Consider the following 56,984-nt stretch of genomic DNA (forward strand, 5'->3'; position numbering starts at 1 on the left):
CGACCCGCCAGTCGATGGGCATCTCGGCCCTGTCGCTGGCCAACTCCGCCCAGCAGGGCGTCCTCCAGCTCCTGCGCTGAGTCTCGGCCCCGAGATCGACGCGGCGGCCGGGGCGACGCTCCGGCCGTCCGCGTTCGCGGGGCCCACGATCCGACCCTTCCTGACCCTGCTCTAAATACCCGCCGCGGCCCTGCGGGTCATCGAGGCTTCCGATTGGCCGGGCGACGAGTGGCGCCCCGGCCGGGACCAGAAGTCACAGGTCCGTCCCGCATCCGTGTGCCGGTCACCGTTGGACGCGGCGGCGGCTCCGGATAAGAGCGGGCCATGAGCATCGAAGATCTTCGGGGGGAGGTCGAGCGGCTTCGTCGGCGCGAGCGCGCGCTGGTGGAAGAGAACGCGCGCCTGCGCGCGTCGCAGCCTCCGCTCGCCGCCCCGACCACGACGCTGGCCGGTGTCGGCACCGCCCGCTCCGACCTGCTGTTCACCGCCGCCGACAAGACCCGGATGGCGATGATCGTCACCGATCCGAACCTGCCCGACAACCCGATCGTCTTCGCCAACCGCGCCTTCCTGCAACTCTCCGGCTACGCGGCGGAGGAGCTGATCGGGCGCAACTGCCGCTTCCTCCAGGGGCCGGCGACCGACCCGGCCGACATCGCCCGCATCCGCGCCGCCATCGCCGCGCGGCGCGACGTCGTGGTGGAGCTGCTGAACTACCGGCGCGACGGCAGCACCTTCGTCAACGAGCTCTACATCAGCCCCGTCTTCGGTCCCCACGGCGAGTTGCTGTTCTTCTTCGGCAGCCAGCTCGACCTCACGCGCTTCCGGCAGCGCGAGGCGCCGACCATCGACGAGGCCGCCTCCTCCCGCACTCCGCCGGCGGACGACGCAGTCGGTTTCTGCATCGTCGAGCCGCGCTCCGACGCCGAAGACCGGATCGGCGATTACCGCGTCGTCGAGGTCAACGCCGCCTTCGAGAACCAGTCGGGCCTCACCGCCGCACAGGGGCGATGGCTGAGCGAGGCCGCGCCGGACCGCGCCGGGCACTGGCTCGCTATCATCGACGGCGTGGCGCGATCCGGGCGCCCCGCCCGGTTCAGGGGCGCGCTGTCGCGGACCGGACCCGTCCGCGAGATCCACGCGATCCGGATCGGCACCGGGCCGCAGAACCGCGTCGCGATCCTCGTCGAGGATCCGGCGGCCAGGCAGGCCGACGAGGCGCGGCGGGAGGCCGGCAATCGCGACCGGCGGATCGAGCACGACCTCGTGTGGCGGACGAGCCGCGATCTCCTCGTCGTCTGCGCCCTCGACGGGACCTGCCAGGCGGTCAACCCGGCGTGGACGGAGCTGCTCGGCTGGCCGGCCGGCAGCCTGGTCGGCATCCGGATCGACACCTTGATCCATCCGGATGACGGCGAGACGGCGGCCGGCGCGTTCGAGACGCTGCGGACAGGCCACACGCTGTCCGACCTCGATATCCGGTTCAGGAGCGCCGACGGCGCGTACCGCTGGATCTCCTGGAACGCCATCGCGCGCGGGGACCGGTTCCACGCGACCGGGCGCGACGTCACGGAGCGCCGGACCCTCGAGGAGCAGCTGCGCCAGTCGCAGAAGATGGAGGCGGTCGGTCAGCTGACCGGCGGCGTGGCCCATGACTTCAACAACCTGCTGACCGTCATCAAATCGTCGACCGACCTGCTGAAGCGACCGGGCCTGAGCGAGGACCGACGGGGCCGCTACGTCGACGCCATCTCCGACACCGTCGACCGGGCCGCCAAGCTGACCAGCCAGTTGCTGGCATTCGCGCGCCGGCAGGCGCTCCGGCCGGCGATCTTCGACGTGGTCCAGTCGGTGGCCGCCATCGCCGACATGGTCGGCACGCTGACCGGCGCGCGCATCCACGTCGCGACCGATACGGATACCGGCACGGATGCGGGCGGACGGACGCTGCGCTGCCACGTCGATGCCGATCCGAGTCAGTTCGACACGGCCCTGGTGAACCTCGTGGTGAACGCCCGCGACGCCATGCAGGGCGAGGGGCGCATGCTGATCAAGGTGCGGCGCGCGGACCGCATCCCGGCGCTGCGGGCGCACCCGGCCGTGCCGGGGGATTTCGTGGCCGTCTCAGTCTCCGACACCGGGTCGGGCATCGAGGCGGACCTGCTCGAACGCATCTTCGAGCCCTTCTTCACGACGAAGGGTGTCGGACACGGGACCGGGCTCGGTCTCAGCCAAGTGTTCGGCTTCGCCAAGCAGTCGGGCGGCGACGTCGCGGTCGACAGCGCCGTCGGCGTCGGGACCACCTTCACCCTCTTCCTGCCGCGGGCGCCGGAGGCGGAGGTTCCGAGCGGCGCACCGGACGAGCCGGAGCCGCTGGCCGAGGGCCACGGCACGCCGGTCCTCGTGGTCGAGGACAACGAGGAGGTCGGCGCCTTCGCCCGGCAAGCCCTCGTGGAGCTCGGCTACGACGCTGTCTGGGTGAAGGACGCGCGCGCGGCGCTCGCCACGATCGAGGCGAACAGCCACGCGATCGAGGTCGTCTTCTCCGACGTGGTGATGCCCGGCATGAACGGCGTCGATCTGGCGCGCGAGATCAGGCGCCGCCGCCCCTATCTGCCCGTGGTACTGACCTCCGGCTACAGTCACGTGCTGGCTTCGGAAGGCACGCACGGCTTCGAGCTCCTGCACAAACCCTACTCGGTGGCCGACCTCAGCCGGGCCCTGCGCAAGGCGTTGCGGGAACGGTCGGCGCTGACCTTCGGCTGACGCGACTGCATCCGACCGGGCCGACGCGCGTTACGTCGGCGAACGCCCGCAGGATCGGACAGGACACCACGCCATGTCATCGGACACGCCGCGTCCCGGCGACGACCCGCTGCCCCCCATCGACGATCCGCTGCCGGAGCCCGCACCGCCCGACGGCGACCCGCCGGCCGAGCCGCCCGCGCCGCGCCCGCCCGGCCCCATCGAAGCGCGGTGAGACCGGGCGCGCGACGCCGCAGTTCCGCGGGCCGCACCGCCCCTCGATGCGGCGGGTCGCGGCTCAGGAGGTCGGCGGCTCTTGGTGGCGTCCATCTGGTTCGCGGACGCGCCGCGATCGATCACCGCCGCGAGCCCCGCGGTCGGGACGAGGCGCCGGGGCAGCGATGGGGGCGTGGCGCAGCATGAGCGGACGAGTGGGCAAGCGAGCGGCCGATCATGGCTCGTCCGGCGCCGCGAGGTCCCGGAAGCCGAGATAGCCGCGGTCGGCGTCGTAGAGGACGTCGTAGCCGTTCAGGACGCGCAGGCCGGTATTGACGAAGGGCTGCGGGCGCGTCGTGTTGAGGATGATGCGCTCGGGCGCGAGCGGCGCGGCGCGGTCGCCGACCGTGATCGCGTAGCCGGCCGCGTCGCCGAACCGGAAGCTCAGGCGTGTTCCGGGGCGGAGGGCGGCGTGATCGCCCGCGCCGGCCCGGAGGCTGTCGGCGACCTGCGCGGGCGGCAGCGTGAGGAACATGCCGGTGACGCCGGTGTCGAGGAGCGCCCGGCCGCAGGCGGCGGGCTCACGGCCGTCGACGGTGATGCAGGCGGGAACGCCGAGCCAGTCTCCCGGCACGCGCGGATGCGGATCGAGCTTCACGAAGCGGTACCGGCCGCGGGTGTTGGCGCGCGTCAGGCCGACATGCACGCCCTGCCGGGTCAGCACGTAGCCGCGGTGCACGGCACCGGATCCGGGCGGGTCGGCGTTGAGCAGCGGATTGGTGTCGGGCGTGCTCTGGGTCTGGCTATCGTCCTCGCGGCCGAACCCGATCCCCATCATGGCCACGTGGGCCGGCGCCTCCTGGGGCGTGCAGCGGCGGGCGCGCGCGGTGCAGTCGATCCGGTCCACGGCGAGAACACGGATCGGTTGCGTGATTACGCTCGCGCCGTCGCGGCCGACGACGGTCACCGGCACGCGCACCCAGCGTCCGACCATGATCCGGCCGGAACTCGAGTAGGTCAGGCGACCGGGCTCGCCGGGCAGGCTCGCGTTGCCCGGGATCCGGCTCGCCGAAACCACGATCCCGGTGGAGCCGGTATCCACGAGCACCGGACGCGCCGCGTCACCGAACGACAGTCCGAGGCGCGGCGATCTCGTGAGGGCATCACCCGGCTGCGGGGCATTGAGGAAGGCCAGGAAGATGCCGCGTCGGTCGTCCGCGTAGCTCGGCCCATCGAGCGCTCGCGCCGACAGGGCCGGGACGAGCATCCCCATTGCCGCGATCCCGACGCGGAGGAGAGCGGAAGCCGTTAGACGGCACAGTCTCCGCAAGCGGACGGATGGGCGGGTCGACCGCGGAGGATCCTGGAACGCGTGGCGCATATCGGCTCCGGGGAGATCTGGCTTCCGCGGCGACACCGCGCGCGAACCGCGTCGGCACAGAGACACGGTCGACAGCGCGCGCAGCGTCGCGCAGGCGCAGAAAATCGAGGCCGGTCAGCCGCCGCCGGATGCCCGCCATCGGCCCGCACCCCGGCCGCGGCGGTGCCCGGCAGCGCCGCCGCGATCATGGTTTCGATGATCATGGCGCCTGACGAGAGCGACGATGCCGACAGGAACCGCCGGTCTTCGAGCAGAGACTCGAACATCGATCCACGATCTATCGATCGCGAATGGATCCCGGGTCAACCGGACGTCAGACAGAGTGCTACCGGTTCAGTCAGCCGGCGCGTATCCCGACGCGGATGGAGCTCCGGATTCCTCCGCGCTGGCCGTTCCGGCACGGGCGGATGTCACCGGCTCCGGACCCGCGCCGAGTGACCGATCCCGGTTCCGGCGCGCCGGTCGCGAGAAAATCTCCGCGGTCGACCGCGCGAGCCGCACGAAACCGCGTCTCGTCGGCCCATGCCCCCGTCGAGGCGGACGATGCGCCGCCCGACCAGGGAGAACCGACGTGACCAAGACGACGATCCGCGTGCTCGCCGCCAGCCTTCTCTGCGCCGCGGCCCCCGCCCTCGCCCAGGAGGAGCCGCCGCAGCGCGGAAACCAGGAATTCCTCGGCGTCGATCTCGACAATGGCGGCGTCTACTACAACGGCCGCAATTCCGGCCGCTACTGCGTCTACCGCACGGTCGAGGTCTACAATCGCTACACCGGCTACTTCGAGGCGCGGCGCGCGCGCCGCTGCGGCCGCGGTCTCTACCTGCCGTGAGGAGCGACAGCATGCTGACCGCGCTCTCGCCGCTCCACTTGGTCGCCCTCAGCCTGATCGTCGCGTATCTCGGCTGGGGCTGAGCTTCATCCCCGCTCGCAGCATCACCTGTGCCCGGCTGTCATCCGCGCGGCGCGATGAGGACTGACGGCGCCGGACGCTCTCGCCACGTGAGATTGTTTCCCGGTCTCCCAGCGGATAACCCTGTCGCGCGTGTCGACCGGGCGCGCCCCGCTTCGAGGACGACGAGACCGGGCCGCGACCCGGACAGGAGGACGCGCTTGTCGAGAGCCAACCCGGGATCCGCGCTGCGGCGGGCCGCCCGCACCGCGCTCATCCTGCTCGGGATGACCTGCCTCGCCCCTGTCGTGCCGGCACGAGCGAACCCCGATCCGGCCTCCTTCGCCGACAATGCCGACGCGGTCGCGGTGGTGATCGGCAACCGCAGTTACAAGCAGACGGTGCCGGTCGACTACGCTCACAACGACGCCGAGGCGATCCGCGCCTACCTGATCGAGCGCCTCGGCTACCGCGACGGCAACGTCTTCCTGCTGAAGGACGCGACGCTCAACGAGTTCAACCAAGTCTTCGGCACCGAGCGGAATCCGCAATCCGGCCGCCTCTGGCGCAGCGTGCGCGAGGGCCGCTCGAACGTCTTCGTCTACTATTCCGGCCACGGGGTCCCGGATCTCGCCACAAGGCAGCCGTTCCTTCTGCCCGAGGACGGCAACCCGAACCAGGGCGAGAGCGGGTACGCGCTGGAGACCCTGTACCGCAACCTCGAGCTCGTGAAGCGCAAGATCGGCGCCGACCACCAGCTCGTCGTGATGGTCGATGCCTGCTTCACCGGCGAGACCGGCCGCAAGGGCGAGAGCCTGCTGGCGGTGTCCGCACCCGGCTTCGCCCCCGCCCGGCCGAAGACGGAGGGCGGCATCGTCCGGCTGGTCGCGACATCGGGCGCGACACCGGCCAACTGGGACGAGGCGAACAAGCTCGGCCTGCTGACCAGCCGGTTCCTGATGGGCGTGTCGGGCCTCGCCGACGCCCGGGACCAGTACGGCGACGGCGACGGGCTCGTGCAGTGGACGGAGCTGAAGCGCTACCTCCGCCGCGAGGTGGAGGACGCCGCCCGCCGCGCGACGGGCCGCGAGCAGGTGCCCGAGATCGACGAGGCCCCGATCGTCCTCAAGGCCTCGCTGCCGGTAGCGGCCGTCTCGAAGGGCGTCGCGGCCATCCGGGACGAGGGGGCTTGGCGGCGGGCCGAAGCGCTCGGCACCCGGGAGGCCTTCGAGGCCTATATCGGCACCTGCGGCGAGACCTGCCTGTACCGGCCGCAGGCCATGGACAGGCTCCTGTCCGGACGTCGCCGGGACGCGGCGGCGATCGACCAGGAGAACTGGGCCAAGTTCGGCACCCAGCGGCAGTATCAGGCCTACCTCGATACCTGCGGTGAGGTCTGCGCCTATCGCAGCCTCGCGGAAGGCTATCTCGGCGGCAAGAATCCGGGCGCCGATCCGCGCGTCAAGCGCTGCGACGAACTCGCCGCGGGCGCGGACGATCCCGACCGTCCGATCGGGGTCGCGGGCGTGAAGCTCGGCCGGATCGAGCCGGCGGCCGCGATCGACGCCTGCCGCGGGGCCGCGGCCGCCTATCCGGACCTCCGCCGCCTCTCCTACCAGCTCGGCCGCGCCTACGACCGGGCCGACCGCTACAAGGAGGCCTTCGCGGCCTACGAGCGCGCCGGCAAGGCCGGCAGCATCTCGGCGCTGAACAACCTCGCCGCCCTGTACGAGAACGGCCAGGGCGTGAAGCGCCAGCAGGCCGAGGCGTTCCGCCTCTACCGGCAGGCGGGCGAAGGCGGGAACGTGGTGGCGCTCGCCAACGCAGCCCGGATGCTCGAATACGGCAACGGCATCCCGAAGGACGAGGCGCAGGCGGTCGCCCTGTACCGCCGCGCCGTGGCCGGAGGCGACGTCGCGTCGATCAGCAAGCTCGTGCCGCACTACGCGACGGGCGCGTACGGTTTCCCGAAGGACCTCCGCCAGGGCTTCGACGTCTTCCGGCAGGCGGCGGATCGCGGCGACCCGGTGGCCATGGCCACGATGGCGACGCTGATCGACAACGGCTTCGCGCGGTACTTCCCGGGCGTGCGCTCCAGCGACATGGTCATGCGTGCCCTCAAGCGCGGGGAACTCGGCGCCGCCTCGGTCTCGGCCACCGACACCGCCGCCCAGAAGCTGAAGCCCGAGACGATCCGCTCGGTGCAGCGCGCGATCAAGGACGCGGATTACTATTCCGGCGCCCTCGATGGCCGCTTCAACCCCGTCTTCGTCCGGGCCCTCGACCAGTACGCCCGGGCCAACGAGACCGAATGAGGCGCCTTCTCCTCGCCGCGCTGCTGCTCGCCCCGACGGCGCCGCGCGCCGATCCCGCCGCGCAGGCGCTGACACCGTTCCTCGACGCCGTGACGGCCTGTGCCGGCCGGCCGGACCTGACGCTCGCGGTGGTCGGCGTCGAGCCCGGCCAGACGGCCCTGTCGCGCGAGCAGTCCGAGGAGGTCCGCCTCGCCGTCGAGACCCGGCTTCAGGCAACCGGCCGGGTCAGGCTCGCGGCGGCAGCCGACGTGGTGCGGATCAAGGCCCTGCGCGAGGGCACGACGGGCCTCTCGGGCGCCGAGGCCGAGGCGCAGATCCGGTCCGCCTACGCCGGGGACGCCGCCGTGTTCCTGGTCGAGCCCCGTCGGGCCGGCGAGACCGCCTCCGTCCGGCTCCAGGCCGTGACGCAGAGCGCCGCCTGCAAGGCGACGAGCGAACCTCTGGTTGTGCCGATCCATGTCGGAGCCGGCGTCGCCGACGTCGACGCCGTCATGGACAGCGCGGTGAAGTCTTTCGCGCAGGCGGCTCCGAACGCCGCGAGCGTCGAGGTCTGCCCGTTCGTGGCGCAAGGCGGCCACTCGACCTGCGCCGGCGCCCTCACCGACCGCCTCGTCATCGCCCTCGACGCCGAGGCCCGTTCGGCCAACCGTGTGCTCCGCGGCGCGCGCCTCGACGTGCGCCGCCGGCCGGCCGGCACCGCCTGTGCCGGAGCCGTCACCGCCCGCGGTCGCTTCCGCACCGACCGCGACCGGCAATCCTGGATGGAGCTCGAATTTCAGCGCGACGGCGCTGTGCTGGCGCCGACGGGGCGCCGCCGCATCGCCACCGAGGGGCTGGGCTGCGATCCCGTCCCCCGCCCCTTCCTCGACCACCTCGCCGCCACGGCGCGCACGGATGCCGGCCGCCTCTCGGTGGCGGCCGCCGCCACGCCGTTCGCGGCCGGCCAGCGCGTGGAGCTACGCATCGAGTCCCGCGTCGCGCAGAACCTGTACTGCTGGGTGGTCGCGGCCGATGAGACCGCATTCGTCGCCCTGCCGGTGCGCGACAACGCCGCCTCGCAACGCGCCCTCGGAGCGGGCGACTCGCGACGCTATCCGCGGGGCTACGGCCTCGACGAGATCGTGGCGGGAGAGCCCTTCGAGAATCTGTTCGCCTGCTTCGGCGTGCCGGGCGGCCTGCCGCCGGATCTCGCCGCGCGGTGGCTGGCGGCGGCGCCGGGCGCGGACCGCGAGGCGCACCTCCTGCAGCCCCCGGACGTCCTTGATCTCCTCGACCGGATCCGGGCGACCCCCGGGGTCACCGAGGCCACCGCGCGCATCGTGGTCCGCTGAGGCGGAGCGCGATCGAACGGAACGGCGTCTGGGTCGCCCAGGTCAGCCGGGTGGCGCCCGGATGGCCGCCGGAGGTCGACGGATGGCCGGTCGCGAGGTAACCATAAGGCGAATCGAACGATCACAATGGGTTGCGTCGCGGCCCGCGACTGGGAGGCGCATGACGGGCGGATACGATGAGCGCTGCGCGGCCGATCTCGCCAATGTCGGCGACGGCCGCGATCTCTCCCGCGCCGACCGTGCCTGGCTCGCCCGCGTGGTCACGGGCGCCGTGCGCCCGAACCGCGACAAGCCCCTGTGGGACCTGGCCCACGCCCTCGCGGCCCTGTCCGAGGCGGCCGGTGCCCGCGACGGGCGCGATCTGATCACCCTCGCGCTCGATCCGGGCCTCGCGCATCCGGCCGCCCTCGCGGCGCGCTTCGACAGTGGCCCGGCCGTCGACGACCGCGGCCCCGTGCTCGGCGCCGTCTGGTCCACCGGGTGGGCCAGGCTGGCCCGGCTCCTCGCGCTGGCCGAATTCGTGCTCACCGCCGAGGATCTCGCGCAGTTCGCCACCGTCGCGGGCTGGCTCGACGACCTCGTCGCCGCGCCCGATCCGGAGAGCGCGGCCATCCTGGCCAAGCGCCTGGCCCGCCACCTCGCCGCCTACCGGAACGCCCACCTTCCGCTGGCACCGCTGGAGCGGCGGTTCCGGGCGCTGCTGATCTTCCTGGGCGGCCGCCGGCCCGTCGCGGACGAGGACATCCTCGATTTCTGGCGCGCCGAGATGGCGACGGGCGAGCGGCCGGGCTTCCGCACGGTCGCGGAGCATTTCGTGACCTTCGAGGCGGCCGGCCACCTTCTCGACGGACTCGAGGCCCTCGCGGCGCCGGCCGCGCTCGATGCCCACGAGGGCTGGGACGAGAGGCTCGACGCGGCCCTGGGCGATCTCGCGGCGGCCGAGCCCGCCGCGGCGCTGGCCTCTCTCGTGGCTGACTGGCCGGAGGCCCCCAAGATCCTCACCGGCGCCGAGCGCGAGGATCTGGCCGACTTCCTGCGCCTCGAGCCCTACCACCGCACCCGCCCGCTGACGACGCTCCGGGCCGTGAGCTTCGGCCGGGTGCAGTCGGGCATCGCCAACCGTCTCCGGCGCGGCGGCGGCGGCGCCGACATCGCCGAGCGCGCGACCTGTCTGGAGGCCGAGAGCTACACCGAACTCCGGACGCGCGCGGGATCGCTCGCGGCCCATCTCGGCCGGATGCTGCGCATCGCGGCGGCCCTCCGGATCGCCGATCGCGACGCGCTGCCCGAAACGGTGCGGGCAGCGCTGGAGGCCGCCGAGGCCGACCTGCGCCGGGTGCGCCGCGCCGGATTCGACGATCGGACCGGCCTCTCGGCCGGGTTCGCGGCCGCCGAACCGGCGCTGCTGCGCCTCGCCGAGGCGGCGGCCGACCTGGAGCGGTCGCTCGATGGCCTCGCCCGGCACCGGCCGCTGGACGCGCTGTTCCCGGCGGATCGGGACGTCTTCGCGGTCGCGTTCGCGGCGGCCTATGCCGGGGAGGCCGCGGCGTGAGCGACGCGGCGCGCCTCCTCGCCGAGATCCACGCGGCCCGCGCCCTCGTGCGCGACGCGAAGGCGACTGCCAGGCCTGACCACGCCGGGCTCTGGGCCCACGCGACCCGGGCGCCCGACGGATCGGTCGACCTCGCGACCGTGCGGGCGATCCGCGGCGACCCGGCGACGGCCCGTCGGTACCGGACGATGCTCGGCGCGCTGGCGGTGGCCCACGCGCCGCTCGCCGCGGCCGCCGCGGACGGCGCGATCCTCCGGCGCCGGGTCGGGGCCTACGCGCTGGAGATTCTGGAGGCCGCGGACGGCGCGCCGCCGCTCCTCGTCCTGCGCGGCGAGGCCGAGCCGATGCCGCGGGTGATCGAGGCCTGGCTCGGCGACGAGACGGTCCGCCTCGACCTCGGTGCAGCGATCGCGGGCGCGGCGGTGCTCGCCCTCGACCCGGCCGTGCCGGAGGCGGCCCTCCTGGGCCGGATGCTGCGGGATCCCGCCTGCGCGGTGTTCCTGCTTTGACCGACCATCGCCTACGACGGCCGGCCTCTTCGGAACGGTCCGGAGCAGCGGGGCCCGTGCGCGCATGATGCGTCCGACCATTCTCGTCGTGGTGCCCACCACCCGCGGACCGCTCACGCTGCGCGGTCTCAGGCCGCGACCCGGTCTTCCGGCCCCGGCCGCCTTCGCCGATGGCGACTATCGCCCGCTGCCCTGGTCGGCCGATTACGCCCGGCTCTGCGGCGCCGCCGGCCCGCTCGCCCGGTGGACGGGCCGGACGCCGGAACCCCACGAGCTGCGGCTATCGGGCTCCTTCGACGCCGGGCGCTCCTGGGAAGTCCCTGTCTGCTTGGCGCACGGCCTCGCCGAGGGCGGTCACGCCTTCGCCGCGGCTCCGGCGGAGGCCGATCTGATTCTCTGGGCAACCGGCGCCGTCGATCTCGATCTCACGGTCCTGCCCGGCGACTACGCGCTGCTCGACAAGATCGACCGCTCCGCGCCTCTGATCGCCGAGGCACCGGGCGCCGCGCTCGCCGTCCTGCTGCCGGAGGGGCCGCAGCGCGCCGAGGCCGAGGCCGCCTTCCGCGGGCTGGGCCGGGACGTGCGGATCCTGCCGTCGCCCAGCGTGCCCGCGGCGCTGGCCGCGCTTGCGGCGCCGCGGCCTGCGGGGACGATGGCGCCGACGCGGCGGTGGCGTCGGCTGGCCCTGCCGGGCGGCGCCGTCGCGGTGGCCGGTCTCGCCGGTGTGCTCGCTCTCGGTGCCGCACGGCCCGGCCGCCTGGGCGAGCCGCGCCTCGACACGCCGGCCGATCCTGCCGCCGCTCCGGCCGAGACCGAAGCCCGGGCCGTGCCGCCGATCCACGTCTCGGAGCTGCGCGCCCCGGCGGGCTCGTCCTGCCGGCGCGTGGCCTTCGGGGCCGACCCGCCGGAGCGGCGTCCGGTGCCGGCGGGATCGGGCGATCACCTGCCCGCGAGCCGCCTCACGCCGGATCTGTGCGGGATCGCCGTCGGCGCGGAGCCGGGCCTGCGCGTGCAGGTCGGGCCCGAACTGCGCGATGCCGCCCTCCCCGCGGTCCGGCTGGCGGACGGCGCGCTCGGCTATTTCCTGCGCGAGGGCGCGCGGCAGAACCTCGTCTACGCGGTCCAGGCCGTTCCTGAGGCCGGGTCCGCGGCGTCGGCCCGCCGTCTGGTGCACGCCTTGACGCGCTGATGGGAGCCCCGCGTGTCCCGGATGCCGTCGATCGCGCCCGCGCGCACGGGTCCGGGCGCCGGGCCGAGAGGAGGGAGAGGATGATCGCGATGCGCCGGAGAGGCCCCCGCCTGCTGGGAGCGGCCTGCGCGCTGATCGTGCTCGCCCGCGGCGACGCGGCGCGGGCGCAGAGCGTCGGCTTCGATCCCGCCGATTACGGCCGGGCGCAGCTGCCCCTGCGTCAGACGACCGGCGACGCGGCGGCCTATGTCGACCGGAACAAGGGCGCCTTCGAGCCGGTGAGCGAACTCGATCCGAAGGACGGTCTCGCCGCCCTCGCCCGGCCGATCGGCCGCGTCGACATCGTGCTCGAGAACGGCCGCACCGGGCAGCGGGTCGGAGCCTCCTGCACGGGGACGCTGCTGCCCGGCGACTACGTGCTGACCAACCACCATTGCCTGCCGCAATCGGGCGACCTCCGCCCCGTCAAGGCGTCGATCCTGATGGATTACCTGACTCTCGACGGGAAAGGCTCCCGCCGCTTCGAGATCGACCCGAAGCCCGTCGAGTTCGACGCCCGCCTCGACTTCGCCCTCGCCCGCGTTGCGGGTAATCCGACCGCGACCTACGGCGCCGCGCGGCTCTCGGGCGAGCCGGTGACGGCCAACCGCTCGATGCTGGTCATCCACCATCCCCTCGGACGTCCGAAGGTGATGAGCCGCTTCCGCTGCTTCGCCGTGAAGGAGCAGACGGAGGGCCCGGACCTGCGCCACCGCTGCGACACCCTCGGCGGCTCGTCCGGGTCGCTGATGTTCGACGCCTCCGTCGCCGGCATCGCGCTCCACAAGGAGGGCGGCCTCGATCCGAAGGATCCGACGAGCTTCAACAGCGCGACACGGCTCACGGCGATCCTCGGCCGGAGCCCGACCCTGGCGCGGATCGCGGCGGCCCAGGGCCGCCCGGTCGCCGCCGCGGATCCGGGCGCCGGGCCGGTCCCGCCAGCGCCCGGCCCGGCACCGCAGCCCAAGCCGGCGACCGACGGCCCCCTCGATCCGGCCGGGATGAACGCCATCCTGCGGGGCCGCTGAGCGCCGTCGCGCGAATCGCGCGGCCCGGCGACGAAAACCGCTCTGGGTCGACCATGTCGGGGTGAGAGGGGCCGAAGCGAGGCCCGGGACACGAAGAGGGGAAGCGATGCGGACCCACGATCTGCCACGTGCCGCGCGGGTGCGCCTCCGCCGCTCCGGCCTGCTGCTCGCCGTCGGGCTCGCCCTGGCGCTGGTCGCGCCCGCCCGGGCGAACCCGCTCACCGGGGTGCCGGGTCCGCGCCCCGCACAGCCGGACGCGGCGGCTCCGCCGAGGGATCCGGCCGCGGAGCGGGCGGAGGCCGAGGAGGCGCGGACCGCGAATCCGAGCGCCACCGCGATCATCCGGTCGCTCGCGCCCTTCGTCGACGGGAATCCGGGACCGCCGGCCCGGCCGCTGGCAGTCACCCCCGACGACGGGGGCCCGGCTGTGCACGTCGTGCCCGCCCGGTCGGTCGATCTCACCGTGTTCTTCGCCTACGACAGCGCCCGCCTGACGCCGGAAGCCCGCATCCAGCTCGGACCGCTCGGCGAGGCCCTGCGCGCCCAACCCCTGACGGGCCACGCCTTCCTGATCGCCGGCCACACCGACGCCGCCGGCGGCCGCGCCTATAACCGCCGCCTCTCTCTGGCCCGGGCGCGCGCCGTGAGGGCGCACCTCGTCGAGGCCTACGGCATCGCTCCGGAGCGCCTGCGCGTCCACGGCTGGGGACCCGCGCGGCCGAAGGATCCCGACGCACCCCTGTCACGGGTGAACCGCAGGGTGGAGGTCAGCCTGATCGCGCCGGCCCGCAGCGGCGTCCTCCGCTTCGTCCTGCCGGTCGCGGAGCGCATCTGCGGCGATCTGGTCGATCCGCGCCAGCGGGCCGACCTCGACCTCGACGATTTCGGTGGGGCTCCGACGCCGCGTCCCTGCGCCGAATGAAGCCCCCGCTCGTCACCGACGCCCCGACGCCCAGGAGACCCGCCATGTCCCGGAGGATCCCGATGCCCCTCGTCCGCAACACGGCGTTCCGCGCCGCCTGCCTCGCCGTCCTGGCGCTCGGGTCCGCCTACGCGGCACCGGCCCGGGCGCAGGGCAAACCCAACGTCGTCGTGATGGGCGAGGACGCCGACGAGGACGCGGTGCCGCGGGGCAACCGCATCTTCCAGCGTGTGATTCACGAGCTGTCCGAGACGATGAACCTGCGCGGCTACAACGTCTACGACGAGACCGCCGTCGCGATGGGCTTCACCCAGGCCAACCGGGTGCGCCGGCGGGATGCGGAGCTGATCGAGGTCGCCCGGGCAGTCCAGACCCCGCCCCTCGACGTGGTGGCGGTCTTCCAGATCTACGCGTCGGCGTCGAAATCCCCCTACTCGGACATCGTCAGGCCGGAGATCCGCATCCCCGGCCGCCTGCTCAACGTCCGCACCGGGCAGTCGCTCGGGTCGTTCGAGGTGGCCGGGCTCCAGCTGCCGCCCCTGCCGCAGGGCTGCGACCGCGAGTGCCTGCTCGAGCGGGTCGGCGCCGAGGCGAAGACCGTGGCCGCCGATCTCGCGGCCGCGCTCACCGCGAAGCTCGACGGCGTCATCGCGCCGCGTCGCGGTGCCGATGCCGGCGCCGCGCCACCCGACGCCGCGCCGGCCGGCGGAACCGTGGCGGCGGTGCCCGGGGGCGAGGGCTGCGGGGGTTTGCCCAGTGCCTACGTCGTCCGTCTGAGCGGCTTCTCGGCCCAGGAGGTCCAGGCGGCCGAGGAGTACATGGCGGCCTTCCGCTGCTACGAGCACCACCGACCGGTGCGCGCGAGCGGTGCCAGCACCGAGTACTGGTACGAGACCCGCTCTGACTCCGCCCGGCTCGGCCGGAACCTGCGGCTGATGCTGGAGCACATGAGCGCGCCGGGTCAGGTCCAGTTCTCGGGCAACACCTTCGTCATCAGCCGCGTGGCGACGCGGTAGCCGGACGCCCTCCCTTCCGACCCACCGTCATCAGGAGGTTGACCATGTCGGTTCGCGAGCGCCTGCACGGTGCCCTCTCCCGTCTCGGCCCCGAGCTGTCGGCGCGGCGCGTGATCCTGCTCGGCCTGGTCGTAGCACCGCTGGCGACCGCGGGCGCGAGCCTGGAGGCCCGGGCCGACCCGGTCTTTCCAGGCGCCGGCGCCCTCGGCCTCACGCCGCCGGCCGGGATGAGCGTGAGCCGGCGCTTCACCGGCTTCGAGCATCCGGCCGGCGCGTCGATCATCCTGGTGGAGATGCCGCCGGAGGCCTGGGACCAGATCAACGGCCGGTTCACCCCCGAGGCGCTGGCCGCCACGGGTTTCCGGGTGAAGGGCGGGGTCGAGACGCTGCCGGTCGCGGGCGGCGAGGGCTTCGTCCTGCGCGGCACCCAGCCGGCCAACGGCCTCACCTACGCGAAATGGGTCGCCGTCGTGCGCGGCGCCCCCGGGACCGGGCTCGTCACCGTGCAGGTGCCCGAGAAGGCGGCCCGGCAGGTGCCCGCCGCGTCCGTCGAGGCGGCTCTCCGCACGATCGCGTTCCGGGCGAAGGCGAGCCTGACCGATCAGGTCGCGGCGCTGCCCTACACGGTCGGCGACATGGCGGGCTACCGGCCGGCCGCTGTCTTCGCGGGCAGCAGCCTCCTCCTCACCGACGGACCCAAGGACGTCGATCCGGGGCGCGAGCAGCCGGTGATCGTCGTCGCGCCGTCGCTCGGCCAAGCGCCGGTCCCGGCGGGCGCGGAGGTCGCGGTCGCCCGTCGGCTGTTCGCGGCGCAGAAGGGCTTCGCCGACGTCAACGTCACGGACGAGGTGCGGTCCAGCCGCGGCGAGGCGGTCGTCGTGCGGCTGCGCGGCACCGGGACCGACACCGAGAGCGGACGCGCCCTCGGCGTGACGCAGACGATGGTGTTCGACGGCGCGCGCGACCTGCGGGTGCTGGGATTCGCCGATGCCGGACGCCCCGAAGCCCTGGACCGGGCCGAGCGCGTCGCCGCGTCAGTGTCGATGCGCTGACCGACCTCCGCACCCGCAACGAGAGCTTCCCCGATGCACCCGCCGCTTCTCGCCCCGCTGCTCCTCGTCTCCGCCCTCGTCCTGCTCGCCGGTCCGGCGCGCGCGGAGGAGAACGAGTGCCGGCGGTCCCCCTCGCTCGCGTCCGGCGCGCCGCCAACCTTCGGGCGCATCAGCGCGCCGGGGCGCACGGCCTTCGTCAAGGACGGGCTCGCCCGCGCCGGCTGCCCGGATCCGGGAGCCGCCTGCCGCGAGCGCGCCTACCTCGTGACCGCCGATCCCGTCATCCTCGGCGCGCGGCGCGGCGCCTATGTCTGCGCCCACTATCGGGGCGCGGGCGACGATATGGGCCGGACCGGCTGGCTCCCGGCCGAAGCCGTCGCCGACGAGCCCTCGGGTACGGTCGCGCCGGCGGATTGGCTCGGCACATGGACCCGAGCGGAGGCGCGCATCCGGATCACCCAGGCCGACAAGCCGGGGATGCTGACCTTCGGGGGCGACGCGACCTGGGGCGCCGGCGATCCGGAGCGGGCGCGCCGCGGCGGCGTCCATATCGGCGAGTTCGCCGGCACGGTCGCCCCGCAGGGCGCCGCGGCGAGCTTCGCCGTCGGCGAGGACGGGGCGCTGCCGGTCGAGTCCGGTGACGCTTCCGACTGCAAGGTCTGGCTGCGGCGGGTCGGTCCCTGGCTGGTCGTCGACGACAACCTCGCCTGCGGAGGCGTCAACGTCACCTTCCGCGGCCTCTACCGCCGCCAGCCATGAGCGGCGCGGCGAGACGCGGCCGCCCCGGCCCCGCGCAGGACTCCTCACCGATGGCCATCCGCACGATGGCGCGGCCGAGCCCGTCCCGGCGACGCCTGCGCGTCATCCTCATCCTGTTGCTGATCACGTGGCTGCCGGTCGTACCCTTCGCGCTCGGCCTCGCGCTGACGAACCTGACCGGCTGCACCGTCAACGAGGCGGGGACGCACCCCTGCCCGGTGGCCGGACACGATATCGGCGGCCTGCTCTACACGCTGACGATGACGGGCTGGCTGCTGATCCCGTTCCTGCCCTTCATGGCCCTGACACTGCTGCTCACCGTCCTGCACGGTCTGCTGATGATCCTTCGAGCGTGGTTGCGGCGATGATGCGGTTCACTCTCCGGCGCGCGGCCGCGCTGCTCGGCCTCGGCGTGGCAGCCGTCCCGCTGTCCAGCCTAGCGATCGCGATGACGGCGACCCCGGCACGGGCCCGGGCGACCGAGGTGGAGGGACCGGCCCTGCCTTACGCCTCGACGCCCGACCTGCGGGCCGCCACGGTGACGCGGGCGGTGCGCGACCAGCGCAGCACGAACCCGATCGCCGCGGACGAGACGGCGCGGGAACTCGCCCGGCACTACGACAGCGTCTTCCGCGGCTTCCTCGACGGAACGCCGCTGCGGCCGGACGATGCGGGCGACGTGCTCACCGCCTTCATCGCCCTGCAATGGATGGTCGCCAACGATTCGACGGTCGAGCCGAGCGCGGCGGCCCTGCGGGCGATCCGGACCCGGTTCGTGGCGCCGATGGCGGACCGGCCGCCCCTGTCCCAGCCGGCCACGCGGGCGGCCTTCGCCGAGCAGGTCAAGCTGCGCGCCGTTCTCCACCATGCCGGCTGGCAGGCGGCCAAGCGGCTCGGCGTGCTGCCGCGTTTCCTGGCGGGCCTGTCCAACGAGTTCATCCCGGTCGCCACGCTGCGGAACCTGGCGCTGACCGAGGACGGGCTGGTGCCGAAGGGGCGGGCCGGACGCGCGGCCCCGAAGCCGCCTCCGGTGGCGGAAAGTCCGCCCCTGGCGGACGCGCGGCCGACTCCCGCCGCCCCGGACGCGGCCGGTCCCCCGCGCCACGCCGCCAACTGGGATTCGGTCGAGGGCGTTTACTTCCGTTCGACCACCGGGTTCGGCGTCGGCGGTCTCATGACGATCGATTTCGAGCCGCTGATCTTCCTGCGCGACGGAACCTACTACGAGATCGCCGACGCCGCCCTGGAAGACGTGGACCTCGCCGCCGAGCGGGCGGCACGGCCCAAGCGGTTCGGGCGGTGGGCTGGCAAGGACGCCGGCTTCGTCCTGACGGACGCGCGCGGCCGCGCGAACGACTACGCCCTCGGGGACGGCAGCTTCTTCCGGGCCTTTCCGGCCGGCTCCGGCGAGCGGGTGGCGCGGGCGTACCGGCGCCTGTCGGGCGGCGGCAACACCGCCCTGGGCGGCGACGTGGCGATCGCGGTCGAGAGCCGCTACGACTTCAACGCGGACGGGAGTTACGGCCGCGGCGGCTCGGTCGGCGCGACGAATTTTGGGGCGAGCACCGGCGTCGGCACGGCGATCGCACGGCGGCGCGCCCCGGAGGGCGGGCGCTACGCCCTCGATCGCCACACGCTGACGCTGACCAGCGCGGACGGGCGCACCCGGCGCCTGTTCTTCGCCTACGGTACCCGGAAAGATCCCCCGGAGATCGACCGCGACATGATCTTCGTGGGCGACGACGTCTTCAGCCCGGCGGACTGATCGGGGTCGCTGCGGCTCGCCGCGCGGCGGAGGCGCGGGTCTCCGGTTGCGTGCCGTCGGCGGCTTCGGGGGCGAGCAGACCGCCCCCGAACCGCGCCCAGTCCTCCAGCGTGCGTCCGCGGGCGACGTGCGGGCCGGGCTTGGCGGGATTCGGGGTCCGCTGCGCGCCCAGGCGCCCGTAACGCAGATACCAGGATCGCGCCCGCTGCACCGGCCGTCCCAACGCCTTCCGCATGCCGTTCCCCTCTGGCGCGAGCGTGTGTGTCCACGGCCAAGCTAATCCAGGCGGGGCGCCCGGGCATGTCGGGCCGACCCTGACACGATCGCCGATCTCTCCGACTGCTGATCGACGCCGGGCAACACAGATGAGCGTGCGGGACAGCGGTCGGCGGTCTCCCGCCGTCCGCGCGTCCCGGGGAATGCGCGCTGGCCCGCGATGGCGGCCGGCATCGCCTCCCCGACAGACCGCGCCGCGCGGTCGGATCCGGCATCGGGTCCGGTCCGCACGGACGTCCCTCACCGTCTCTGGAGCTCCGTCCATGAAACGTCTCGCGATCGCCCTCGCGGCGCTGTCGAGCCTCGTCCTGTTCGCGCCGTCGAGCGAGGCCCGGCCCCACGGCCGCGGCTTCCATCACGGGCCCCACCATCTGGGCCACGGCGTCTCGCGGGGGCGGCGCCACGGCCTGCACCGCCATCGGCACCACCGTCTCCACCGGCATTACCGGCGGCACCCCGGCTACCGCGGGTAGCGCGGCGTCCATTCCCGTCCCGCCGGCTGCGGCGGCCGACCCTGGGCGTCTCGCCCCGGTGGCTGGGGCGGCTACCGCGGAATCGGGTTCGCGATCGGCACCGGGCTGGGCCTCGCGGCGGGCGCCCTTTCCGGTCCGGCTACGCGCCCGTCGGCTGAGGCTGCGCCTCCCAGACCGGCCCTGCGAACCGGGGGGCCGGGCCATCGCGGCCTCCCATGCGGGCTCCCGGCGGGCGTCCAACGGCGCCCCCGGCGCGAGACTCTCGCGGATGACGCGCGGATCTGGCGCCCGTCTGCGCGGCATTCGGACGGATCGGCGCAGATGCCGCACGGTCCGGTGATGCCGGCGCACAATGGTCAACGGTTCATTTGTCTGACGGCGTGTCGGGATAAGCCCGACACGCGTCGGTGTGAGCGGCATCCCGGCTCGAAACAGCTTGCTTGGCCGTTCGAACTCGGCGCTTCTCACCCGGCGGGACATGCTCCCGAGCCGCCGGAGAGATCAGCGCCCATGCTCATGGACATCGTCAAACAGGGCGCCCGCGCGCGCGCCGTCGGCCGGCCCCGCGATGCCTGCCCCTACCCCGGCGAGTCCCGCGAGCGCCGGGCCTGGTACGAGGGCTACGACGGCTCCTCGTGGGCGGTCGCGGCGCGGATGCCGCACCCGGCCCGCATGCTGCCCGGCTCGCCGCTGTGCGACGCCACTGCCGCGTCCGATGCCGCCTCCCCGGCCTGACGGCGCGGCGACTTTCCCGTAGGAGAGCGGTGAGCTCACGGGGTGATGCGGGGATTCGGGAGGCGGGCGACGATGCGCTCGGGACGGCGAGACAGGTGGGTCCGGCCGTCTGAGCGACGGGCGACGGGTCCCGGCCGACGCGCCGCGTGTCCAAGCACGGGCGCATGACCGACCGCGCCCGCGACGCCGCCATCCGGGGCCCCGAGCCACAGCTGAGCCGCGGCAGCCGCCGTACCTTCGTCGCCCTCGCCCTCGCGGCCGCGATCCCCGTCCTGCTGCTCAGCGGCTTGGTCGCGACGCTGATGGCCCAGCAGCAGCGCGACCTCGCCCGGAACGCCGCCGTCGCCAGTGCGACCCGGGTGGCCGAGCGCGTCGCCTCGGACATCGCCGCCCAGATCGCGGTCCTCGAGGCGGAGGCCGCCTCCGCCACCCTCGACCGGCCGGACCTCGCGGCCTTCTACGCCGAGGCCGAGCGGCTCCGGCAGGCACACCCGCTCTGGGAAACGGTGGAGCTCGCCCGACCGGACGGCGCCCAGATCGTCAACCTGCTCCGCTCCCTCGAGGAGGAACTCGGACCGACCTCGGACCGGACGAGCTTCGACGCGGTGGTGCGCACGCGCCAGCCGGTGATCGGCGGCATCGGCCCGGCCGGCTCGATCTCGGGCAAGCGCCTCGTCGCCCTGCGCGTGCCGGTCATCCGGGACGGCACGCTGCGCTACGTCCTGTCGATCCGGCTCGCCACCAACGCGGTGAGCTCGATCCTGCGCGACGCCGGCGCGCCCGACGGCTGGGTCGGCACCATCGTGGACGCGGAGGGCAACACGATCGCCCGGACCCGGGCCGAGGTGGAGGAACTCGGCCACCCGGCGAACCTGGCACTCCAGGCGGCGATCCGGCACGCCCCGAACGGCTTCTACACCGGACCGACGCTCGAAGGCGCCGACGTCGAGGTGGTCTACCGGACCCTACAGCATACCGGCGGCTGGTCGGTGCATTTCGGGATGCCGGTCGCCACGCTCAACGCGCCGGTCTCGCGGTCCTACGCCGTCCTGGGCGGCGGCAGCTTCGTCAGCATCGGGCTCGCCCTGGCGCTGGTCGGACTCGTCGGCCGCGACATGGCGCAGCGCCGGGCGGGTGAGCAGGCCCGGTTCTCTCTCGCCCTCCGCTCCAGCGAGGAGCAGGGCGCCGTCGCCGCCGAGGCCGCGGAACTCGGCACGCTGCGCTGGGACACGGTCGCCCACCGGGTCACCGGCTCGCCCCGCGCGGCCGACCTTCTCGGTTGGACGGCCGCCGCCGAGGGGCGCGACAGCGCCGTAAGCGCCGACACCGTCCTCCAGGCGGTCGATCCCGAGGATCGCGGGCGCCTGGGCGAGGCCCTGCGCCGGAGCCTCGCCGAGGGCACGCCGCTCGACGTCGAGTTCCGCGTCACCCAGGGTGACCGGGACCCGCGCTGGGTCCGGGTCGCCGGCCGCGTGCCGCAGCTCCACGAGCATACCCCGGCCGGTTTGCTCTACGGCGTGGTGTCGGACATCGAGCCGCGCAAGCGCGCGGAGGCCGAGCGCTTCGCGCTGCTGCGCCGCCTCGGCGAGGCCCAGGAGAACGAGCAGCGCCGGATCGCCCGGGAACTCCACGACCAGGTCGGCCAGACGGTGACCGGTCTGTCGCTGGGCCTCAAGAGCATGGAGCGGCTCCTGGCCCGCGGCGCCACGGCCGAGGCCGGCCGGCAGGTGGAGTGGCTGCAATCGCTCGCCGGCGAGATCGGCCGCGACATCCACCGGGCCGCGGTCGACCTGCGTCCGACCGCCCTCGACGATCTCGGCCTGCGCGAGGCCCTCGCCACGCTGCTCCGCGACTGGAGCCAGCGGCACGGGATCCGCGCCGACCTGGAGTTCCTGAGCGACGCGACCCGGCTGCCGGCCGCGATCGAGACCGCCGTCTACAGGATCGTGCAGGAAGCGCTCACCAACGTCCTCAAGCATGCCCGCGCCGCGAGCGTCAGCGTCTCGGTGGAGAAGCGCGCGGGCGAGATGCGGGTCGTCCTCGAGGATGACGGGGTCGGCTTCACCGTAGAGGACCCGCGCGAGCGCGCCGGCGGAGAGACGCCGGCGAAGCTGCGGCTCGGCCTGTCGGGCATCCGAGAGCGGTTGTCGCTGCTGAGCGGGACGCTCGCGCTGGAATCGTCCCCGGGCATCGGCACGACGCTGTTCGTCACCGTCCCGATCCCCCATCATCCCGAGACCTGAGGAGAAGCGCATGTCGGATCGCATCCGCGTCGCCCTGGCCGACGACCATCCCATCGTCCTCGCGGGGATCCGGACCCTCCTGAACGCCGACCCGGAGATCGAGCTGGTCGGCGAGGCCACCAGCGGCAGCGACGCGCTGCCGATGATCCACGCCGCCGACCCGGACGTCGCCGTGGTCGACGTCTCGATGCCGGGCCTCAACGGCCTCGAGCTGACAGAGCGGGTCGCCGGGTCGTGCCCGCGGACGCGCGTGCTGGTGCTGACGGTCCACGAGGACGCGGCCTACGTCCAGCCGCTGCTCAGGGCGGGAGCCCGGGGCTACCTCCTGAAGCGCTCGGCCGCGGAGGACCTGCTCCGCGCCGTCCGCGCGGTCGCGGCGGGCGGGATCTACCTCGACCCCTCGGTGGCGAGCCACGCCATGGGGCATCCCGGCGCCCCGACGCAGGCCGCGGAGGCCGAGCCGTCGGCCGAAGCGCTGAGCCCGCGCGAGGCCGACGTGCTCCGGCTGATCGCGCAGGGCTTCAGCAACAAGGAGATCGCCCGGCGCTTCGATCTCAGCGTCAAGTCGATCGAGACCTACAAGGCGCGCGCCGCCGAGAAGCTGGGGCTGCGCACGCGCGCGGAGATCATCCGCTACGCCGCCGCGCACGGATGGCTGGACGCCCTGGCGCTGCGCTAGGCGCGAACGACGTAACGGCAGGACGGTCCGGGAGACGCGGCGCGGCCGCGCCGAATTCTCACCGGTCAGGGATCAAATCCTGCCGCGGATCGTCTGTCTGGCGGACCGATCACGGAGAGGGGAGACGGGTGAGCGTCGGATTGATCGCCCTGCTGGACGACGTCGCCTTCATGGTCAGGGCCGCGGCGGCCTCGCTCGACGACGTCGCGGGCCAGGCGGCGCGGGCCGGCACGAAGGCCGCCGGCGTCGTAATCGACGACGCGGCCGTCACGCCGCGCTACGTCGTCGGATTCGCCGCGGAGCGCGAGCTGCCGATCGTCGGCCGGATCGCCCTCGGGTCGCTGCGCAACAAGCTCCTGTTCCTGCTGCCTGGAGCCCTGGCGCTCGGCGCGTTCGCCCCCTGGGCGATCACGCCGCTCCTGATGCTGGGCGGCGCGTACCTGTGCTTCGAGGGCGCCGAGAAGGTCTACGAGGCCGTGTTCGCGCCTCACGGGCACGCCGACGAGGCGGATCGGGAGAGCGGCGAAGGGACCGACCAGGCCCGGGAAGACCGCCGCGTGGCGAGCGCCATCAAAACCGACTTCATCCTCTCGGCCGAAATCATGGCCATCACCCTCGCGGCCCTGCCGGAGGGCAGCTTCTGGATGCGGGCGGCGGTGCTGGCCATCGTCGCAGTCGGCATCACCGCGGGCGTCTACGGCGTGGTCGCGCTGATCGTGAAGGCCGACGATGCCGCTCTGGCCCTCGCGCGCAGCACCGTCGGGCCGCCGCTCGGGAACGTCGTCCGCGGGCTGGGACGCGGCGTGGTCAGGGGCATGCCGGTCCTGCTCAAGATCCTGGCCGTCATCGGGACGGCGGCGATGATCTGGGTCGGCGGCGGTATCCTGATGCACGGGCTCGAGACCTACGGTCTCTCGGCGCCGGCCCACACCGCCCACGCGGTGGCGGAGGCCGCGGCGGCGCGCGTGCCTTTCGCCGCGGGCCTCGTCGCGTGGCTCGTCACCGCGACCGTCTCGGGCCTCATCGGTCTGGTCGTCGGCGGGGCTTTGATCCCGCTGACGACCTTCGTGCTGGCGCCGGCGTGGCGGGCCCTGTCAGGCCTGCGGCAGCGGCGTGCCTGACGGGATTCCGTGGCTGGCAGCTGCCGGGACGGGCGCGGTGGCCCCCACGGCGCCACCGTGGTGCTTGAGCGGCCTGTTGCCGCTCAGCCGGCGCAGCAGCACGTAGAAGACCGGCGTCAGGAACAGGCCGAAGGCGGTCACGCCGATCATGCCGGAGAACACCGCGACGCCCATCGCCCGACGCATCTCCGATCCGGCACCGGTGGCCGTCACCAGCGGCAGCACGCCCATGATGAAGGCCATCGACGTCATCAGGATCGGCCGCAGCCGGAGGCGGCTCGCCTCGATCGCCGCCCGGAGCGGGGTCCGCCCGGCGAATTCCAGCTCGCGGGCGAATTCCACGATCAGGATGGCGTTCTTGGCCGAGAGCCCGACGAGCACGATCAGGCCGATCTGCGTGAAGACGTTGTTGTCGCCCGCGGAAAGCCACACGCCGAACATGGCGGCGAGCAGGCCCATCGGCACGATCAGCAGGATCGCCAGCGGCAGGGCGAGGCTCTCGTACTGCGCGGCGAGCACGAGGAAGACCAGCAGCAGCGCCAGGGGAAAGACCCAGATCCCGGAATTGCCCGCGATGAACTCCTGGTACGTCAGGTCTGTCCACTCGAAGGCGAAGCCGCGCGGCAGCGTCTCGGCCGCGATCCGCGTGGCCGCCGCCTGGGCCTGACCCGACGAGTAGCCCGGCGCCGCACCGGCGTTGATGTCGGCCGACAGGAAGCCGTTGTAGCGCATCGCCCGCTCCGGCCCGGCGCTCTGGCGCACGCGCAGCAGTGCGGAGAGCGGTACCATCTCGCCGGAGCCGGACCTGACCTTCAGCAGGCCGACATCGTCTGACCGGGCCCGGAACGGGGCGTCGGCCTGGACGCGCACCGAGTAGGTGCGGCCAAACTTGTTGAAGTCGTTCACGTAGAGCGAGCCGAGATAGATCTGAAGCGTGTCGAAGACGTCCGTCACCGGGATGTTGAGCTGACGCGCCTTCGTCCGGTCGATGTCGGCGAACAGCTGCGGCACGTTCATCTGGAAGCTCGAGAACAGACCGACGAGTTCCGGCGCCTGGGCGGCCTTGGCCATGAACGCCTTCGTGGCGTCGTTCAGCGCCTCGTAGCCGAGGCCTGCGCGATCCTCGATCTGCAGCTTGAATCCGCCGATCGTTCCGAGCCCGTTCACCGGCGGCGGCGGGAACATCGCGATGAAGGCCTCGGGGATCGCGGCGTACTTCCTGTTCAGCGACTGCGCGATCGCCGCCCCGCTGAGGGACGGGTCCTTGCGCGCGTCGAACGGCTTCAGCGTCGAGAACACGATTCCCGAGTTGGAGCTGTTGGTGAAGCCGTTGATCGAGAGGCCCGGGAAGGCGACGGCGCTCTCGACGCCGGGCTCCTTGAGGGCGATCTCGCTCATGCGGCGGATGACCTCCTCGGTCCGGTCGAGGGTCGCGCCGTCCGGCAACTGCGCGAAGCCCACGAGGTACTGCTTGTCCTGGCCCGGCACGAAGCCGCCCGGGATCTGGCGGAACAGGGCGCCGGTCAGTCCGACGAGCAGGACGTAGACGACCATCATCACGGCCTTGCGCGACACCGCGAGGCCGACGCCGCGGCCGTAGCCGTCCGAGGCCCGCCCGAAGGCGCGGTTGAACCGGCGAAAGAACCAGCCGAGGAGGCGGTCGAGGATGCGGGTGAGGCGATCCTTCGGCGCGTGGTGATCCTTCAGCAGCAGCGCCGAGAGGGCCGGCGAGAGGGTCAGCGAGTTGATCGCCGAGATCACCGTCGAGATCGCGATGGTGAGGGCGAACTGCTTGTAGAACTGGCCCGTCAGGCCGCTGATGAAGGCCAGGGGCACGAAGACCGCGACCAGCACCAGGGCGATGGCGATGATCGGGCCCGAGACCTCGCGCATGGCCTGGTAGCTGGCGTCCCGCGGGGACAGGCCGCTCTCGATGTTGCGCTCGACGTTCTCGACGACCACGATCGCGTCGTCGACGACGATGCCGATCGCCAGCACGAGGCCGAACAGGCTCAGCGCGTTGATCGAGAATCCGAAGACGTGCATCACCGCGAAGGTGCCGACGATGGAGACCGGCACGGCCAGCAGCGGGATGATCGAGGCGCGCCACGTCTGCAGGAACAGGATCACCACGAGCACGACGAGGGCGATGGCCTCCAGCAGCGTGTGGATGACCGCCTCGATGGAGGCGCGCACGAACTGCGTCGGGTCGTAGACGATCTGGTAGTCGACGCCCTCCGGCATGGTCCGCTTGATCTCCGCCATGGTGCGGCGGACCTCGTCGGAGATCTGGATCGCGTTCGAGCCGGGCGACTGCGAGATCGGGATCGCCACCGCCGACTTGTTGTCGAGGAGCGAGCGCAGGGCGTAGTCGGAGGCGCCGAGCTCGATGCGCGCCACGTCGCGCAGGCGCGTGATCGCGCCGTCGGCGCCGGTCTTGACCACGATGTCGCCGAACTGCTCCTCGCTGCTGAGGCGCCCCTCGGCGTTCAGCGAGAGCTGCAGGTCGAGGCCCGGAACGGCCGGCGACGCGCCGATCACGCCGGCCGCGGCCTCGACGTTCTGCGCCTGGATCTCGCGCACGACGTCGCCGGCGGACAGGCCGTGCTCGGCCACCTTCTGCGGGTCGAGCCAGATCCGCATCGCGTAGTCGCCGGAGCCGAAGAGCTGCACCTGGCCGACGCCGTCGAGGCGGGCCAGGCGGTCCTTGATGTTCAGCACCGCGTAGTTGCGCAGGTAGGTCATGTCGTAGCGCCCGTTGGGCGAGACGAGGTGCACCACCATGGTCAGGTCGGGGGAGCTCTTCACCGTGACGATGCCGAGCTGGCGCACCACCGCCGGCAGGCGCGGCTCGGCCTGCGAGACGCGGTTCTGGACGAGCTGCTGCGCCTTGTCGGGGTCGGTGCCCAGCCGGAACGTGACGGTCAGCGTCATGATGCCGTCCGTCGTGGCCTGACTCGACATGTAGAGCATGCCCTCGACGCCGTTGATCTGCTCCTCGATGGGCGTCGCCACGGTCTCGACGATGACCTTGGGGTTGGCGCCCGGGAAGGTCGCGCGGACCACGACGGAGGGCGGCACCACGTCCGGGTACTCGGAGATCGGCATCGCGAAGAGCGAGAGCAGGCCGCTGATGAAGATGAGCATCGAGAGCACGCCCGCGAAGATCGGGCGGTCGATGAAGAACTTGGAGAGGTTCATGCCGCCCTCCGAGGGCGTGGGGCACGGGGCGTCCGGGCGGCCGCGCGCGGCCGCCGTCACCATCGCGTCGGGGATCTGGATCGCGGGAAGGGGATCGGCGCCCGGGCGCCGGCCGTCAGCGCTGGGCGAGTCTGCGCGCCCTGGACGCGGCATCCTGCGGGCGCGCACCCATCGCCACGGGTTCGGGGCGCAGGAGCGTGCCGGGACGGACGCGCTGCAGCCCGTTGACCACGATGCGCTCGCCGCCCGTCAGGCCGGAGGTGACCACGCGGAGGCCGTCGACGGCCCGACCGAGGGTGACGGCGCGGAACTCCGCCCGGTTGTCCGCCCCCACGACGAGCACGAACTTCTTGTCCTGATCGGTGCCGACGGCCCGCTCGTCGACCAGGACGAGACGGTCCGGCGCGGCCTGCCCCAGGCGCATCCGGGCGAACTGGCCCGGGATCAGGCGGCCGTCGCTGTTCGAGAAGGTCGCGCGCACGCGGACCGTGCCGCTGCGCGCGTCGACCTTGTTGTCGATGAACTGGAGATGCCCGATGGCGCGCGCCCCGTCGGCGGTCGCCATCTCGACCGGGATGCGGTCGAGCTTGCCGCGCCGGCCGCCCGGCTCGGCGACCGAGGCCAGCGCCTTCAGGACCACGCCCTCGTCGGCGTCGAAGCTGGCGTAGACGGGATCGACCGAGACGAGCGTTGTCAGCACGGCGGCCCCGGCGCCCGTCGCCACGAGGTTGCCCGGGGTGATCTCGCGGCGGCCGACGCGCCCGCTGACGGCAGCCCGAACCTGCGTGTAGCCGAGGTTCAGGCGCGCTGCCTCCAGGGCCGCCTTCGCCGCGTCGAGGCTCGCCTTGGCCTCCTTGAACGCGTTGGCGCGGACGTCGAGGTCGCGCGCCGTGACGATGTGCTGATCCGACAGCTTCTGCCCGCGCTCGAGGTCGCTCGCCGTCATGCCGACCCGCGCCTCGGCGCCCGCGACCTGGGCTTCGAGCCGCTGGACCTCGGCCGCGTAGGGCGCCGGGTCGATGGTCACCAGCAGGTCCCCGGCCCTGACCAGCTCTCCCTCGGCGAAGTGGGTGGCCAGGATCGCGCCGCCCACCCGCGCCCGAACGTCGATGCGGTCGACCGCTTCCAGGCGGCCGGAGAACGCGTCCCAGAGGATGACGTCGCGCGGCTCGACGGTGGCGACCGAGGCCGGCATCGCGACCTCGGCCGGGGGCGTCGCCGCGACGGCCACGGTTCCCTCGACAAGCGAGCCGGGTATGAGGGCGTACGAGGCGCCTGCCAGTATCGCCAGGGCGAGGCCGCCTGCGGCGAAGCGCGGGACACGGAGCGGACCGCGAGAGGGATGACGCTGAGGATCCACGAGCGACTCCAACATCTGTATAGGTCGCTACACATGTCGGCATGGACGCGGGGCGTCAAGTGACTTATCTACCACTCGATATAAAAGTTGGAGTCCGCAGGCAATGGTGATGGGGCGCCCCCGGTCCTTCGACACGGACAAGGCCCTCGACGAGGCGATGGAGGTGTTCTGGCGCCACGGCTACGACGGCGCGAGCCTCGCCATGCTGACCAAGGCGATGGGCATCAAGCCGCCGAGCCTCTACGCGGCCTTCGGCAGCAAGGAGGGTCTGCTCAAGGCCGCGCTCGACCGGTACGCGCAGCGGCGCTCGGAGCACATGCGCTTCGTGCTGGCCGGCGAGACCGCGCGCGCCGTCGCCGAGCGGTTCCTGAGCAGCATCGCCGAGAGCCACACCGATCCGGCGAACCCGCCCGGCTGCCTTCTCGTCCAGGGCGGGCTCGCCTGCGGCGCTGGCTCGGAGAACATCCCGTTCGAGCTGGCGTCCCGGCGAGCCCAGAGCGAGATGGAACTCCGCGAGCGCTTCATCCGGGCGCGGCAGGAGGGTGATCTCCCGGCGGATTCCGATCCGGTCGCCCTGGCGCGGTTCCTGTCGACCGTCGCCTCCGGCATGGGCGTGCTGGCCTCATCGGGCGCCGACCGCGAGGCGCTGCGGGAGGTCGCCCGCGTCTCGCTGCGGGCCTTCGCGAAGGAACAGGACGCCTGATGGGCTGACCGGGCGCGATCCCGCGCCTCGGTCCACCCGGGCGCCGTCCGGGCCATCTGCCCCGCGGCGAGGGCGGCTAAACGCACCGTCCGGGACGTCGTCCCGGTCGTTGCCCGCGATCGCGGACCGCCGTTTCGCCGCCGCGCAACGCGCGGTTCGCCGGCGACCAGAAACGACAAAGGCCGCAGAGCTGCGGCCTTGTAAGTCGATCGTATGGTTGGGAAAACTGGAGCGGGCGAAGGGATTCGAACCCTCGACCCCAACCTTGGCAAGGTTGTGCTCTACCCCTGAGCTACACCCGCTCACTGTGCCGCGCCGCCTGGACTTTCGTGCCGGCGGCCCCCGGCGCGGCTCTCTAAACACCATTCCGCCGGGCGACGCAAGCGCCCTTTTCGCGAACCGTGACGATTTACCAGTTCGCCTCCGGCGGGAGACCGTCGCGGATCTCCCGGAGACGGGCGCGGGTCGCCCGCGTGGTCCCCTCCGGGAGTGCGTCCACCGGGAAGAAGGCGCACTCGGCGACCTCGCGGTCCGGCGCCTTGGGGCGCAGGACCGTGAAGGCCGGCAGGACGAACAGGGCGACGTGGTCGCGGGGGGCCGAGACGACATTCCGATAGAGGCCGTGCAGGCGCGGCTCTCCGTCCGGGACGATCTCCGCCTCCTCGCGGAACTCCCGCACCATCGCGTCGCGCGCGGTCTCGCCCAGTTCGACGCCGCCGCCCGGGAGGTGCCAGCCGCTCACGTAGGTGTGGCGCACCAGGGCGACGCGCCCTGCCCCGTCGAGGGCGACGCCGCGCACGCCGAGGGTCATGCCCCGGGACGCCAGCGCCCCGAGGTGGAACAGGCGCCGCAGCAGCGGCCGGTCGAGGAGCATGCGGCGGCGCGGCTCAGACGACGTCGAGGGTGATGGCGCCCAGACCATCGATCGCCGCGACCATGCGCTGGCCGCGCCGGACCGGACCGACGCCGGAGGGCGTGCCGGTGAAGATCAGGTCGCCCGGCTGCAGGGCGAAGTAGCCCGACAGGTAGGCGATCTGCTCGGCGACGGACCAGATCATGTCGCCGAGGTCGCCCTTCTGGCGTGTCTCGCCGTCGACCGACAGGGTGATGGCGCCCTTCGCCGGGTGGCCGATGACGGAGACCGGGTGGAGCGCGCCGATCGGCCCGGACCCGTCGGCGGCCTTGGCGGTGTCCCAGGGCCGCGACATCTTCTTGGCCTCGTCCTGGACATCGCGCCGGGTCATGTCGAGGCCGATGGCGTAGCCGTAGACATGCTCCAGGGCGGTCTCGGCCGGGATGTCGGTGCCGCCGCCGGCGAGGGCCGCGACCATCTCCACCTCGAAATGGTAGTTGGCGGTCTTCGGCGGGTAGGCGTGGGCCGTCGGCTCCGGCCCGACGATCTGCAGGGCGTCGGCGGGCTTCATGAAGAAGAATGGCGGCTCACGGTCCGGGTCCGCGCCCATCTCCTGGGCATGGGCGGCGTAGTTGCGTCCGACGCAGTAGACGCGGCGCACGGGGAAGAAATCGCTGCTGCCGACGATGGGGAGCGCGATGCGGGGCGGGTTCTGGATGACGGAGAGCATCTCTGCCTCTGCGGTGGATCGTCCGGGTGGCCCGGCGCGACGACGCCCGGGCCTTACATCACGGTTGTAAGGTCCGCATCGGCGCGCGCCAGACCGGCACTTGCGTCCGGCCGCCTCCGGCCTACAGAATCTTCGCGATGACGCCGACAGCCGACCTCGACACCCTGCTGACCGCCCTCCGGGACGGGCTCGGCGCGCGGCACGTGCTGACGGATCCGGACGCCCTGGCGCCCTACCTGACGGAGAGCCGCCGGCTGTTCACCGGCTCGGCCCTGGCCGTGTTGCGGCCGGGAAGCACCGAGGAGGTCGCGTTCGCAGTCCGCGCCTGCACGCAGGCCGGCATCGCCGTCGTGCCGCTCGGCGGCAATACCGGCCTCACCGGCGCCGGCGTGCCGCGCGGTGGCGTCGTTCTGTCCCTCGAGCGCATGAACCGCCTGCGCGCGGTCGATCCGGTGGACGCCACCATCACGGTGGAGGCCGGGATGATCCTGCAGGACGTGCAGGACGCGGCCGAGGCTGCCGGGATGCTGTTCCCGCTCTCCTACGCGTCGCGCGGCTCCGCGCGGATCGGTGGCGGCATCAGCACCAATGCCGGCGGGATCGCGGTCCTCGCCTACGGCAACGCCCGCGACCTCGTTCTCGGGCTGGAGGTCGTGCTCGCCGACGGGCGCGTCTGGAACGGGCTCAGGGCCCTCCGCAAGGACAATGCCGGCTACGACCTGAAGCAGCTCTTCATCGGCTCGGAGGGCACGCTGGGCATCGTCACGGCGGCGGTGCTGAAGCTGTTCCCGCGGCCGCGCTCGACGAGCGTCGCCTTCGTGGGCCTCGACTCGGCGAAGGCGGCCCTGGACCTGTTCGTCTTCCTGCGGACGCGGATGGACCGCGACCTCACGGCGTTCGAGTACCTGCCGCCCTTCGCCCTCGAGATCGTGCTGCGCCACGTCCCGGGGACGGTGCGGCCGCTGGACGGCGCGCACGGTGCCTACGCGCTGATCGAGGTCGCGTCCGCGCGCCCGGACGCCGACACGGGGGCCGAACTGGAATCGGCCCTCGGGCAGGCCCTGGAGGACGGGCTGATCGCCGACGCCACCATCGCGACCAGCGGGGCCCAGAACGCCGCGCTCTGGCGCCTGCGCGAGGGCGTTCCCGAGGCGCAGACCCGCGAGGGCGCCTCGATCAAGCACGACGTGTCGGTGCCGCTCTCCCGCCTGCCCGAGTTCCTGGAGCGGGCGGGGGCGGCCTGCCTCGCCGAGATGCCGGGCCTGAGGCCCTGCGGCTTCGGCCATTTCGGCGACGGCAACATCCATTTCAACCTGTCGCAGCCGCCCGGCATGGAGCCTGCGGCGTTCCTCGGCGCGTGGGGCCGGTTCAACCGGATCGTTCACGACCTCGTGCACGCGCTGGGCGGCTCCATCGCGGCCGAGCACGGCGTCGGTCTCATCAAGCGCGAGGAGCTCGCGCGCTACGGCGACCCGGTCGGCCTTGACCTGATGCGGCGCCTGAAAGCGGCCCTTGACCCGGAGGATCTGCTCAACCCCGGGAAGGTGATCGTGCGGACCGACCGCGCCGCGCCGGCCGGCTGAGGGATTTTGTGCATCGCGCCATAATTCGGCGCGGAGACGGGTGCAGGACAGCAACGCCGCCCCGACAACCGTCGGAGCGGCCCGTCGCGTTAAGCCGCTGCTAACGCTTCGGACACACGCTCAACACAGACGGCGGAGACGGATCCGTCGGCGCCAGGCATGGCAATTGCTCTGAGGCCTCCCTATCTCGCATGTGCGAGATCGAACGACGACCCGTCACCGACAGGCTGTTCTCACATCCATCTGGAGACCGACGGAATGCCCACCTCTCAGGCCCGCGTGCAGACCACCGAGGCGAGCCGCTACCTGCAGCAGCTCTGCCGGCACTGGAGCCACAAGTTCAAGGTCGAGGCGACCCCCGTTCACGGCACCGTGCCCTTCGGCGAGGACCGCGTCTGCACCTTCGACGCCGAGCCCGACGCCCTGCTGATGCGCATCGACAGCTCCGACCCGGTCAACCTCACCCGGCTGGAGAACGTCGTGGCCGACCATCTCGCCCGCTTCGCCTTCCGCGAGAGCCTCGGCGACATCCGCTGGTCGCGCGCCGCCTGAGGGCCAGCGCAGCGCGAGCGCGGTCGACCCGTCCGGCCTCGACCCGGGCGGGCTCTCCGATTCCGATCCAAGCGCGACAGTGGCGCACCACTTGCACGCGAACCCGGCATGCGGCCAGATCGGGCGCCGCCAGGACCGGGATCGATTCATGAAGCGACGCACGCTGCTGACCGGCGCCGGAGCCCTTATGGCCGGGGCCCTCGCCCGGCCGGCCCTGGTCCGGGCGGCCTCAGCGACGACCCTGCGGTTCGTCCCCTACGCGGACCTCGCGCTCCTCGACCCGATCATCACCACCAACTACGTCACGCGCACCCACGCGCTGATGGTGTTCGACACGCTCTACAGCCTCGACTCCGCCTATCGCGCACGGCCGCAGATGGTCGCGGGCCACGAGGTCACCCCGGATGGCCTCACATGGCGGCTGACCCTGCGGGACGGCCTGCGCTTCCACGACGGGACGCCGGTTCTCGGGCGCGACGTGGTGGCGAGCCTGAAGCGCTGGGGGCAGCGCGACGCGTACGGCGGGGCCCTGTTCGCGACGGTGAACGAGCTCTCGGCGCCCTCCGACACGGTGGTGCAGTTCCGCCTGAAGCGGCCCTTCCCGCTCCTGCCGGACGCCCTGGCCAAGCCGACCTCCTACGTCCCGGTGATCATGCCGGAGCGCCTGAGCGCGACGCCCGCGACGCAGGCGGTGCCGGAGATGGTCGGCAGCGGTCCGTTCCGCTTCGCCGCCGACGAGCGTGTTCCGGGCTCGCTCAACGTCTACCGCCGGTTCGAGGCCTACCGACCGCGCCCCGACGGGACGCCGAGCTTCACGGCCGGACCGCGGATCGCGCATTTCGACCGCGTCGAGTGGCGCACCATCCCCGACGGCGCGACCGCGGCCGGCGCCCTGCGCTCGGGCGAGATCGACTGGTGGGAGCAGCCCCTCGTCGACCTCGTGCCGGACCTGAACCGCCAGCCCGCCGTGCGGGTGGATCTGGTGGAGACCGCCGGGCTGATCGGGCAGATCCGCCTCAACCACACCCTGCCGCCCTTCGACAATCCCGCGATCAGCCGGGCGCTGCTCGCGGCCGTCGATCAGACCGAGATGATGGACGCCGTCGCCGGTAGCGACCCGTCGATCCGGCGCGGCCCGTCCGGCATCTTCACGGCCGGCGGGCCGATGGCGTCCTCGGCCGGCATGGAGGCGCTGACCGGCCCACGCGACCTCGCCGCCGCGAAGCGGGCGCTGGCGGCGGCGGGCTACAAGGGCGAGCGCGTCGTGCTGCTCTCCGGGACCGACGTGCCGCGGATCAACGCGATCTGCGAGGTGATGGCCGATGTGTGCCGCAAGATCGGGATGAACCTCGACGTCGTCGCCACCGACTGGGGGACGGTCAATCAGCGGATCCTGAACGCCAAGCCCCTCGACCAGGGCGGCTGGTCGATGTTCGGCATCTTCTCCGGCGGTCTGGACCATCTCTCGCCGGCCTACCATCTGGCCGTCCGCGGGAACGGCCGGGCCGGCGTGCCGAGCTGGCTGACGGACGCGCCGCTGGAGGAACTGCGCAGCGCGTGGTTCGACGCGCCGGACCTCGACGCCCAGAAGGCCCTGGCGGCGCGGATCCAGGCGCGGGCGCTGGAGGTCGGCGCCTACCTGCCCTGCGGCCAGTATTTCCAGCCGACCGCCTACAGGCGCGATCTCGAAGGCATGCTGACCGGGCTGCCGCTCTTCTGGAACCTGCGCAGGTCGGCCTGACCGGGCGGACTTTCGCTCACCCGACGCTCATCAGGCTGGCGTTGCCGCCGGCCGCCGCGGTGTTGATGGTGGTGGTGACTTCCTCCACCAAGCCGGCCGGATCGTAGAGGTCGCCGACCGCCAGCGCCTCCGGGCAGCGGGCCTGGATCGGCAGGATCGCGCCGTCGCGCGCCGCGACGGCCCTGTTCAGCGCCAGCAGGTCGTCGGCCTCGCCCGCGAACAGGACCCCGGCGATCGCGCCCGCGCGCCCGAGATCCGGCGCCCGGGCAACCCGCGCCGCGCACGCTTCCGGCAGACCGTCCAGGACCGGATCGCGCCCGTCCGGCCCGATGACGACGGCCGCGTTGCCCGTGCCCAGGATCGCGCCGAGCTGGAGCAGGAGCGCGGTCTCGGTGGTCGCGACGGCGGCGACGCGCCCGCGAGGACGCAGCGCGTACAGGTTGTGCTCACCGACGGGACCGGCCAGCGCGATCGCGGCGCGGCCGGGATAGCGGACGGCTTCGAGCCTGTCCGCGAGGTCGTGCCGGTGCCGCGAGCGCAGCCACGCCGCATACGGGCGCAGAGCCGAATCGTCGGCGGCCAGCCCGTCGCGGGCGGCGGCGGGCGCGCGTCGCAGCAGGCGGCCGAGGGCCAGCGGGCCGCCCGCCTTCGGGCCCGTCCCCGACAGCCCGGAGCCGCCGAAGGGTTGCACGCCGACCACCGCGCCGATGATGTTGCGATTGACGTAGCGGTTGCCGGCCCGCACGCGGTCGAGGACGTGGTCGATGGTCTCGTCGATGCGGCTGTGCAGGCCGAAGGTGAGCCCGTAGCCGGTCGCGTCGATCGCCGCGAGGAGCGCGTCGCGGCCGTCGCGGCGGTAGCGCAGCACGTGCAGCACCGGACCGAACACCTCCTGCTCGACATCGGCGACGGCCCCGATCTCGATCAGGGTCGGCGGCACGAAGGTCCCGGCGCCGGCCTCGGGCGGCAGCGGGACCTGCTCCACGGGGAAGCCCCGCGCGCGCATCCGCGACACGTGCCCGACGATCCGGTCGGCGGCCTCGGCGGTGATGACCGGCCCGACATCGACGGCGAGGCGCCGCGGGTCGCCCACCCGCAGCTCCCGCAGGGCGCCCCTCAGCATGTGCAGCGTCCGGTCGGCGATCTCCTCCTGCAGGCACAGGATGCGAAGCGCCGAGCAGCGCTGCCCGGCGGAATCGAAGGCCGAGGCGATGACATCGGCGACCACCTGCTCGGCGAGCGCGGAGGAATCGACCACGAGGGCGTTCTGGCCGCCGGTCTCGGCCACGAACGGCACCGGCTCGCCGAAGCGGTTCAACCGCTCGGCGAGGGCCCGCTGAATGCCCTTGGCCACCGCCGTCGAGCCGGTGAACATCACGCCCTGCACGCGCGGATCCGCGACCAGGGCTGCGCCGACCCGGCCGTTGCCCGGCAGGAGGTGAAGCGCCTCGGCGGGGATCCCGGCCGCGTGCAGGACGCGCACGGCAGCGGCCGCGATCAGCGGCGTCTCCCCGGCGGGTTTCGCCAGGACGGTGTTGCCCGCGGTCAGCGCGGCCGCGACCTGGCCGACGAAGATCGCCAGCGGGAAATTCCACGGCGCGATGCAGGCGACCGGACCGAGCGGCGCGTCCGCGTCCCCGAGGGTCCGCTCGGCCTCGGCGGCGTCGTAGCGGAGGAAATCGACCGCCTCGCGGATCTCCGCGACGGCGCTCGCGCAGGTCTTGCCCGCCTCCCGCACGATGAGCCCGATCAGCGGCGGCATCTGCGTCTCGAGGGCGTCGGCGGCCCGCCGCAGGCAGGCGGCGCGGTCTGCGGCCGGTGTCGCCGCCCAGCCGGCCGCACCCGCCTCCGCCCGGGCCGTGGCGACCGCGACGATGTCGGCCGTCGCCGCCCGGTAGGACCCGACGATGTCCCGGTGATCGGCGGGATTGCGCACCGGTCGGTCGGCCGCCCTGTCGTCCGCGCCCGAGGGCACCGCCCGCCACGCGGTGCGGCCGCTCGCCGCCAACCCGTCCGACAGCCGGGCGAGCTCCGCCTCGTCGGAGAGGTCGAGCCCGGCCGCGTTGGCGCGGTCCGGGCCGTAGAGGTCTCGGGGGGCCGCGATCCGCGGATGCGGCCTGCCGGGATCCGGCGCGGCCTCGACGGCGGCGACCGGGTCGGTGATCAGGTCCGCGATCGGCACGGCCTCGTCGGCGACCCGGTTGACGAAGGACGTGTTGGCCCCGTTCTCCAAGAGGCGCCGCACCAAGTAGGCGAGCAGGGTCTCGTGCGTGCCCACGGGCGCGTAGATGCGGCAGGGCCGCTGCGGGACAGCGCCGGCGATGACGGCCTCGTAGAGCGGCTCGCCCATGCCGTGCAGGCACTGGAACTCGTACTGGCCGAGCCGAAAATCCGGGCCGGCCATCGCGACGATGCTCGCCACCGTCTGGGCGTTGTGGGTGGCGAATTGCGGGAAGACCGCGTCGGGCGCCGCGAGCAGCCGCCGCGCGCAGGCGAGGTACGAGACGTCGGTGTGAGCTTTCCGGGTGAAGACCGGGAAGTCGGCCAGACCTTCGACCTGCGCCCGCTTGATCTCGCTGTCCCAGTAGGCGCCCTTCACGAGCCGCACCATCAGCCGCCGCCGGCCCCTTCGGGCGAGGTCGATCAGGACGTCGATGACGAACGGGCAGCGCTTGCCGTAGGCCTGGACCACGAAGCCGAGCCCGTCCCAGCCGGCGAGATCGGGGTCGGCGGCGAGCCGCTCCAGGATGTCGAGCGACAGGTCGAGGCGGTCGGCCTCCTCGGCGTCGATGTTGAGGCCGATACCGTGGCCCTTGGCCAGGCGCGCGAGCTCCCGCACGCTGGGATAGAGTTCGGCCAGGACCCGGTCGCGCTGCGCGCGGACGTAACGCGGATGGAGCGCCGACAGCTTGATCGAGATGCCCGGGCCGAGGAGCACGCCGCGCCCGGCCGAGGCCGCGCCGATCGCCGCGATCGCGTCCGCGTAGGCGCGCCGGTAGCGCTCGGCGTCCTCGGCGGTCACGGCGGCCTCGCCGAGCATGTCGTACGAGTAGGTGAAGCCCTTCGCCTCGAACCGCGCCGCGTGCCGCAGCGCCTCGGCGATGGTCCGCCCCGCCACGAACTGCTCGCCCATCATCCGCATGGCGAGATCGACGCCTGTCCGGATCAGGGGCTCGCCGCCGCGGGCGATCAGCCGGGTGAGCGCGGCGGAGAGGCCGGCCTCGTCCCGGGTCGCCGCGAGCCTGCCGGTCACGAGCAGGCCCCAGGTCGCCGCGTTGACGAAGGGCGACAGGCTGTGCCCGAGATGGGCGGCCCAGTCTCCGCCGGCAATCTTGTCGCGGATCAGCGCGTCCCGCGTCGCCGCGTCGGGGATGCGCAGCAGCGCCTCGGCGAGGCACATCAGCGCCACGCCCTCCTGGCTGGACAGCGCGTACTCGTGGATCAGCCCCTCGACGCCGCCGCGGGTGCCCTGGCGCCGCAGGGTCTCGACGAGGCGCCGCGCGTCCTCGGCGACGCGTCGAGCCACCTCGGGCGGCAGGCGCGCTTCTTCGAGGAGCGGGACGACGCAGTCCCGCTCGGGCCGCCGGCAGGCCGCGACCACCGCCCGCCGCAGGGGCGGCAGGTCCGCCAGGCCCGCCGCGAACGCGTCGAAGGGCGCGCTCGCCGCGCCGGCCGCCTCGTCGACAACGCCGGATCCGGACATGGGCCACCCCTCGGACACGGCCCGGTGGCACCGGGCCGTCGCTGCCTCACGCTACACCGTCGGGGGCCGGCGTCGAGGCCGAAGACGCCGTGGCCGATCGCGTCACTTCGAGGCTTGCGCGTGGGCGGATTCCAGCGCGACCGCCAGGAGGGGTTGGGCGCTCTCCCGGCGCAGGGTCGCCACGGGAATCACCACCGGGTCGGCGCAGGCCTGGACGACGTGCGCGAGATCGAACTGCACCGCGAGGCCGCCGGCCTTGGCGTCGAGCCACGCCATCATGGCCGGCGGCTGCCCGTCATAGGTCTCGGCGACGGCCTCGCGGCACTCCTTGTCGGCGTCGTCCGCCTTCGGATCGCCCGTCTTCGGGCGATAGCCCGCGAGGTAGAGAGCGTGCAGCTTCTTCGACGCGAGCGTCACCATCCTGGTCCCGCCCGGGCCCTCCGCCAGGGCGAGCTTCCCGGTCAGGGAGTTGGGCAGCAGGGTCGTCCAATCGACCGGGGCGCCGGTGGTGAGATCGTAGACGATCGACATCGTGCCGCTGCTCGGGTGCGCGCCGCCGCAGAATCCGCTGTCGAAGATGACGAAGCTCAGGAAGCGCGGGCCGCGCATCGGGGCCTGGACGGTGCGCTCCCAGGAGCTGTTCTTCCCGCCCTGAGCCTTGCACGCCTGCTCGGCCTTGAGGGCCCGCGCATCGAGGCGCTTCAGCGCCGCGTTGATCCGACGCTCGGCCTCGTCGGCCGGCGCGGCGATCTGCGGCATGGCGGCGATGCCGGGGCTCGCGTCGGACGGCGCCTTCAGGACCACCGGCCCGTCACCGGCCCGGGCGGGCGCGGCCAGGCCCAGGAGGACAGCGCCAAGACAGCCGATCCTGCGACAGCCGATCCGGCGGCTGGCGCGGCGCGCGCGCGGCGGGAGGTTACGCTCGTACATCGTGCCTCGGCTCCTGTTCGGGCGGGGACGGAGGGTTTCAGACCCCCGCCGCGGGGCGATCGGATCGGCGCAGCCCTAGCATCCGGGGCGGCGACGCGGCACGCGCTTTGACACCGGCGGAAGCGGTGTCAGAACGCCGGGATGACCGCGATCCTGATCTACGGCGCCACCGGCTATACCGGGCAGCTCCTGGCCGCGCACGCCGTCGGGCAGGGGTTGCGCCCGATCCTGGCAGGGCGCGATCCCGAGAAGCTGCGGCCGCTGGCGGCCCGGCTGAACCTCGAGATGCGGGCCGCGCGGCTCGACGATGCCGCGGGCCTGCGGTCCGCCCTCGCGGGCGTGGCGGCGGTGATCCACGCGGCCGGCCCGTTCTCGCGGACGGCGCGGCCGATGGCCGAGGCCTGCCTCGCGGCCGGCGCGCACTACGTCGACATCACCGGCGAGATCGCGGTGCTGGAGGCCCTCGCGGCCAAGGATGCCGAGGCGAAGGCGGCCGGCATCGTCCTCCTGCCGGCGGCGGGCTTCGACGTGGTGCCGAGCGACTGCCTCGCCGCCCACGTGGCCGGCCGCGTTCCCGGCGCGACGCATCTGCGCATCTCCATCGGCGGATTCGGGGGCTTCAGCCGGGGCACGGCCCGCACCATGGTGGAGGGCATCGCCTGGGGCACGCGGGTGCGCCGGAACGGGCGCATCGTCGAATTGCCGAGCCCGCCGCGCGCCACCGCGGATTTCGGAACGGGACCGCGCCGGACCGTCGGGCTCGGCTGGGGCGACGTGTCGAGCGCGTGGTACTCGACCGGCGTCCCGAACATCGACGTCTACTTCGAGGCCTTCCCCGCCATGGCTGCGGCGGCCGGCCTGCCCGCCGGCATCCGGCGAATCATCGCGGGCGGCACCGCGCAGCGCCTGATCAACCGCGGCATCGACCGGCTGCCCGAGGGCCCCTCCGCGGCCGCGCGCGCGAAGGCCCGCAGCACCTTCCTGGCGGAGGCCTGGGACGGCGTCGGCGGACGCGCGGCGAGCCGGATGGAGACGCCCGAGGGCTACACGCTCACCGTCCGGACCGCCTTGGAGGCGGCCCGCCGCGTCGCCGCCGGCACCGTGGCGCCCGGCTTCCACACGCCGGTCACGGCGTTCGGCCCCGACTTCATCCTGGAATTCCCGGGCGTGGTGCGAACGGACCTGTGAGACGAGGCCCGCACGGCGGTCGGGATGGCCGTCTTTGCGAGCGCAGCGAAGCAATCCAGGGCTGCGCCACGCTCGCCGAAATCTCGCCTCTCCGGGGCGCTTCGTCGCGCGCGCTCCGTCGTCGGAGCGCGCGCCCCGCTCCCTCACACGGTCGCGCCGATCTGCCAGGGCGCGAATTCCGACCCGCCGAAATCGAACTGCTCGCTCTTCGTCCGCTCGCCGCCGGCGACCCGCAGGATCAGGTCGAAGATCCGGTGGCCGGCCTGCTCCACGCTCTCTTCACCGTCGAGAATCGTGCCGCAGTTGACATCCATGTCCTCCTCGAGCCGCCGGTACATGGCGGAGTTGGTGGCGATCTTGATCGAGGGCGACGGCTTGCAGCCGAACACGGAGCCGCGGCCGGTGGTGAAGCAGACGAGGTTCGCCCCGCCCGCGACCTGCCCGGTCGCCGAGACCGGGTCGTAGCCGGGCGTGTCCATGAAGACGAAGCCCTTGGCGGTGACGGGATCGGCGTAGCGCAGCACGTCCACGAGGTTGGTGCTGCCGGCCTTGGCCATGGCGCCGAGGGACTTCTCCAGGATCGTCGTGAGGCCGCCGGCCTTGTTGCCCGGCGACGGGTTCGCGTCGATCTCCGAGCCCTCCTTGCGGGTGTACTCCTCCCACCAGTGCATCAGGTCGACGAGCTTCTGGCCGACGTCCGGGCTGACGGCGCGGCGGGTGAACAGGTGCTCGGCACCGTAGGTCTCGGTGGTCTCCGACAGGATCACCGTACCGCCGTTCCGCACCACGAGGTCGCTGGCGATCCCGAGCGCCGGGTTGGCCGAGACGCCTGAATAGCCGTCCGAGCCGCCGCACTGCAGGGCGACGATCAGCTCGCTCGCCGGCACCGGCTCGCGGCGCACCACGTTCGCCTCGGCCAGGATGCCGCTGACGAACTCGATCCCGGCCTCGACCGTCTTCCGGGTGCCGCCGAGGCTCTGGATGTTCATGCTGCGGATCCGGTCGCCGAGCCCCTGCTCCTCCAGGAAGGCACCGATCTGGTTCACCTCGCAGCCGAGCCCGATCATGACGATGTGGGAGAAGTTGACGTGCCGCGCGTAGCCCGCGAGCGTCCGCCGCAGGAGCCGGAGCGGCTCGCCCATCGCCATGCCGCAGCCGGTCTTGTGAGTCAGTGCCACGACACCGTCGACGTTGGGATAGGGGGCGAGCGGGTCGAGGCCGAGGATCGGGTGCCGCCGGAACGCGTCGGCGATCAGGTCGGCGACGTGCGCGCTGCAATTCACCGAGGTGAGGATGCCGACGTAGTTGCGCGTCGCCACGCGACCGTCGGGACGGCGGATGCCCTGGAAGGTCGCCGGCGGCGTCACCAGCTGGGTCGGCCTCGCATCGACCCCGAACGCGTAGTCCCGGGCGAACTCGCCCATCCCGAGATTGTGGACGTGGACGTGGCGGCCGGCCGCGATGTCCTCCTTGGCGAAGCCGATGATCTGCCCGTACTTGGTCACCGGCTCGCCGCTCCGGTGGGCGCGGACGGCGATCTTGTGGCCGGCGGGGATCCGCTCCATGGCCGCAACGCCGTCGGCGACCGGCGTTCCCGGCTCGAGGGCGCCGCGGGCCACGGCCACGCCGTCGGCCGGGCGCAGGGTGATCACGGGATACGTGGACATCGGTCTCTCCTCGGATTCCGTCGCGCCGGTCGCCGTCACCGCGCCGTCACCGCGCCGCCTCGGGGCGCAGGGCCGGGGCGCGGGCGTCGCGGACCGGCAGCGGCGCGATCTCGCCGACCACGAACAGGTAGATGAAGGCGCCCAGCAGGCAGAACCCGCCGGCGACGATCAGGGGGATCACGAACGAGCCCTGGGTGACCGTTAGCATGACGCCCGTGAAGGTCGTCGTCACGATCCCGGCGACGTTCGACGCGAAGTTCTGGATGCCGCCGATCGAGGCCACGTGGGCCGGGGTCGGCGCCACGTCGCCGGGCAGCGCCCAGATCGAGGCCGCCGTGAAGGCGAGGCTGCCGTAGGCGACCGCGAAGCACAGCAGCGCCACGTAGATGTTCGGGGCGATGATCGAGAGGGTGATGACCGACGACATCAGCATGCCGCCGACGAGGCAGGTCTTGCGGGCCGCGGTGAGACTCCAGCCGCGGCGGTAGAGCGCGTCCGACGCGAAGCCGCCGAGCCAGCCCACGGGGATCGACGCCAGGGCCGGCAGGCTGCCGAGCGTGCCGAGCTCCGCCAGGGAGAAGCCCCGCGCCTTGACGAGGTAGGTCGGGAACCACGTGATGAAGAAGTAGATCACGAAGTTGAGGCAGAAGAACCCGGCCATCATGCCCCAGACCGTGCGGTAGCGGAACAGCGACAGCCACGGCACCTGGTTCTGGGCGTCCGCCGCGTCGACCGTCCTCGGCCGCTCCTGCGCGGCCCGGAGCCGGGCGAGCTCCTCCGGCGACACCTTCGGGTGATTCTCGGGCTCGCGGTAGAGCCACATCCAGAACACCGCCCAGACGAAGCCCAGCACGCCGGTGACGACGAAGGATTCCCGCCAGCCCAGCGTCGCGATGACCCAGGAGACGAGCGGGATCGCCAGCGCCGAGCCCACCCGGGAGCCGCTGTCGAAGATGCTGCTGGCGAAGCTCCGCTCGCCGCGCGGGAACCACGAGGCCGCGACCTTGGCGAAGGACGGGTAGGCCCCGGCCTCGCCGATGCCGAGCAGCATGCGCAGGCCGAGCAGGGACAGGAAGCCCCGCCCGACCGCGGTCAGCGCCGTGCAGGCCGACCACCAGACCACAGCGACGACGAGGGAGAGCCGCGCGCCGACCCGGTCGGCCACGTAGCCGAAGGGCAGCTGCATGATCGCGTAGGTCCAGAAGAAGCCCGACAGGATCAGGCCCATGTCGGTGGCATCGAGCCCGAGCTCCTTGGACATGGACGGCGCGGCGACCGCCAGATTGGCGCGGTCGATGTAGTTGATGGCGTTGGCGGCCATGCAGAGGCCGATCATGAGCCAGCGCAGACGCGGCATCGTGGGCTCCTCCCGTCTTCCGGGGATGGCGTCCCCGGTCCGTGCGGCGCCCCCGTTGAAGCCGGGGGTCGCCGCCGAGCGTGGTGTCGTGCCGGCTCGGGACCGGCTCAGGTGCGGTAGGCGTCGCCGTCGAGGCCGTGCGGCCGGCCGGCGGCGAGCAGGGTCTCCCAGACGGGCTCGGGCAGCGGCACGCCCTCGGCGAGGCGCTCGGCGCGCATCCGCCGCTCCGGTTCGCCGGGCAGCAGGACCTCGGCACCCGGCATCGGCTTGGCGCTCTTGAAGAAGTCGAGATAGGCCCGCGTCTCGGCCGCGAGGGCATCCTCGGTGCCGAGGGCCGACGGCGTGACGTAGATCGACAGCATGCCGTTGCAGATCCGCCGCTGCCCGGGCCCGGCCGTGCCCGAGCCGGTGAGCGCGCCGGCCAGAAGCTCGCACATCAGCGCGAGGCCGGAGCCCTTGTGCTCGCCGAAGGCCCGGATCGCCCCGGCCCCGCGCTGGTTGTCGCGCTCGACGCCGTCCAGCGGGCCGAACAGGGTCGCCGGGTCGGCACTGAGGCGGCCGTCCGGCTCGATGAGCGCGCCCTCGGGCAGCGGCTTGCCGCCCCGCGAGGCGACCAGCACCTTGCCCTCGGCGACCAGCGAGGTGGCGAAGTCGAGGATGATCGGGTCGCCGCCCGGGACCGGGAAGCCGGCCGCGAAGGGAGCCGTGGAGAAGCGGCGCTCCACGGAGCCGAAGGGCGCCACCAGGAGACTGCCCGCCACGTTGACGAAGTGGACCGAGACGAGCCCCGCGGCCGCCGCCCGCTCGGCCCACTCGCCGATCCGGCCGATATGCCCGGCGTGCCGCAGCGCGATGATCGCGACGCCGTTCTCCCGCGCCTTGGCGATGCCGAGATCGACGGCGACGGGGCCGGCCGTCTGCCCGAACCCGTAATGGGCGTCCACGAGGGCGAAGTTCGGCGCGTCGGTGACGATCTCGGGCGTGCGGCCGGCCTCGACCTCGCCGGCGCGCAGCCACTCGACGTAGCGGGTGACACGGACGACGCCGTGACTGTCGTGGCCGGTGAGGTTCGCCGCCACCAGGAAGCGGCCGATGCGCTCGGCCTCCGGCTCGGCGCAGCCCTCGCGCACGAAGATGTCCCGCACGTAGGCGGTCAGCCTGTCGGCCGGAATCCGCATCCCGTCTCTCCCTCGCCGCGCCTCGCCGAGCGCGTGCGGGATGAACCTAGCGCCCTCGCACGTGCAGGGCGAGCACCGGCGGGTGACGGCGGCCGCCACCTGTCGTCCCCGCCGGACCGGTCACGGGTCGGACGGGACAGGCCCGGGCGGGTCGCCGTAGGGGAAGAAGTCGGCGGCCCGCATCTGCGCGTAGGCGAGGTGATCGAGGCGCACCGTGCCGAGGAACGGCTCCGGCGGCTCCACCAGCAGGATCGTGCGGGCGTAGCCGCTGTCGTCGAAGCCGCGCCGGAAATGCACCCGCGACTTGATCGCCACGACGTCGAAATCTGCCGGCTCCAGGCCCAGGCGCCACAGCTCGTCGGGCTCGACGATCTGCGCGAGCTGCGGGCTCAGCACAAGGACGTTGCCGGCCCCGAACGCGACGCAGATCCAGGTGCCACCGCCTCCGCCGCTTCCGGCGACGCCCGGTTCCGGGGCCTCGACCACGCGCAGCACCGTTCCGGTGATCCGCACCGGGTCGCCCGCGGACGGGTCGCCGCCGCCGCCGACCGGCGCGTCGAACGGGTCGCCGGCCGCGAGGGAGCCCGCCGCCACGGTGTCGGGCGACGCCACGGTGGCGACCAGGGTGCGGGTGAGGTCCTGCCGGAGGATCTCGCGCAGCAGCCAGGTCGCCCGGCCCGAGCGGTCGCTGTGGTCGGCGAGGACGACCGGGGCGGCGCCCTCCGCGACCGACGCCCGGGCGAGGCGCACGCCGTCGGCGATCGTGTGGATTTGCGTCGCCTCGAGCAGCGCGCGCCGCTGCCGCCACGCGAAATCCGCGACGTCCCGCGCCACCCGCTCGGCCAGGGCCGGGTCGTCGTCGGTGATCGCCTGCACGGTCATCCCGCCGTCCGGGGCGTCGCCCCACGGGAAGCCGAAGAACACGTTGACGTACACGTCCGGCTCGCGCGCCTCCCAGACGAGCGCCCGCTGCACGAGGTCGGACCAGGGCGCGGCGCCGGTCCACTGCACGACGGTCGGCGACAAGATCGGCACCTTGAGGGTCCGGTGCGCCGGCCGGAAGTCGCCGCGCACGGCGCGGACCAGCATCCGGGCGGCCCGCTGCCCCTGCAGGTGGCCGTCGTAGTGGGGGAAGTACTTCACCGCGAAGGCCATGTCGGCGTGGTCGAGGAAGGCGGCGTCCTCGTTGCCGTGCAGGTCGAAGGTCCCGACCAGGATCGCCCCCTCGCCCACCGCGGCGCGCACCTGCCGAGCGATGTCGGCCTCCGGGCGGGGGACGCCGCGCACCGCCATGGCGCCGTGCAGGGCGAGGTAGACGCCGTCGAACGGGCCCTGCGCCCGCAGCTCGGCCACCATCTGCCCGAGGAAATGCGCGTAGGCGTCGGCGGTGATCCAGCCCGAGGCGGTGCCGGTGCGCGGCCAGAGCGGCGAGGTGATCCCCACCAGCTCGACGCCGTCGTACTCCCGCGCAACCTGCACGAAGCCGCCCATGTAGCCCTTGGGATCGGTGGCGAGCAGCGCGGCCCCGGCGGCCGGCGAGCCGGGATAGACGAAGTCGTCCCGGGTCGTGTCGTTCGGAAGGAACGTGACGGTCTCGTGCGTGAACTGGAGGACGGCGAGGCGCATCGGTGGTCGATCCTCAGGGATCCGGGTGAGGGTCAGGATATCTCGCGCACCAGCTTGGCGACGAGTGAGCGGCCGAAGGCCGCGAAGCTCTCGGCGGTCATCACGAAGGCACCCTCCCCGCCGATGACGACGCTCCGGTAGTACGCCGCGAGACCGCCCGCCGGATTGGTATGCTCCCTCAGGAAGGCCGGCATCCCTTCCGGCTCGGTGAGGATGACGATGCCGTTCACCGTGATGCCGGCCGCCACGGCGGCGTCCCGCGCGTCCGTGATCGAGCGCCCGGCATTGCCGGTGCCGTCTCCCGAAATGTCGATCACCCGGCGGTCGGCGCGGAACGGCGCCCGGGCCAGCAGGTCGGCGGCGAATCCGATCGCCGACCCGATGGCGGTGCGCCCGTAGAACGGGCGCGGCGCCGCGCGCAGTCGGTCCGCGAAGGCGGCCGCGTCCTGCACCGAGGCGATCACCATCCAGTCGACCGCCACCTGCTGCTCGCCGGGCCCCGCCCAGTCGAACAGGGTCACGCCGATACGTCCGGCCGGACCGTCGGCGATGGCCCGCAACACGCGCGGATCGCCGAAGGCCTCGGCGTAACCGCGGCGCTCGAGGTCGAATCGGGCCTCGCTGATGCTGAGCGACACGTCCACCGCGAGCACGAGGAGAAGGTCGACATCCGTATCCGCCGCGCGGGCACGGCGACCGGCCAGCGACAGGGCGGCGAGCATCCCGGACAGGAACGGGCGTCGCCGCATGGCCGACCCTCGATCTCGGGCGCCCGCGCGGGACAGCGGGCGGCCACAGCCATGCAACGAGCCTGCCGGCCCGCCGGTTCGCGCCTCCCGGCCGCGCCGCGCGAAGGTTCCGCCCGCGCACCGCGGATCCGCGCCGCTTTCCGCCGCATCACCGGCCGGGCCGGCCGCCCTACCTGCCGCGGATCGGAGCGCCGCCGGCGCCACCTCTCCAGAGACAGTCGACATGCATCGTGTTCGCCGAATCGGCCGTGCCCTCGAGAACGGGATCGTCGGAGCCGTGACCGGTACGGTCGCCTTCCTCAGCCGGACGATCGACGGGCTGATCGGGCTGGTCGGCCGCCTGTCCGAGCGCCTCGACGCCCGGCTGGCGTCGCTCGCCGACGAGTCCCGGGCGCGCCACCGGCGAGAGGGCCGCCGGCAGATCGACCCGATCTCGCTGGAGTAGCGGCGTGCGACAGCCCCGGCCCTAGAGCCCCGGTCCCTTGGCAGCCCCGAAGATGCGGCCCGGCTTGCCGTCGGCCGCGCCCTGGAGCAGGACGACCCAGCTGTCCGCGTCGGCGACGCGGGCCTGGGTGTCGGGCACCTCGAAGCGGGTCGGCTGTCCGGTCCAGGGACCGAGCCGCTGCATGCCGCGGACGACGTTGACGTAGGTCGCCGTCCGGCCGCCATTCTCCCCGGCCTGGATCGCGATCGCGCGACTGCGGAGCACGGGGACCAGCCAGACATCGCCGCGGACCTCGGACTTCGCCTCCGGGGCCGCCCCGACCTCCACCAGGATCCGATCGCCCCTGGTCTCGCCGCGCACCGCGACCGGCAGCCCGCCATGCTGGCAGGCATCCCGGATCAGGCGTTCCAGGGCGGGCCGGTCCGACCCGACCGCGAACCCGTTTCCGTCGACCACCACCTGGGGCGTGAACACCTGTCGCGCCCCCCGTCCCCGCGCGTAGGCGCGCTGCCGCTCGGTCAGCGGCCGCAGCGCCAGCGTGTCCTTCCAGCCGAGATAGTCCCAGTAGGTCACCGGCAGGGTCAGTGCGATGACGCCGGGCTTGTGGGCGAGGTCGCGCAGGACCGGGTCGGCGGACCGGCACGCGCCGCAGCCCTGGCTGGTGAAGAGTTCCACCACGGCGCGGACGGGCTCGGCCCGCGCCGGTCCTGCGGCCAGCGTCGCGCAGGCAAGCAGCGCGGCGCGGAGCGCGCGGCGATCGCGGGTCGGGGCGCGGTGCCGAGACGTCATCGCACCATCAGACCGTCTGGGAAGCCGAAGGTGAAATCACGTTGGCTTGAGAGGCCTCTACTGTCGGTTGAAGCGGTACAGGTGCCACTCTTGGTTTCGGCAGCATGTCGGGCCGCCAGCGGCGATGCATCCACAACCACTGGCCCGGGTTCTCCCGCACCCAGCCCTCGACCACCGCGGTCATCGCCTGCATGGCGCCGGCGACGTCGATGGTCCCGTCGGCGGCCCGAGGCAGGTCGAGCGGTGGCGTCAGGTCGAGCCGGAAGCGGCCCTCCGGCAGGCGCACGACGCGCACGCCGTGGACCGGGCAGTCGTAGTGGCGGGCGAGCTTGGCCAGGAGCGGGTTGGCGAGGCACGGCCGGCCCAGGAAATTGACCACGACGCCGCGGGTGAAGTGCTGGTCGATGAGCTGGCCCAGGTGGCCACCGGTCTCGACCACGTCGCGCATGGCGAAGACGGCGCCCGGCGTGGAGGCGGCGAGCCCGCCCATCGTCCGGCGGCGGACCTCCTGAACGAGGCGCGCGGCCGCGGGGTTGTTCGGCGGCCGGAACACCGCGGTGGCGTCGAGGCCGAAGCGGGCCGCGCAGATCGCCGGCAATTCCCAGTTCGCCAGATGCGCCGAGAAGATCAGACCCGGCCGGCCGTCGTCGCGCAGGGCGTAGAAATGCTCGATCCCCGAGACCTCGGTGCGCAGGTCGCCGGTGGCGGCGGGATCGTAATCGAACAGTGTATCGAGATGGGCGTATTCGGCCCCCGTCCGCCCGAGATTGTCCCAGGCTTCCAGGGCGATCCGCTTCCGCTCCGCCTCGGGCATGTCGGGGAAGGCCGCCCGGAGGTTCGCCATCGCGGTGCGGTGCGCCGGGAGGAGCGGGCCGAGGGTGCGCAGCAGCGCGGCGCCGAGCGCCGTGGACCGGACCGGCCCGAGGATGCGCGCCAGCAGCGCGAGCGCGCGGATCACCGGGATCATCGCGAAGCCCGCGAGGCGCGGGTACGACCGTTTGAGCAGGAGGGCGAGACGCAGCACAATCGATTCCAGGGGTACGGTACGGGCGGCCCCCCAGCGCACCCGTACGGCGACGTTTACGCCGAGTCTCTCGCGGCGCGAAATGCGGATCGCCGCACCCGGTGCCGGCGTCGCGCCGGGCAGGTGCGCAGCCGCCCGCGCTACAGGCTGACGAGAATCTTGCCGAAGACCCGGCGCGATTCGAGGCGCTCCAGACCCTGCGCGAAATCCGCCAGCGGGTACACTGTATCGACGACCGGTCGAATGCCCGATTCCATCTTCGCGAGGGCCTGACCGATATTCGCGAGCGAGCAGCCGAACGAGCCGGTGATGCGGTACTGCTGCTGGAACAGCTGCATCAGGTTCATGGTCGCCGAGACGCCCGAGGTCGATCCGCAGGTCACGAGCCGGCCGCCGCGCTTCAGGCAGAGCAGGGAGCCGTTCCAGGTATCGGCGCCGACATGCTCAAACACCACGTCGACGCCCTTGCGCTTGGTCAGCCGGCGGACCTCGCCCTCGAAGCGCTCGGTGCGGTAGTTGATGACGTGGTCGGCGCCGAGTTCGGCGGCCCTGCGTCCCTTCTCGTCGTCGCCGACCGTCGTGTAGACGGTGCAGCCGATCGCCTTGGCCATGCGGATCGCCGCGGTCCCGATCCCGGAGCCGCCGGCATGGACCAGCACGCTCTCGCCGGGCTCCAGGCGGGCATTGTCGAACAGCATGTGCTGGACCGTGCCGAAGGCGATGCCCGCGCAGGCGGCGTCGGTGTCGCTGACGCCGTCCGGCACCTTCACGGCGAGGCGGGCCGGCACGGTCACCAGTTCCCGGGCGAAGCCGTCGAGATGGAAGCCCATCACGCCGGACACGTCCTCGCAGAGGTTGTCGCGCCCCTCGCGGCAGGCCTTGCACCGGCCGCAGGTCATGGCGCCGTAGGGCACGACCCGGTCGCCCGCGACGAGGCCGGTGACGCCCGCCCCGACCGACTCGACGGTCCCGGCCGCCTCCGCGCCGACGATCAGCGGCATCTTCCGCTTGGCGAAGGCCATGCCGCGGAAGCCCCAGACGTCGATGAAGTTGAGGCCGACCGCGCGGACGCGGATCCGGACCTCATCGGCGCCGGGCGCGGGCGGCGGCTCGATCTCGGTGAGGCGCAAGTCGCGGTCGCCGAACAGCTGGAGGGCTCGCATCGTGTCTCTCGTCACTCCGGCGCCAGGTAGCGCCGCCGCGCCCAGCCGAGGGCGCGTCCGGCCTTCACCCGGCACCACGTGGTGCGGCTCGGCGTGTCGTTGGTGCAGCCGAAGACCAGGGCGCGGCTGCGGATCTCGCCGATCTGCTCGGCGGACGGGTCCGGCTCGGCGCGGATGCTCAGCGGCTCGCCCGGCGGCAGGCCGGAGATCCGGTAGACCTGCGGTTCCGCCCGGGCATGGCCCGGAGCCAGGAGAGCCGCGCCGCAGAGAGCGGCGGTGAGGGCGAGGCTGGCGCGCATCGGCAGGATCGTCCGGTTCGGCGGCGCCACCGTCAGGTCCGGTGCACGCCCATCATGGCGGTCAGGCCGCCATCGATGGGCAGCACGGTCCCGGTGATGTAGGAGGCCCCCTCGCCCATCAGGAAGGCCGCCAGCGCCGCGACATCCTCGGGCCGCCCGAACCGGCCGGCGGGAATCTGCCGCTCCATCCCGTCCCGGTAGGCGGCGTAGCGCTCCATCATGGCGGTGTCGACGAAGCCCGGGGCGATGACGTTGACTGTCACGCCGCGCTTGGCCGTCTCGATCGCCAGGGTCCGGCAATAGGCGACGAGCGCGCCCTTGGTCGCCGCGTAGGCGGCGTTGCCGGCATTGCCCCGCAGGGCGGCCACGGAACCGATCGCCACGATGCGGCCCGCGCGCGCGCGGGTCATCTCCCGCACCAGCGCCTTGGCGAGGCGCGTCAGCGAGAAGAAGTTCACCTGCATGGCGGCCTCGGCCCGATCCTGATCGAGCATCGCCGCGAGGGCGTCGCAGGACTGGCCGGCATTGTGAACGAGGCCGTAATAGCCCGCGGCCTCGGCGGCCTCGCAGAAGGTGTCCAGCGCGGCCCGGTCGGCGAGGTCGACGGGATGGGCCGCGAAGGGCCGGTCCGGGTAGGTCGCCCGCAATTCGGCCAGCAGCGCCTGCGCGGCCTCGGCCGAGGCGCGGTAGGTGAAGTCGACGCCGAGGCCGGATCCCGCCAGCGCGCGGACGATCGCGGCGCCGATGCCGGAGGCGCCGCCGGTCACGAGGACCCGGCGCGGGGCGGCGGCGGCGCTCACGCGGGCTCCGCGCCGAGGACCAGGCAGGTGTTCTGGCCGCCGAAACCGAACGAGTTCGACAGCACGGTCCGCACCGGCAGGTCGCGGGCGGTCTCCACGATGTCGAGGGCGATGGTCGGGTCCGGCACGCGGTGGTTGATGGTCGGCGGGATGCGGCCGTGACGGATGGTCAGCAGCGAGACCGCCGCCTCGATGGCGCCGGCCGCCGTGAGGGTGTGGCCGATCATCGACTTGTTGGAGGTGACCGGCAGAGCGGCCGCGCGGTCGCCGAACACGGCCGCGAGGCCCAGGGCCTCCATCTTGTCGTTCTCCGGCGTCGAGGTGCCGTGCGCGTTCACCGTGTCGACCGCCTCCGCCGGCACACCGGCATCGTCCAGGCTCGCGCGGATCGCCGCTATGATCGGCGCGCCGTCGGGGCTGGACCGGGTGCGGTGGAAGCCGTCGCCCTTCTCGCCGCAGCCGAGGACGTAGCCGAGGATCGCGGCGCCGCGCGCGACGGCGGCCTCGGCGTCCTCGAGCACCAGGGCGGCCGCGCCCTCGCCCATGACGAACCCGTCCCGGTCCTTCGAGAACGGCTTCGAGGCGGTCGCGGGGTCGTCGTTGCGGGTCGAGAGCGCCGAGAGCAGCGAGAAGCGGATCAGCGATTCCGGGTTCACCGAGCCGTCCGTGCCGATGCAGAGCGCCGCCGCGGTCTCGCCGCGCCGGATCGCCTCGACGCCGAGCTGGATCGCCGTGGCCCCCGACGAGCAGGCGGTCGAGAGCGAGATCGGCGAGCCTTTCGTGCCGAAGCGGTCGGCAATGCGGTCGGCGACCGTGCCGAAGATGAACAGGTCGTGCCAGGGATCGAAGCGGCGTGTCGCCGCCGCCCGCAGGAGGCCGGCATAGTCGACCGGACCGTCGCCGCCCGCGGCCTCGGCCAGGGCCTGCCGCTGCGGCCACTCCATCTCGACCGGCGGGACCGCGATGAACAGCGCGCCGGGGAAGTCGCCTCGGGCGCCGATCCCGGCCTGCGCCACCGCCTCCTCGGCGGCGACGGCGGCGAAGCGCTCGGACAGGAGCGGCGCCACGAGGGGATCGGTGTCGAGGAAGTCCACCGTCCCGGCGATGCGCGTGCGCAGCGTGTCGGTCGGGAACCGCGCGATCGCGTGGATGCCCGACCGGCCCTCGGTCATGGCCGCCCAGGTGTCGGCCTGTCCCTGACCGAGGGAGGAGACGACGCCGATGCCGGTGACCGCGACGAGCGGCCGGCCCCTGGCGTCGCGGTAGGATCGCGCGCTCATGGAGCGGTCCTTACGGGATTTTCCGCCGCCGTACACCTCCGCGCGGGCGGTGCCGCGGGCGCGGCGCCGGGACGACGGACGCCGTCCCGGCGGGAAGCCTCAGGCGCGCGGCGCGTTGGCGAGGCGGAGCACCGTCTGCAGCAGCACGTCGGCGCCGGCGGCGCAGTCGGCCTGCGTGGCCGTTTCCGACTCGTTGTGGCTGACCCCGTCCTTGCACGGCACGAAGATCATGGCGGCCGGGACCTTCGCGGCGAGGTTGCAGGCGTCGTGGCCGGCACCCGAGATGATCCGGCGGCGCGGATGGCCGAGGCTCTCGGCGGAGGCGTCGATCGCCGCCACGATGGCGGGGTCGAACGGCACCGGCTCCTTCCGCCAGATGCGGGTCAGCGCGATCTCCAGATGACGCCGCGCCGCGATCTCGGCCGCCGCCTCGCCGAGCGCCGCCTCCATCGCGTCGAGGGTCTCCGAGCGCGGATCGCGCACGTCCACCGTGAAGGCGACCCGGCCCGGCACGACGTTGCGGGAGGGCGCCAGGATCGCGGCCTCGCCGATCGTCGCCACCGCGGAGGGCGCGTGGCTCAGCGCGATCCGCTCGGCGGCCAGGGCGAATTCCGAGAGGGCCAGCAGCGCGTCGCGGCGGCGCGGCATCGGCGTCGTCCCGGCATGGCTCTCGAAGCCGGTGATCACGCCGTCGAACCACATGATGCCCTGGCCGCCCTCGACCACGCCGATGGTCTTGCCCTCGGCCTCCAGGATCGGCCCCTGCTCGATGTGCAGCTCGACGAAGGCGCCGATCTCCCGGGTGCCGACGGCCTCAACCCCGCGGTAGCCGATGGCGTCGAGGGCCTCCGCCACCGTGGTGCCGGCGGCATCGCGCTTGGCCAGGATCTCGTCCGTGGTGAAGTCGCCCGCGTAGGCCGCCGAGGCCATCATGGCGGGGGCGAAGCGCGAGCCCTCCTCGTTGGTCCAGTTGACCACGAGGAGCGGCGCCTCGGTCTCGATGCCGGCATCGTTGAGGCTGCGCATCACCTCCAGCCCCGCCAGGACTCCGAGGATCCCGTCGAACTTGCCCCCGGTCGGCTGGGTGTCGAGGTGCGAACCGAAGGCGATCGGCTTGCGGCCCATGTCGCGGCCCGGCCGCAGGGCGTACTGGGTGCCGAGCGCGTCGACCGACACGGTCAGTCCGGCCGCCTCGCAGGCCGTCCGGAACCAGTCGCGGACCTGGCCGTCCTCCGCCGAGAGCGTCAGGCGGTTGATGCCGCCGGCCGGCGTGCCGCCGAATTCCGCGGTCTCCAGGATCGTCGCCCAGAGGCGCGCACCGTCGGCGCGCAGGTTGTGGGTCTTGCTGAGGCTCATCTCGGCCATGCCGGTTCCTTTCACGGCGGATCGCCGTGCGACGCAAAACTTACAGGCGGGGGCGGCCGGGTCGGCAGCGCTCCCACTTCGCAGATCCGCGGCCAGCAACCGCGGTGCCAACCGCGCCGGTCACGCCGGCGGGCGCCGCACCGGGTTGGCGCGCAGCAGCGCGATCGCGTCGACCCGCAGGGCGACGGCGATCTCGCCGAGGGCGCTCGCCTCGATGTTGCTGATCCCGTCCTGGTCGGCAACGTCCGCGGCGATCAGGAAGACGTTCTCGCGCTGAGCCCCGGGTCGCTCCGCCACCGCCGCGACGTGGCGCAGGTTCTCGGCCCGGCCGAGGCGGGTGCGGGCCCGGGCGATGCCCTCGTAGAGTTCCGTCTCGAGCATCAGCGCGTCGTAGCCCTTCATCAGGACCGGGTCGGCCTTCAGGCCGTGCAGGGCCGCGTCGAATTCCGGCCCCGCGACCTCACCGTCGGCCACGATGACGTTGGCGGCGGCCGAGACCGCCGCGAGCATCAGCGCCTTGTCGCCGGCATAGGCCGTCACGGTACGGCCGAGATGGCCGAAGAGGTCGCGCAGGAGGCTCATTCCGGAGGGTCGGCCGCGGGGTCGGGGTGGCTGCTGGGACGCGATGGATAGCAGAGGACGGCACGGAGGGAACCCGTCGCGCTGCGACCGGCCATAAACGCGCGCGGCGCCGGCGGCCAGACATCCTTCGGCAACATGGCTATGCGACTCAAGAAGCCAACCGCGTCCTCGAGCGCGGCCGACGGTACGCGGCCTCGTCGATCCCCCCTCAGCCGATGCCGCGCCCGTCGTCACGCCGCCGGAGCGATGTTCGGGTGCCCCCCAGGCCCGGACCTCGAGCCGGCGGCGGTCTCCGCCGCGAGATGATCGACCACCGCCGACAGCGCCGCGCGCTCCCGCGCGCCCGCGCGACGCGCGGCGGCGAAGACGGCCATCTGCCGGTCCGCGCTCGTCCCCTCGGCGACGATCCGCGTCGCGTGCGCGCAGGCGGCGACGCAGTCCAGGGCTTCGGCATCCTCGGCGATGTCGGCGAGCAGGGTCTCGACCGCCGCGGCGACCGGTACGGTCCGGACCTGAGCCTCGTCGATGAGCGTCGCGCGGACGCCGTCGCACTCGGCCCGCCAGAGATTCTCCATGACGAAGCCGCGTGAGGCGGCGGTCAGGCCGGCATTGTGACGTCTGTCCCGGACGACCCGCCGGACGAGGCAGCGGAACAGCGCGGCGATGCAGAGCGCGTCGTCGAGGCGCGTGCAGCTGTCGGCGACCCGCAGCTCCAGCGTCGGGTACTTCAGCGACGCGCGCACGTGCCACCAGAGATAGCTGGCATCCGCGATGGCGCCCGAGCGCGTCATCACCGCGACGTAGCGGGCGTAATCGTCGGTATCGGCGAACAGCTCGGGCACGCCCGTGCGCGGCAGCTCGGCGTAGGCGCGCATCCGGTAACCGGCGAAGCCGGTCTGCTGCCCCTGCCAGAACGGCGATCCGGTCGAGAGCGCGAGCAGCACCGGCAGGTACGGCAGCAGCCGGTTGATCAGCCCGATCCGCGCCGCGGGATCCGGTACCTCGACGTGCACGTGGAGGCCGCAGACGAGGTTGCGCCGGCCGAGCATCCGGAGGTCGGCCATGATCCCGTGGTAGCGGGCCTTGTCGGTCGGGCGCTGGTCACGCCACCGGGCGATCGGATGCGTGCCCGCCGCGAAGGTCAGGATGCCGCGCGCGGCGCCGATCTCCGCGAGGCTGCCGCGCAGCTCCGCGAGATGCGCTCGCGCCTCGGCGAGATCGGCGGTCGGCGGCGAGGCCACCTCCACCTGGCACTGGAGCTGCTCGCGCTCGGCGTCGTCGAGGCGGGCCCGCACGGCCGCGTGGAACGCCCGGAGCCCGGCCCGCGGCGTGCCGCGGGTGCGGGAATCGGCCAGGAAGAACTCCTCCTCGATGCCGAACCTGTAGGCGTGGGCCATCCGCGCTCCCTGCCCCGGACGGGCCGATCGGTGTTCGGCGAACGCCGCCGCGCCGGCCGGGTTCCGGCCCTGGCGGCGGCGCAGAAAGCCTCAGCGCCAGAAGGGCTTGACGTCGAGGAGCTCGGACCGCGCATCCGCGGCCGCGTCGAGCAATTTCTGTGCCCCCGGGTCGTCCGGCCCCGGCATCGGCGGCCCCGACAGGCTCTCGGTCATCGTCCGGGCCGTCTCCAGGTCGTTGAGCGCGCCGAGATGATCCTGCAGATCCGAGAGTGCGGCCCCGAACTTCTCCTGCCGGCGGACCGCCTTCTTCTTCCGGTAGAGACCGGCGAAGAACTCCGCGCCGTAGCGGAGTTTCTTGGCGGCGATCCGTGCGCGATGCCGCGTGTGCGGATCGAGGTGCCGCAGGCCGCGCCCGCGTTTTCTGAGGCGCGCGCGCGCGGTGTCGAGCACCTGCGCGGCGAAGTGCCGTCCGTCGACGGCCGCG

At 73.2% G+C, this 56,984-nt stretch carries 49 protein-coding genes and 1 tRNA gene (1 of these 50 running past the window's edge); 26 read left to right on the forward strand and 24 right to left on the reverse strand.

The window, feature by feature from the left end; genetic code table 11:
• The first annotated feature begins 324 nt into the window (after positions 1-324).
• Positions 325-2,766, forward strand: a complete 2,442-nt coding sequence (locus tag ACLBXO_RS02525; protein WP_331317694.1) for a PAS domain S-box protein — start codon at positions 325-327, stop codon at positions 2,764-2,766.
• A gap of 73 nt (positions 2,767-2,839) precedes the next feature.
• The gene (locus ACLBXO_RS02530; protein WP_447684411.1) at positions 2,840-2,980 is read left to right on the forward strand and encodes a hypothetical protein; all 141 of its coding nucleotides are present in this window, start codon (positions 2,840-2,842) and stop codon (positions 2,978-2,980) included.
• A 216-nt stretch (positions 2,981-3,196) separates the two neighbouring features.
• On the opposite strand, the gene ACLBXO_RS02535 is transcribed toward ACLBXO_RS02530, so the two are convergent.
• Positions 3,197-4,234 (reverse strand): hypothetical protein, encoded by a 1,038-nt coding sequence (locus ACLBXO_RS02535; RefSeq protein ID WP_447684412.1) that lies wholly within the window; start codon positions 4,232-4,234, stop codon positions 3,197-3,199.
• Between the two features lie 679 nt (positions 4,235-4,913).
• Here ACLBXO_RS02535 and ACLBXO_RS02540 point away from each other — a divergent pair.
• The 13 genes from ACLBXO_RS02540 (at position 4,914) to ACLBXO_RS02600 (ending at position 18,708) form a co-directional block, all read left to right on the forward strand.
• A complete protein-coding gene (locus ACLBXO_RS02540) occupies positions 4,914-5,171 on the forward strand; it encodes a hypothetical protein (RefSeq protein WP_447684413.1) in 258 nt (85 codons plus the stop codon).
• Between the two features lie 281 nt (positions 5,172-5,452).
• Positions 5,453-7,546, forward strand: a complete 2,094-nt coding sequence (locus ACLBXO_RS02545) for a caspase family protein (RefSeq protein ID WP_447684414.1) — start codon at positions 5,453-5,455, stop codon at positions 7,544-7,546.
• Positions 7,543-8,877 (forward strand): hypothetical protein, encoded by a 1,335-nt coding sequence (locus ACLBXO_RS02550; RefSeq protein ID WP_447684415.1) that lies wholly within the window; start codon positions 7,543-7,545, stop codon positions 8,875-8,877. Before ACLBXO_RS02545 ends, ACLBXO_RS02550 begins: the two co-directional genes overlap by 4 nt.
• A 160-nt stretch (positions 8,878-9,037) precedes the next feature.
• The gene (locus ACLBXO_RS02555; RefSeq protein WP_447684416.1) at positions 9,038-10,429 is read left to right on the forward strand and encodes a hypothetical protein; all 1,392 of its coding nucleotides are present in this window, start codon (positions 9,038-9,040) and stop codon (positions 10,427-10,429) included.
• A complete protein-coding gene (locus tag ACLBXO_RS02560; RefSeq protein WP_447684417.1) occupies positions 10,426-10,938 on the forward strand; it encodes a hypothetical protein in 513 nt (170 codons plus the stop codon). The genes ACLBXO_RS02555 and ACLBXO_RS02560 overlap by 4 nt, the downstream gene beginning before the upstream one ends.
• Before the next feature lie 64 nt (positions 10,939-11,002).
• A complete protein-coding gene (locus ACLBXO_RS02565) occupies positions 11,003-12,127 on the forward strand; it encodes a hypothetical protein (RefSeq protein ID WP_447684418.1) in 1,125 nt (374 codons plus the stop codon).
• Between the two features lie 80 nt (positions 12,128-12,207).
• The gene (locus ACLBXO_RS02570; protein WP_447684419.1) at positions 12,208-13,194 is read left to right on the forward strand and encodes a trypsin-like serine peptidase; all 987 of its coding nucleotides are present in this window, start codon (positions 12,208-12,210) and stop codon (positions 13,192-13,194) included.
• Positions 13,195-13,300: 106 nt separating this feature from the next.
• On the forward strand, positions 13,301-14,116 hold the full coding sequence (locus ACLBXO_RS02575) for an OmpA family protein (RefSeq protein ID WP_447684420.1): 816 nt from the start codon (positions 13,301-13,303) through the stop codon (positions 14,114-14,116).
• Between the two features lie 44 nt (positions 14,117-14,160).
• Positions 14,161-15,132 (forward strand): hypothetical protein, encoded by a 972-nt coding sequence (locus ACLBXO_RS02580; protein ID WP_447684421.1) that lies wholly within the window; start codon positions 14,161-14,163, stop codon positions 15,130-15,132.
• Between the two features lie 44 nt (positions 15,133-15,176).
• On the forward strand, positions 15,177-16,184 hold the full coding sequence (locus tag ACLBXO_RS02585) for a hypothetical protein (protein WP_447684422.1): 1,008 nt from the start codon (positions 15,177-15,179) through the stop codon (positions 16,182-16,184).
• A 33-nt stretch (positions 16,185-16,217) separates the two neighbouring features.
• A complete protein-coding gene (locus ACLBXO_RS02590; protein WP_447684423.1) occupies positions 16,218-16,943 on the forward strand; it encodes a hypothetical protein in 726 nt (241 codons plus the stop codon).
• Between the two features lie 50 nt (positions 16,944-16,993).
• A complete protein-coding gene (locus ACLBXO_RS02595) occupies positions 16,994-17,311 on the forward strand; it encodes a hypothetical protein (protein WP_331317671.1) in 318 nt (105 codons plus the stop codon).
• Complete coding sequence (locus ACLBXO_RS02600) at positions 17,308-18,708, forward strand: hypothetical protein (protein WP_447684424.1); 1,401 nt, start codon at positions 17,308-17,310, stop codon at positions 18,706-18,708. Before ACLBXO_RS02595 ends, ACLBXO_RS02600 begins: the two co-directional genes overlap by 4 nt.
• Here ACLBXO_RS02600 and ACLBXO_RS02605 read toward each other — a convergent pair.
• On the reverse strand, positions 18,692-18,943 hold the full coding sequence (locus tag ACLBXO_RS02605; RefSeq protein ID WP_447684425.1) for a hypothetical protein: 252 nt from the start codon (positions 18,941-18,943) through the stop codon (positions 18,692-18,694). The genes ACLBXO_RS02600 and ACLBXO_RS02605 overlap by 17 nt on opposite strands.
• Positions 18,944-19,247: 304 nt before the next feature.
• Between ACLBXO_RS02605 and ACLBXO_RS02610 the strand changes: the two genes are divergently transcribed.
• The 5 genes from ACLBXO_RS02610 (at position 19,248) to ACLBXO_RS02630 (ending at position 24,235) form a co-directional block, all read left to right on the forward strand.
• Positions 19,248-19,457 carry a hypothetical protein gene (locus ACLBXO_RS02610; protein ID WP_331317666.1) on the forward strand — a complete coding sequence of 70 codons (210 nt, stop codon included), beginning with the start codon at positions 19,248-19,250 and terminating at the stop codon, positions 19,455-19,457.
• A gap of 510 nt (positions 19,458-19,967) precedes the next feature.
• On the forward strand, positions 19,968-20,192 hold the full coding sequence (locus ACLBXO_RS02615) for a ribosome modulation factor (RefSeq protein WP_331317664.1): 225 nt from the start codon (positions 19,968-19,970) through the stop codon (positions 20,190-20,192).
• 164 nt (positions 20,193-20,356) lie between these two features.
• Positions 20,357-22,435, forward strand: a complete 2,079-nt coding sequence (locus ACLBXO_RS02620) for an ATP-binding protein (RefSeq protein ID WP_447684534.1) — start codon at positions 20,357-20,359, stop codon at positions 22,433-22,435.
• Positions 22,436-22,445: 10 nt separating this feature from the next.
• A complete protein-coding gene (locus ACLBXO_RS02625) occupies positions 22,446-23,114 on the forward strand; it encodes a response regulator transcription factor (RefSeq protein WP_331317662.1) in 669 nt (222 codons plus the stop codon).
• 128 nt (positions 23,115-23,242) lie between these two features.
• Positions 23,243-24,235 (forward strand): DUF808 domain-containing protein, encoded by a 993-nt coding sequence (locus ACLBXO_RS02630; protein WP_447684426.1) that lies wholly within the window; start codon positions 23,243-23,245, stop codon positions 24,233-24,235.
• On the opposite strand, the gene ACLBXO_RS02635 is transcribed toward ACLBXO_RS02630, so the two are convergent.
• Both ACLBXO_RS02635 and ACLBXO_RS02640 read right to left on the reverse strand, forming a co-directional pair.
• On the reverse strand, positions 24,209-27,436 hold the full coding sequence (locus ACLBXO_RS02635; RefSeq protein ID WP_447684427.1) for an efflux RND transporter permease subunit: 3,228 nt from the start codon (positions 27,434-27,436) through the stop codon (positions 24,209-24,211). The genes ACLBXO_RS02630 and ACLBXO_RS02635 overlap by 27 nt on opposite strands.
• 115 nt (positions 27,437-27,551) lie before the next feature.
• Complete coding sequence (locus ACLBXO_RS02640) at positions 27,552-28,811, reverse strand: efflux RND transporter periplasmic adaptor subunit (RefSeq protein WP_447684428.1); 1,260 nt, start codon at positions 28,809-28,811, stop codon at positions 27,552-27,554.
• An 88-nt stretch (positions 28,812-28,899) separates the two neighbouring features.
• Between ACLBXO_RS02640 and ACLBXO_RS02645 the strand changes: the two genes are divergently transcribed.
• Positions 28,900-29,499 (forward strand): TetR/AcrR family transcriptional regulator, encoded by a 600-nt coding sequence (locus ACLBXO_RS02645; protein ID WP_331317658.1) that lies wholly within the window; start codon positions 28,900-28,902, stop codon positions 29,497-29,499.
• Between the two features lie 227 nt (positions 29,500-29,726).
• Here the strand turns inward: ACLBXO_RS02645 and ACLBXO_RS02650 are convergent.
• From ACLBXO_RS02650 to ACLBXO_RS02660, 3 genes are all read right to left on the reverse strand, one after another.
• Positions 29,727-29,801: transfer RNA gene (locus tag ACLBXO_RS02650), tRNA-Gly, on the reverse strand.
• A gap of 107 nt (positions 29,802-29,908) precedes the next feature.
• Positions 29,909-30,373, reverse strand: coding sequence for an NUDIX domain-containing protein (locus tag ACLBXO_RS02655; RefSeq protein WP_331317656.1), 465 nt, complete (start codon positions 30,371-30,373; stop codon positions 29,909-29,911).
• Positions 30,374-30,386: 13 nt separating this feature from the next.
• Positions 30,387-31,082 (reverse strand): fumarylacetoacetate hydrolase family protein, encoded by a 696-nt coding sequence (locus ACLBXO_RS02660; protein ID WP_447684429.1) that lies wholly within the window; start codon positions 31,080-31,082, stop codon positions 30,387-30,389.
• Positions 31,083-31,219: 137 nt separating this feature from the next.
• On the opposite strand from ACLBXO_RS02660, the gene ACLBXO_RS02665 reads away from it, so the two are divergent.
• From ACLBXO_RS02665 to ACLBXO_RS02675, 3 genes are all read left to right on the forward strand, one after another.
• Positions 31,220-32,665, forward strand: coding sequence for an FAD-binding oxidoreductase (locus ACLBXO_RS02665; RefSeq protein ID WP_447684430.1), 1,446 nt, complete (start codon positions 31,220-31,222; stop codon positions 32,663-32,665).
• Between the two features lie 258 nt (positions 32,666-32,923).
• Positions 32,924-33,217 (forward strand): DUF2218 domain-containing protein, encoded by a 294-nt coding sequence (locus ACLBXO_RS02670; protein WP_331317651.1) that lies wholly within the window; start codon positions 32,924-32,926, stop codon positions 33,215-33,217.
• Positions 33,218-33,365: 148 nt separating this feature from the next.
• Positions 33,366-34,958 carry an ABC transporter substrate-binding protein gene (locus ACLBXO_RS02675; RefSeq protein ID WP_447684431.1) on the forward strand — a complete coding sequence of 531 codons (1,593 nt, stop codon included), beginning with the start codon at positions 33,366-33,368 and terminating at the stop codon, positions 34,956-34,958.
• Positions 34,959-34,974: 16 nt separating this feature from the next.
• Here ACLBXO_RS02675 and putA read toward each other — a convergent pair whose 3' ends face one another.
• Positions 34,975-38,661 carry a trifunctional transcriptional regulator/proline dehydrogenase/L-glutamate gamma-semialdehyde dehydrogenase gene (gene putA, locus ACLBXO_RS02680; RefSeq protein WP_447684432.1) on the reverse strand — a complete coding sequence of 1,229 codons (3,687 nt, stop codon included), beginning with the start codon at positions 38,659-38,661 and terminating at the stop codon, positions 34,975-34,977.
• 102 nt (positions 38,662-38,763) lie between these two features.
• Positions 38,764-39,591 (reverse strand): hypothetical protein, encoded by an 828-nt coding sequence (locus ACLBXO_RS02685; protein ID WP_447684433.1) that lies wholly within the window; start codon positions 39,589-39,591, stop codon positions 38,764-38,766.
• 141 nt (positions 39,592-39,732) lie between these two features.
• Between ACLBXO_RS02685 and ACLBXO_RS02690 the strand changes: the two genes are divergently transcribed.
• Positions 39,733-40,779 carry a saccharopine dehydrogenase family protein gene (locus tag ACLBXO_RS02690; protein WP_447684434.1) on the forward strand — a complete coding sequence of 349 codons (1,047 nt, stop codon included), beginning with the start codon at positions 39,733-39,735 and terminating at the stop codon, positions 40,777-40,779.
• Between the two features lie 143 nt (positions 40,780-40,922).
• On the opposite strand, the gene ACLBXO_RS02695 is transcribed toward ACLBXO_RS02690, so the two are convergent.
• The 5 genes from ACLBXO_RS02695 to ACLBXO_RS02715 form a co-directional block, all read right to left on the reverse strand.
• Positions 40,923-42,446 (reverse strand): UxaA family hydrolase, encoded by a 1,524-nt coding sequence (locus ACLBXO_RS02695; protein WP_447684435.1) that lies wholly within the window; start codon positions 42,444-42,446, stop codon positions 40,923-40,925.
• Positions 42,447-42,492: 46 nt separating this feature from the next.
• Positions 42,493-43,803, reverse strand: a complete 1,311-nt coding sequence (locus tag ACLBXO_RS02700) for an MFS transporter (protein WP_447684436.1) — start codon at positions 43,801-43,803, stop codon at positions 42,493-42,495.
• Between the two features lie 107 nt (positions 43,804-43,910).
• Positions 43,911-44,981: a malate/lactate/ureidoglycolate dehydrogenase gene (locus tag ACLBXO_RS02705; protein WP_331317641.1), complete on the reverse strand. Its 1,071-nt coding sequence runs from the start codon at positions 44,979-44,981 to the stop codon at positions 43,911-43,913.
• A gap of 120 nt (positions 44,982-45,101) precedes the next feature.
• Positions 45,102-46,607, reverse strand: a complete 1,506-nt coding sequence (locus ACLBXO_RS02710) for a M81 family metallopeptidase (RefSeq protein WP_447684437.1) — start codon at positions 46,605-46,607, stop codon at positions 45,102-45,104.
• Positions 46,608-46,639: 32 nt separating this feature from the next.
• The gene (locus tag ACLBXO_RS02715) at positions 46,640-47,356 is read right to left on the reverse strand and encodes a DUF1194 domain-containing protein (protein WP_447684438.1); all 717 of its coding nucleotides are present in this window, start codon (positions 47,354-47,356) and stop codon (positions 46,640-46,642) included.
• Between the two features lie 277 nt (positions 47,357-47,633).
• Here ACLBXO_RS02715 and ACLBXO_RS02720 point away from each other — a divergent pair, with 277 nt between their 5' ends.
• Positions 47,634-47,801 (forward strand): hypothetical protein, encoded by a 168-nt coding sequence (locus ACLBXO_RS02720; protein ID WP_331317636.1) that lies wholly within the window; start codon positions 47,634-47,636, stop codon positions 47,799-47,801.
• A gap of 21 nt (positions 47,802-47,822) precedes the next feature.
• Here the strand turns inward: ACLBXO_RS02720 and ACLBXO_RS02725 are convergent, their stop codons facing one another.
• From ACLBXO_RS02725 to ACLBXO_RS02770, 10 genes are all read right to left on the reverse strand, one after another.
• Positions 47,823-48,590, reverse strand: coding sequence for a DUF1223 domain-containing protein (locus tag ACLBXO_RS02725; protein WP_331317634.1), 768 nt, complete (start codon positions 48,588-48,590; stop codon positions 47,823-47,825).
• A gap of 7 nt (positions 48,591-48,597) precedes the next feature.
• A complete protein-coding gene (locus ACLBXO_RS02730) occupies positions 48,598-49,614 on the reverse strand; it encodes a lipid A biosynthesis lauroyl acyltransferase (RefSeq protein ID WP_331317632.1) in 1,017 nt (338 codons plus the stop codon).
• A gap of 140 nt (positions 49,615-49,754) precedes the next feature.
• Positions 49,755-50,777 (reverse strand): zinc-binding dehydrogenase, encoded by a 1,023-nt coding sequence (locus tag ACLBXO_RS02735; protein WP_447684439.1) that lies wholly within the window; start codon positions 50,775-50,777, stop codon positions 49,755-49,757.
• Between the two features lie 11 nt (positions 50,778-50,788).
• The gene (locus ACLBXO_RS02740) at positions 50,789-51,106 is read right to left on the reverse strand and encodes an SH3 domain-containing protein (protein ID WP_447684440.1); all 318 of its coding nucleotides are present in this window, start codon (positions 51,104-51,106) and stop codon (positions 50,789-50,791) included.
• Positions 51,107-51,108: 2 nt separating this feature from the next.
• Positions 51,109-51,876: an SDR family oxidoreductase gene (locus ACLBXO_RS02745; protein ID WP_447684441.1), complete on the reverse strand. Its 768-nt coding sequence runs from the start codon at positions 51,874-51,876 to the stop codon at positions 51,109-51,111.
• Positions 51,873-53,156: a beta-ketoacyl-ACP synthase gene (locus ACLBXO_RS02750; protein WP_331317627.1), complete on the reverse strand. Its 1,284-nt coding sequence runs from the start codon at positions 53,154-53,156 to the stop codon at positions 51,873-51,875. The genes ACLBXO_RS02745 and ACLBXO_RS02750 overlap by 4 nt, the downstream gene beginning before the upstream one ends.
• Positions 53,157-53,255: 99 nt before the next feature.
• Complete coding sequence (locus ACLBXO_RS02755) at positions 53,256-54,521, reverse strand: allantoate amidohydrolase (RefSeq protein WP_447684442.1); 1,266 nt, start codon at positions 54,519-54,521, stop codon at positions 53,256-53,258.
• 120 nt (positions 54,522-54,641) lie between these two features.
• Positions 54,642-55,103 carry a tellurite resistance TerB family protein gene (locus ACLBXO_RS02760; RefSeq protein WP_331317626.1) on the reverse strand — a complete coding sequence of 154 codons (462 nt, stop codon included), beginning with the start codon at positions 55,101-55,103 and terminating at the stop codon, positions 54,642-54,644.
• Positions 55,104-55,333: 230 nt separating this feature from the next.
• Positions 55,334-56,500 (reverse strand): carboxylate-amine ligase, encoded by a 1,167-nt coding sequence (locus ACLBXO_RS02765; RefSeq protein WP_331317624.1) that lies wholly within the window; start codon positions 56,498-56,500, stop codon positions 55,334-55,336.
• 90 nt (positions 56,501-56,590) lie between these two features.
• Positions 56,591-56,984 carry the final stretch of a CYTH and CHAD domain-containing protein gene (locus ACLBXO_RS02770; protein WP_447684443.1) on the reverse strand. It continues 1,124 nt past the right edge of the window, so only the last 394 of its 1,518 coding nucleotides appear in the window; its start codon lies off the right edge, out of view; the stop codon is at positions 56,591-56,593.

Source organism: Methylobacterium sp. C33D, assembly GCF_053345825.1.

Bases quoted from the DNA above. Each gene is read 5' to 3' on its own strand.
- ACLBXO_RS02525 (WP_331317694.1), top strand. From the start codon at position 325: ATGAGCATCGAAGATCTTCGGGGGGAGGTCGAGCGGCTTCGTCGGCGC.
- ACLBXO_RS02530 (WP_447684411.1), top strand. From the start codon at position 2,840: ATGTCATCGGACACGCCGCGTCCCGGCGACGACCCGCTGCCCCCCATC.
- ACLBXO_RS02535 (WP_447684412.1), bottom strand. From the start codon at position 4,234: ATGGGGATGCTCGTCCCGGCCCTGTCGGCGCGAGCGCTCGATGGGCCG.
- ACLBXO_RS02550 (WP_447684415.1), top strand. From the start codon at position 7,543: ATGAGGCGCCTTCTCCTCGCCGCGCTGCTGCTCGCCCCGACGGCGCCG.
- ACLBXO_RS02555 (WP_447684416.1), top strand. From the start codon at position 9,038: ATGACGGGCGGATACGATGAGCGCTGCGCGGCCGATCTCGCCAATGTC.
- ACLBXO_RS02565 (WP_447684418.1), top strand. From the start codon at position 11,003: ATGATGCGTCCGACCATTCTCGTCGTGGTGCCCACCACCCGCGGACCG.
- ACLBXO_RS02570 (WP_447684419.1), top strand. From the start codon at position 12,208: ATGATCGCGATGCGCCGGAGAGGCCCCCGCCTGCTGGGAGCGGCCTGC.
- ACLBXO_RS02575 (WP_447684420.1), top strand. From the start codon at position 13,301: ATGCGGACCCACGATCTGCCACGTGCCGCGCGGGTGCGCCTCCGCCGC.
- ACLBXO_RS02580 (WP_447684421.1), top strand. From the start codon at position 14,161: ATGTCCCGGAGGATCCCGATGCCCCTCGTCCGCAACACGGCGTTCCGC.
- ACLBXO_RS02585 (WP_447684422.1), top strand. From the start codon at position 15,177: ATGTCGGTTCGCGAGCGCCTGCACGGTGCCCTCTCCCGTCTCGGCCCC.
- ACLBXO_RS02590 (WP_447684423.1), top strand. From the start codon at position 16,218: ATGCACCCGCCGCTTCTCGCCCCGCTGCTCCTCGTCTCCGCCCTCGTC.
- ACLBXO_RS02595 (WP_331317671.1), top strand. From the start codon at position 16,994: ATGGCCATCCGCACGATGGCGCGGCCGAGCCCGTCCCGGCGACGCCTG.
- ACLBXO_RS02600 (WP_447684424.1), top strand. From the start codon at position 17,308: ATGATGCGGTTCACTCTCCGGCGCGCGGCCGCGCTGCTCGGCCTCGGC.
- ACLBXO_RS02605 (WP_447684425.1), bottom strand. From the start codon at position 18,943: ATGCGGAAGGCGTTGGGACGGCCGGTGCAGCGGGCGCGATCCTGGTAT.
- ACLBXO_RS02610 (WP_331317666.1), top strand. From the start codon at position 19,248: ATGAAACGTCTCGCGATCGCCCTCGCGGCGCTGTCGAGCCTCGTCCTG.
- ACLBXO_RS02615 (WP_331317664.1), top strand. From the start codon at position 19,968: ATGCTCATGGACATCGTCAAACAGGGCGCCCGCGCGCGCGCCGTCGGC.
- ACLBXO_RS02620 (WP_447684534.1), top strand. From the start codon at position 20,357: ATGACCGACCGCGCCCGCGACGCCGCCATCCGGGGCCCCGAGCCACAG.
- ACLBXO_RS02625 (WP_331317662.1), top strand. From the start codon at position 22,446: ATGTCGGATCGCATCCGCGTCGCCCTGGCCGACGACCATCCCATCGTC.
- ACLBXO_RS02635 (WP_447684427.1), bottom strand. From the start codon at position 27,436: ATGAACCTCTCCAAGTTCTTCATCGACCGCCCGATCTTCGCGGGCGTG.
- ACLBXO_RS02640 (WP_447684428.1), bottom strand. From the start codon at position 28,811: ATGTTGGAGTCGCTCGTGGATCCTCAGCGTCATCCCTCTCGCGGTCCG.
- ACLBXO_RS02645 (WP_331317658.1), top strand. From the start codon at position 28,900: ATGGTGATGGGGCGCCCCCGGTCCTTCGACACGGACAAGGCCCTCGAC.
- ACLBXO_RS02655 (WP_331317656.1), bottom strand. From the start codon at position 30,373: ATGCTCCTCGACCGGCCGCTGCTGCGGCGCCTGTTCCACCTCGGGGCG.
- ACLBXO_RS02660 (WP_447684429.1), bottom strand. From the start codon at position 31,082: ATGCTCTCCGTCATCCAGAACCCGCCCCGCATCGCGCTCCCCATCGTC.
- ACLBXO_RS02665 (WP_447684430.1), top strand. From the start codon at position 31,220: ATGACGCCGACAGCCGACCTCGACACCCTGCTGACCGCCCTCCGGGAC.
- ACLBXO_RS02670 (WP_331317651.1), top strand. From the start codon at position 32,924: ATGCCCACCTCTCAGGCCCGCGTGCAGACCACCGAGGCGAGCCGCTAC.
- ACLBXO_RS02675 (WP_447684431.1), top strand. From the start codon at position 33,366: ATGAAGCGACGCACGCTGCTGACCGGCGCCGGAGCCCTTATGGCCGGG.
- putA (WP_447684432.1), bottom strand. From the start codon at position 38,661: ATGTCCGGATCCGGCGTTGTCGACGAGGCGGCCGGCGCGGCGAGCGCG.
- ACLBXO_RS02685 (WP_447684433.1), bottom strand. From the start codon at position 39,591: ATGTACGAGCGTAACCTCCCGCCGCGCGCGCGCCGCGCCAGCCGCCGG.
- ACLBXO_RS02690 (WP_447684434.1), top strand. From the start codon at position 39,733: ATGACCGCGATCCTGATCTACGGCGCCACCGGCTATACCGGGCAGCTC.
- ACLBXO_RS02695 (WP_447684435.1), bottom strand. From the start codon at position 42,446: ATGTCCACGTATCCCGTGATCACCCTGCGCCCGGCCGACGGCGTGGCC.
- ACLBXO_RS02700 (WP_447684436.1), bottom strand. From the start codon at position 43,803: ATGCCGCGTCTGCGCTGGCTCATGATCGGCCTCTGCATGGCCGCCAAC.
- ACLBXO_RS02705 (WP_331317641.1), bottom strand. From the start codon at position 44,981: ATGCGGATTCCGGCCGACAGGCTGACCGCCTACGTGCGGGACATCTTC.
- ACLBXO_RS02710 (WP_447684437.1), bottom strand. From the start codon at position 46,607: ATGCGCCTCGCCGTCCTCCAGTTCACGCACGAGACCGTCACGTTCCTT.
- ACLBXO_RS02715 (WP_447684438.1), bottom strand. From the start codon at position 47,356: ATGCGGCGACGCCCGTTCCTGTCCGGGATGCTCGCCGCCCTGTCGCTG.
- ACLBXO_RS02725 (WP_331317634.1), bottom strand. From the start codon at position 48,590: ATGACGTCTCGGCACCGCGCCCCGACCCGCGATCGCCGCGCGCTCCGC.
- ACLBXO_RS02735 (WP_447684439.1), bottom strand. From the start codon at position 50,777: ATGCGAGCCCTCCAGCTGTTCGGCGACCGCGACTTGCGCCTCACCGAG.
- ACLBXO_RS02750 (WP_331317627.1), bottom strand. From the start codon at position 53,156: ATGAGCGCGCGATCCTACCGCGACGCCAGGGGCCGGCCGCTCGTCGCG.
- ACLBXO_RS02755 (WP_447684442.1), bottom strand. From the start codon at position 54,521: ATGGCCGAGATGAGCCTCAGCAAGACCCACAACCTGCGCGCCGACGGT.
- ACLBXO_RS02760 (WP_331317626.1), bottom strand. From the start codon at position 55,103: ATGAGCCTCCTGCGCGACCTCTTCGGCCATCTCGGCCGTACCGTGACG.
- ACLBXO_RS02765 (WP_331317624.1), bottom strand. From the start codon at position 56,500: ATGGCCCACGCCTACAGGTTCGGCATCGAGGAGGAGTTCTTCCTGGCC.